Origin of the sequence: Aurantibacter sp. (assembly GCF_042094015.1) — a bacterium.
GTDB lineage: Bacteria > Bacteroidota > Bacteroidia > Flavobacteriales > Flavobacteriaceae > Aurantibacter.
Map to the genome: position 1 here is coordinate 1 of NZ_JBELDZ010000003.1, position 57,671 is coordinate 57,671.

At 30.1% G+C, this 57,671-nt stretch carries 54 protein-coding genes and 1 riboswitch (1 of these 55 running past the window's edge); of the genes, 24 read left to right on the forward strand and 30 right to left on the reverse strand.

The features are described 5' to 3' along the window. Positions 1 to 167 precede the first annotated feature (167 nt). Entirely contained in the window at positions 168 to 419 is a 252-nt protein-coding gene (locus tag ACFDSN_RS00810) for a type B 50S ribosomal protein L31 (protein ID WP_375237916.1), read from the reverse strand. 160 nt (positions 420 to 579) lie between these two features. On the opposite strand from ACFDSN_RS00810, the gene ACFDSN_RS00815 reads away from it, so the two are divergent. Genes ACFDSN_RS00815 through ACFDSN_RS00845 form a run of 7 tightly spaced genes read left to right on the forward strand, consistent with a single transcriptional unit; the run spans position 580 to position 7,255 of the window. Next, complete coding sequence (locus ACFDSN_RS00815; protein WP_375237917.1) at positions 580 to 1,104, forward strand: DUF4199 domain-containing protein; 525 nt, start codon at positions 580 to 582, stop codon at positions 1,102 to 1,104. Between the two features lie 46 nt (positions 1,105 to 1,150). Further along, the gene (locus ACFDSN_RS00820; RefSeq protein ID WP_375237918.1) at positions 1,151 to 2,098 is read left to right on the forward strand and encodes a glycosyltransferase family 2 protein; all 948 of its coding nucleotides are present in this window, start codon (positions 1,151 to 1,153) and stop codon (positions 2,096 to 2,098) included. Between the two features lie 54 nt (positions 2,099 to 2,152). After that, entirely contained in the window at positions 2,153 to 3,871 is a 1,719-nt protein-coding gene (locus ACFDSN_RS00825; protein WP_375237919.1) for a phospho-sugar mutase, read from the forward strand. Further along, complete coding sequence (locus ACFDSN_RS00830) at positions 3,872 to 5,698, forward strand: ABC transporter ATP-binding protein (RefSeq protein WP_375237920.1); 1,827 nt, start codon at positions 3,872 to 3,874, stop codon at positions 5,696 to 5,698. Between the two features lie 59 nt (positions 5,699 to 5,757). After that, positions 5,758 to 6,300, forward strand: coding sequence for an RNA polymerase sigma factor (locus tag ACFDSN_RS00835; RefSeq protein WP_375237921.1), 543 nt, complete (start codon positions 5,758 to 5,760; stop codon positions 6,298 to 6,300). 30 nt (positions 6,301 to 6,330) lie between these two features. After that, complete coding sequence (locus ACFDSN_RS00840) at positions 6,331 to 6,801, forward strand: hypothetical protein (protein WP_375237922.1); 471 nt, start codon at positions 6,331 to 6,333, stop codon at positions 6,799 to 6,801. 10 nt (positions 6,802 to 6,811) lie between these two features. Next, on the forward strand, positions 6,812 to 7,255 hold the full coding sequence (locus ACFDSN_RS00845; RefSeq protein ID WP_375237923.1) for a Spy/CpxP family protein refolding chaperone: 444 nt from the start codon (positions 6,812 to 6,814) through the stop codon (positions 7,253 to 7,255). A 34-nt stretch (positions 7,256 to 7,289) separates the two neighbouring features. Here ACFDSN_RS00845 and ACFDSN_RS00850 read toward each other — a convergent pair whose 3' ends face one another. From ACFDSN_RS00850 to ACFDSN_RS00865, 4 genes are all read right to left on the reverse strand, one after another. Beyond that, complete coding sequence (locus ACFDSN_RS00850; RefSeq protein WP_375237924.1) at positions 7,290 to 8,354, reverse strand: WD40/YVTN/BNR-like repeat-containing protein; 1,065 nt, start codon at positions 8,352 to 8,354, stop codon at positions 7,290 to 7,292. Between the two features lie 100 nt (positions 8,355 to 8,454). Further along, positions 8,455 to 8,898, reverse strand: a complete 444-nt coding sequence (locus tag ACFDSN_RS00855) for a Spy/CpxP family protein refolding chaperone (RefSeq protein WP_375237925.1) — start codon at positions 8,896 to 8,898, stop codon at positions 8,455 to 8,457. A gap of 2 nt (positions 8,899 to 8,900) precedes the next feature. Then, complete coding sequence (locus tag ACFDSN_RS00860; RefSeq protein ID WP_375237926.1) at positions 8,901 to 9,215, reverse strand: hypothetical protein; 315 nt, start codon at positions 9,213 to 9,215, stop codon at positions 8,901 to 8,903. A 36-nt stretch (positions 9,216 to 9,251) separates the two neighbouring features. Further along, positions 9,252 to 9,830, reverse strand: a complete 579-nt coding sequence (locus ACFDSN_RS00865; RefSeq protein WP_375237927.1) for an RNA polymerase sigma factor — start codon at positions 9,828 to 9,830, stop codon at positions 9,252 to 9,254. Positions 9,831 to 10,052: 222 nt separating this feature from the next. Here ACFDSN_RS00865 and ACFDSN_RS00870 point away from each other — a divergent pair, with 222 nt between their 5' ends. The 5 genes from ACFDSN_RS00870 (at position 10,053) to ACFDSN_RS00890 (ending at position 19,244) form a co-directional block, all read left to right on the forward strand. Continuing rightward, entirely contained in the window at positions 10,053 to 11,261 is a 1,209-nt protein-coding gene (locus ACFDSN_RS00870) for an RsmB/NOP family class I SAM-dependent RNA methyltransferase (protein WP_375237928.1), read from the forward strand. Positions 11,262 to 11,274: 13 nt separating this feature from the next. Then, entirely contained in the window at positions 11,275 to 12,414 is a 1,140-nt protein-coding gene (locus ACFDSN_RS00875; RefSeq protein ID WP_375237929.1) for an endonuclease, read from the forward strand. A 160-nt stretch (positions 12,415 to 12,574) separates the two neighbouring features. Next, the gene (gene purL / locus ACFDSN_RS00880; protein WP_375237930.1) at positions 12,575 to 16,243 is read left to right on the forward strand and encodes a phosphoribosylformylglycinamidine synthase; all 3,669 of its coding nucleotides are present in this window, start codon (positions 12,575 to 12,577) and stop codon (positions 16,241 to 16,243) included. Between the two features lie 105 nt (positions 16,244 to 16,348). After that, positions 16,349 to 18,859 (forward strand): hypothetical protein, encoded by a 2,511-nt coding sequence (locus ACFDSN_RS00885; protein ID WP_375237931.1) that lies wholly within the window; start codon positions 16,349 to 16,351, stop codon positions 18,857 to 18,859. 118 nt (positions 18,860 to 18,977) lie between these two features. Next, complete coding sequence (locus ACFDSN_RS00890) at positions 18,978 to 19,244, forward strand: hypothetical protein (RefSeq protein ID WP_375237932.1); 267 nt, start codon at positions 18,978 to 18,980, stop codon at positions 19,242 to 19,244. Between the two features lie 12 nt (positions 19,245 to 19,256). On the opposite strand, the gene ACFDSN_RS00895 is transcribed toward ACFDSN_RS00890, so the two are convergent. Beyond that, positions 19,257 to 20,168: a T9SS type A sorting domain-containing protein gene (locus tag ACFDSN_RS00895; protein ID WP_375237933.1), complete on the reverse strand. Its 912-nt coding sequence runs from the start codon at positions 20,166 to 20,168 to the stop codon at positions 19,257 to 19,259. A 77-nt stretch (positions 20,169 to 20,245) separates the two neighbouring features. Beyond that, a riboswitch (adenosylcobalamin (AdoCbl) riboswitch) is annotated at positions 20,246 to 20,388 on the reverse strand. Positions 20,389 to 20,566: 178 nt separating this feature from the next. Between ACFDSN_RS00895 and ACFDSN_RS00900 the strand changes: the two genes are divergently transcribed. From ACFDSN_RS00900 to ACFDSN_RS00920, 5 genes are all read left to right on the forward strand, one after another. Further along, positions 20,567 to 22,339: an AMP-dependent synthetase/ligase gene (locus tag ACFDSN_RS00900; protein WP_375237934.1), complete on the forward strand. Its 1,773-nt coding sequence runs from the start codon at positions 20,567 to 20,569 to the stop codon at positions 22,337 to 22,339. 97 nt (positions 22,340 to 22,436) lie between these two features. Beyond that, the gene (locus ACFDSN_RS00905; RefSeq protein ID WP_375237935.1) at positions 22,437 to 22,883 is read left to right on the forward strand and encodes a MarR family winged helix-turn-helix transcriptional regulator; all 447 of its coding nucleotides are present in this window, start codon (positions 22,437 to 22,439) and stop codon (positions 22,881 to 22,883) included. 26 nt (positions 22,884 to 22,909) lie between these two features. Continuing rightward, positions 22,910 to 25,318 carry a 3-hydroxyacyl-CoA dehydrogenase NAD-binding domain-containing protein gene (locus ACFDSN_RS00910; RefSeq protein WP_375237936.1) on the forward strand — a complete coding sequence of 803 codons (2,409 nt, stop codon included), beginning with the start codon at positions 22,910 to 22,912 and terminating at the stop codon, positions 25,316 to 25,318. A 78-nt stretch (positions 25,319 to 25,396) separates the two neighbouring features. Then, positions 25,397 to 26,587 (forward strand): acetyl-CoA C-acyltransferase, encoded by a 1,191-nt coding sequence (locus ACFDSN_RS00915; RefSeq protein ID WP_375237937.1) that lies wholly within the window; start codon positions 25,397 to 25,399, stop codon positions 26,585 to 26,587. A 22-nt stretch (positions 26,588 to 26,609) separates the two neighbouring features. Next, complete coding sequence (locus tag ACFDSN_RS00920) at positions 26,610 to 28,418, forward strand: acyl-CoA dehydrogenase family protein (RefSeq protein WP_375237938.1); 1,809 nt, start codon at positions 26,610 to 26,612, stop codon at positions 28,416 to 28,418. Between the two features lie 209 nt (positions 28,419 to 28,627). Here the strand turns inward: ACFDSN_RS00920 and ACFDSN_RS00925 are convergent, their stop codons facing one another. Then, positions 28,628 to 30,406 (reverse strand): ABC transporter ATP-binding protein, encoded by a 1,779-nt coding sequence (locus ACFDSN_RS00925; RefSeq protein WP_375237939.1) that lies wholly within the window; start codon positions 30,404 to 30,406, stop codon positions 28,628 to 28,630. Positions 30,407 to 30,556: 150 nt separating this feature from the next. Then, positions 30,557 to 31,741 (reverse strand): cytochrome-c peroxidase, encoded by a 1,185-nt coding sequence (locus ACFDSN_RS00930; protein ID WP_375237940.1) that lies wholly within the window; start codon positions 31,739 to 31,741, stop codon positions 30,557 to 30,559. Positions 31,742 to 31,883: 142 nt separating this feature from the next. Between ACFDSN_RS00930 and ACFDSN_RS00935 the strand changes: the two genes are divergently transcribed. Then, positions 31,884 to 33,074: a multidrug effflux MFS transporter gene (locus ACFDSN_RS00935; protein WP_375237941.1), complete on the forward strand. Its 1,191-nt coding sequence runs from the start codon at positions 31,884 to 31,886 to the stop codon at positions 33,072 to 33,074. A 20-nt stretch (positions 33,075 to 33,094) separates the two neighbouring features. On the opposite strand, the gene acs is transcribed toward ACFDSN_RS00935, so the two are convergent. Further along, positions 33,095 to 35,002, reverse strand: coding sequence for an acetate--CoA ligase (gene acs / locus ACFDSN_RS00940; RefSeq protein WP_375237942.1), 1,908 nt, complete (start codon positions 35,000 to 35,002; stop codon positions 33,095 to 33,097). A 194-nt stretch (positions 35,003 to 35,196) separates the two neighbouring features. On the opposite strand from acs, the gene ACFDSN_RS00945 reads away from it, so the two are divergent. After that, on the forward strand, positions 35,197 to 36,285 hold the full coding sequence (locus ACFDSN_RS00945; protein WP_375237943.1) for a heparan-alpha-glucosaminide N-acetyltransferase domain-containing protein: 1,089 nt from the start codon (positions 35,197 to 35,199) through the stop codon (positions 36,283 to 36,285). A 56-nt stretch (positions 36,286 to 36,341) separates the two neighbouring features. Here the strand turns inward: ACFDSN_RS00945 and ACFDSN_RS00950 are convergent, their stop codons facing one another. Together ACFDSN_RS00950 and truA are read right to left on the reverse strand one after the other, a co-directional pair. After that, on the reverse strand, positions 36,342 to 38,111 hold the full coding sequence (locus tag ACFDSN_RS00950) for an ABC transporter ATP-binding protein (RefSeq protein WP_375237944.1): 1,770 nt from the start codon (positions 38,109 to 38,111) through the stop codon (positions 36,342 to 36,344). Then, the gene (gene truA / locus ACFDSN_RS00955) at positions 38,104 to 38,853 is read right to left on the reverse strand and encodes a tRNA pseudouridine(38-40) synthase TruA (RefSeq protein ID WP_375237945.1); all 750 of its coding nucleotides are present in this window, start codon (positions 38,851 to 38,853) and stop codon (positions 38,104 to 38,106) included. Before truA ends, ACFDSN_RS00950 begins: the two co-directional genes overlap by 8 nt. Before the next feature lie 75 nt (positions 38,854 to 38,928). On the opposite strand from truA, the gene ACFDSN_RS00960 reads away from it, so the two are divergent. Continuing rightward, entirely contained in the window at positions 38,929 to 39,426 is a 498-nt protein-coding gene (locus tag ACFDSN_RS00960) for a metallophosphoesterase family protein (RefSeq protein ID WP_375237946.1), read from the forward strand. Between the two features lie 58 nt (positions 39,427 to 39,484). Here ACFDSN_RS00960 and ACFDSN_RS00965 read toward each other — a convergent pair whose 3' ends face one another. Both ACFDSN_RS00965 and ACFDSN_RS00970 read right to left on the reverse strand, forming a co-directional pair. After that, positions 39,485 to 40,105, reverse strand: coding sequence for a hypothetical protein (locus tag ACFDSN_RS00965; RefSeq protein ID WP_375237947.1), 621 nt, complete (start codon positions 40,103 to 40,105; stop codon positions 39,485 to 39,487). Between the two features lie 207 nt (positions 40,106 to 40,312). Then, positions 40,313 to 40,720 carry a DUF4293 family protein gene (locus ACFDSN_RS00970; RefSeq protein ID WP_375237948.1) on the reverse strand — a complete coding sequence of 136 codons (408 nt, stop codon included), beginning with the start codon at positions 40,718 to 40,720 and terminating at the stop codon, positions 40,313 to 40,315. 202 nt (positions 40,721 to 40,922) lie between these two features. Between ACFDSN_RS00970 and rho the strand changes: the two genes are divergently transcribed. Further along, positions 40,923 to 42,590 carry a transcription termination factor Rho gene (gene rho / locus ACFDSN_RS00975; RefSeq protein WP_375237949.1) on the forward strand — a complete coding sequence of 556 codons (1,668 nt, stop codon included), beginning with the start codon at positions 40,923 to 40,925 and terminating at the stop codon, positions 42,588 to 42,590. Between the two features lie 125 nt (positions 42,591 to 42,715). Here the strand turns inward: rho and ACFDSN_RS00980 are convergent, their stop codons facing one another. The 8 genes from ACFDSN_RS00980 to ACFDSN_RS01015 all read right to left on the reverse strand — a co-directional run bounded on the left by ACFDSN_RS00980 (position 42,716) and on the right by ACFDSN_RS01015 (position 48,123). Beyond that, a complete protein-coding gene (locus ACFDSN_RS00980) occupies positions 42,716 to 43,057 on the reverse strand; it encodes a DUF4870 domain-containing protein (protein ID WP_375237950.1) in 342 nt (113 codons plus the stop codon). Positions 43,058 to 43,131: 74 nt separating this feature from the next. Then, positions 43,132 to 43,539 (reverse strand): YeeE/YedE family protein, encoded by a 408-nt coding sequence (locus ACFDSN_RS00985; RefSeq protein WP_375237951.1) that lies wholly within the window; start codon positions 43,537 to 43,539, stop codon positions 43,132 to 43,134. Positions 43,540 to 43,543: 4 nt separating this feature from the next. Beyond that, positions 43,544 to 44,098, reverse strand: a complete 555-nt coding sequence (locus tag ACFDSN_RS00990) for a YeeE/YedE family protein (RefSeq protein WP_375237952.1) — start codon at positions 44,096 to 44,098, stop codon at positions 43,544 to 43,546. A gap of 1 nt (position 44,099) precedes the next feature. Further along, a complete protein-coding gene (gene trxA, locus ACFDSN_RS00995) occupies positions 44,100 to 44,396 on the reverse strand; it encodes a thioredoxin (protein ID WP_375237953.1) in 297 nt (98 codons plus the stop codon). A gap of 3 nt (positions 44,397 to 44,399) precedes the next feature. Continuing rightward, entirely contained in the window at positions 44,400 to 45,812 is a 1,413-nt protein-coding gene (locus ACFDSN_RS01000) for a rhodanese-like domain-containing protein (RefSeq protein WP_375237954.1), read from the reverse strand. Between the two features lie 32 nt (positions 45,813 to 45,844). Further along, on the reverse strand, positions 45,845 to 46,636 hold the full coding sequence (locus ACFDSN_RS01005) for a sulfite exporter TauE/SafE family protein (RefSeq protein ID WP_375237955.1): 792 nt from the start codon (positions 46,634 to 46,636) through the stop codon (positions 45,845 to 45,847). Between the two features lie 71 nt (positions 46,637 to 46,707). Next, positions 46,708 to 47,340, reverse strand: a complete 633-nt coding sequence (locus tag ACFDSN_RS01010; protein ID WP_375237956.1) for a Crp/Fnr family transcriptional regulator — start codon at positions 47,338 to 47,340, stop codon at positions 46,708 to 46,710. A 9-nt stretch (positions 47,341 to 47,349) separates the two neighbouring features. Continuing rightward, positions 47,350 to 48,123 carry a zinc-dependent peptidase gene (locus tag ACFDSN_RS01015; RefSeq protein ID WP_375237957.1) on the reverse strand — a complete coding sequence of 258 codons (774 nt, stop codon included), beginning with the start codon at positions 48,121 to 48,123 and terminating at the stop codon, positions 47,350 to 47,352. Between the two features lie 63 nt (positions 48,124 to 48,186). Here ACFDSN_RS01015 and ACFDSN_RS01020 point away from each other — a divergent pair, with 63 nt between their 5' ends. Next, entirely contained in the window at positions 48,187 to 48,846 is a 660-nt protein-coding gene (locus tag ACFDSN_RS01020; RefSeq protein ID WP_375237958.1) for an HAD family hydrolase, read from the forward strand. A 74-nt stretch (positions 48,847 to 48,920) separates the two neighbouring features. Beyond that, positions 48,921 to 49,751 carry a universal stress protein gene (locus ACFDSN_RS01025; protein ID WP_375237959.1) on the forward strand — a complete coding sequence of 277 codons (831 nt, stop codon included), beginning with the start codon at positions 48,921 to 48,923 and terminating at the stop codon, positions 49,749 to 49,751. 79 nt (positions 49,752 to 49,830) lie between these two features. Here the strand turns inward: ACFDSN_RS01025 and hisS are convergent, their stop codons facing one another. The 5 genes from hisS to rpsF form a co-directional block, all read right to left on the reverse strand. Continuing rightward, complete coding sequence (gene hisS / locus ACFDSN_RS01030) at positions 49,831 to 51,300, reverse strand: histidine--tRNA ligase (RefSeq protein WP_375237960.1); 1,470 nt, start codon at positions 51,298 to 51,300, stop codon at positions 49,831 to 49,833. A gap of 24 nt (positions 51,301 to 51,324) precedes the next feature. Then, positions 51,325 to 51,792: a DUF6495 family protein gene (locus ACFDSN_RS01035; protein ID WP_375237961.1), complete on the reverse strand. Its 468-nt coding sequence runs from the start codon at positions 51,790 to 51,792 to the stop codon at positions 51,325 to 51,327. A gap of 79 nt (positions 51,793 to 51,871) precedes the next feature. Next, positions 51,872 to 52,324, reverse strand: a complete 453-nt coding sequence (rplI, locus tag ACFDSN_RS01040) for a 50S ribosomal protein L9 (protein WP_375237962.1) — start codon at positions 52,322 to 52,324, stop codon at positions 51,872 to 51,874. A 12-nt stretch (positions 52,325 to 52,336) separates the two neighbouring features. Further along, positions 52,337 to 52,633 (reverse strand): 30S ribosomal protein S18, encoded by a 297-nt coding sequence (gene rpsR / locus ACFDSN_RS01045; protein ID WP_375237963.1) that lies wholly within the window; start codon positions 52,631 to 52,633, stop codon positions 52,337 to 52,339. A gap of 2 nt (positions 52,634 to 52,635) precedes the next feature. Continuing rightward, the gene (rpsF, locus tag ACFDSN_RS01050; protein WP_375237964.1) at positions 52,636 to 52,974 is read right to left on the reverse strand and encodes a 30S ribosomal protein S6; all 339 of its coding nucleotides are present in this window, start codon (positions 52,972 to 52,974) and stop codon (positions 52,636 to 52,638) included. Positions 52,975 to 53,149: 175 nt separating this feature from the next. On the opposite strand from rpsF, the gene ACFDSN_RS01055 reads away from it, so the two are divergent. Beyond that, positions 53,150 to 53,845: a LytR/AlgR family response regulator transcription factor gene (locus ACFDSN_RS01055; protein ID WP_375237965.1), complete on the forward strand. Its 696-nt coding sequence runs from the start codon at positions 53,150 to 53,152 to the stop codon at positions 53,843 to 53,845. Here ACFDSN_RS01055 and priA read toward each other — a convergent pair. The 4 genes in view from priA to nadC are tightly spaced (at most 25 nt apart) and all read right to left on the reverse strand, a layout consistent with a single transcriptional unit that may run on beyond the window. Next, the gene (priA, locus tag ACFDSN_RS01060) at positions 53,842 to 56,292 is read right to left on the reverse strand and encodes a primosomal protein N' (protein WP_375237966.1); all 2,451 of its coding nucleotides are present in this window, start codon (positions 56,290 to 56,292) and stop codon (positions 53,842 to 53,844) included. The genes ACFDSN_RS01055 and priA overlap by 4 nt on opposite strands. Before the next feature lie 25 nt (positions 56,293 to 56,317). Then, positions 56,318 to 56,728 carry a DUF2147 domain-containing protein gene (locus ACFDSN_RS01065; protein WP_375237967.1) on the reverse strand — a complete coding sequence of 137 codons (411 nt, stop codon included), beginning with the start codon at positions 56,726 to 56,728 and terminating at the stop codon, positions 56,318 to 56,320. Beyond that, positions 56,728 to 57,663: a YihY/virulence factor BrkB family protein gene (locus ACFDSN_RS01070; RefSeq protein WP_375237968.1), complete on the reverse strand. Its 936-nt coding sequence runs from the start codon at positions 57,661 to 57,663 to the stop codon at positions 56,728 to 56,730. The genes ACFDSN_RS01065 and ACFDSN_RS01070 overlap by 1 nt, the downstream gene beginning before the upstream one ends. Before the next feature lie 4 nt (positions 57,664 to 57,667). Beyond that, positions 57,668 to 57,671, reverse strand: partial view of a carboxylating nicotinate-nucleotide diphosphorylase gene (gene nadC / locus ACFDSN_RS01075; protein WP_375237969.1) — the final stretch only. The gene runs 857 nt beyond the window's last position; only the last 4 of its 861 coding nucleotides appear in the window; its start codon lies off the right edge, out of view; its stop codon occupies positions 57,668 to 57,670.

Consider the following 57,671-nt stretch of genomic DNA (forward strand, 5'->3'; position numbering starts at 1 on the left):
ATATGTAAATGGTAGTAAATGATTACGGTTTTCACCATCAAAAAGAATATAATTCATTTTTAAAACTATTTAAAGTAAATGTATTTCAAAAGTAATTTAATTAACTAGAATAAAAAAAGCCTTTTAGTAAAACTAAAAGGCTCTTAATAAAAATATTAACAACTAAATTATTTTTTGAATTTTGCGTATTTTGTTTTGAACTTATCAATACGACCAGCTGTATCTATTAATTTAGATTTACCAGTATAAAAAGGATGAGAAGTTCTTGAAATTTCCATTTTAATTAAAGGATACTCAACACCATCAACTTCTAAAGTTTCTTTTGTGTTTGCAGTAGATTTAGTTAAAAAAACATCATCGTTTGACATATCTTTAAATGCTACTAATCTATAATTTTCTGGATGTATATCTTTTTTCATCGCTTTAATGCTTTATTATTGTATTGTAAATTCGAGGTGCAAATTTACATACTTTTTTACAAAACCACAATGTTTTCTAAAAAATATTTCACATTTTATTTGTAACAAATTTAATATCTTGCAGACTAATAAGCAAATCAACTCAAAAACAATCAAAATTATGGAAAAATCAATTAAAGGTATTGCAGTAAATTATGGTCTTTATTTAGGTGTAGGATTAGCTATTATTACGGCAATTTGTTACGCAATGGACGTGCTTTTATTAACTAACATGTGGCTAGGAATTGGATTATTAATTTTAGTATTAGCAACATCAATATTTTCTTCTATTTCTACTAAAAAGGCACAAAATGGAATTATTTCATTTAAAGAAGCATTCACTGCTTTTTTTATAACATTAGTGATTGCATTATTAATTAGCTCTATAGTTTATATTGTTATTTTTAATTTTGTAGATCCTGAAGCTGCAAATATTTTAAAAGAAGCAGTAATGGAAAAACAAATAAACATGATGAAGGACTTTGGAGCAGACAGTAATGCTATTGCTGCTGTAGCTGAGGAGTTTGAAAAACAAGATAACATGTATTCTATTGGAAATGTATTACAGTCTTTTATATTTCAATTGATAGGATATAGTATTGTTGGTCTAATTTCATCTGCAATAATTAAAAAGACAGAAGAATAAGTCAATAAATATTTTATCTTTGGAGTAAATATATCAAACTACAAAAATGAATATATCAGTAGTTATACCACTACTTAACGAAGAAGAATCGCTCTTAGAGCTTCACGATTGGATTGCTAAAGTTATGCAATCCAATCGTTTTTTATATGAAATTATTTTTATAGATGATGGTAGCACAGATACATCTTGGAATATAATATCAACTTTAAGTACAAAAAATCCTAACGTAAAAGGTATTCGTTTTTTAAAAAATTTCGGAAAATCTCAAGCTTTACATGCTGGTTTTAAGAAATCAAAAGGTGATGTAATCATAACAATGGATGCTGATTTACAAGATAATCCAGAAGAAATACCAGAACTTTATAATCTTATTATAAAAGATGGATTTGACTTAATTTCTGGCTGGAAAAAGAAACGCTACGATAATAAACTTACAAAAAACTTACCATCTAAACTTTTTAATTGGGCTGCGCGTAAAACATCTGGTGTGCAATTAAACGATTTTAATTGCGGACTTAAAGCTTACAAAAATGATGTTATAAAACACATAGATGTAAATGGCGAAATGCACAGATACATTCCTGTTTTAGCTAAAAATGCAGGGTTTATTAAAATTGGTGAAAAAATAGTTCTACATCAAGCCAGAAAATATGGCGAAACAAAATTTGGCGCAGAACGATTTGTTAACGGGTTTTTAGACCTAATTACTATTTGGTTTTTATCACGTTTCGGAAAAAGACCAATGCATTTATTTGGTGCTTTAGGTATTATTATGCTAATTATTGGATTTATATTTACCACATATTTAGGTATAGACAAACTGTTTTTCAATCCTTATGGACGATTAATAACAGATAGACCTCAGTTTTTTATAGCCTTAACTACAATGCTATTAGGAACTCAGTTTTTTATAGCTGGTTTTCTAGGCGAGCTTATTTTAAGAACAAAAAAAGACACAAAACGTTATCTGGTAAATGAAGAATTAAATTTTTAAGAATTCTTACTTCTTTTCAAATTTCGTACTTTTGCATTTCAATTTTTATAATTCATGACCCAGTCAAATAGCACGTTAGAACAACGTATAAATAATTGGTTAACACCAACTTTCGATTTAGATACGCAAAACACAATTAAAATATTACAAACAGAAAACCCTAAAGCTTTAGAAGAGTCTTTTTACAAAGATTTAGAGTTTGGAACTGGTGGAATGAGAGGAATTATGGGCGTAGGCACTAACCGAATTAACCCATATACATTAGGTAAAAACACACAAGGTTTAAGTAATTATTTACACCAATCATTTCCTAATAAAAATATTAAAGTTGTTATAGCTTACGACTGTAGACATAACAGTAAAAGTTTAGCACAAATAGTTGCTAATGTATTTTCTGCAAATGGTATTAAAGTCTTTTTATTTGAAGATTTACGTCCTACACCAGAGCTGTCTTTTGCACTAAAGCATTTAGATTGTCAATGTGGAATTGTACTAACAGCTTCTCATAATCCGCCAGAATATAATGGATATAAAGTATATTGGGAAGATGGCGGACAATTAGTACCGCCACAAGACAATGCTATTATAAATGAAATTAATAACTTAGAGTATTCTGAAATTAAATTTGAAGCAAATCCTGCTTTAATAGAAAACATTGGTAAATCTGTAGATGATGTTTTTATAGATGCTTCAGTTAAAAATGCGGATTTCACTACAAATGAAGCTAGAAAAAACTTAAATATTGTTTTTACATCTTTACACGGGACATCTATAACAACTGTTCCAGAAACGTTAAAAAGAGCTGGATATAATACAGTATATATTGTTGAAGAACAACGTGAACCTAATGGAGATTTTCCAACAGTAAAATCACCTAATCCAGAAGAACCAGAAGCTTTAAAATTAGCTGTAGAATTAGCAGAAGAAAAAAATGCTGATATTGTTATAGGAACAGATCCTGATAGCGACAGACTTGGAATTGCTGTTAGAGATTTAAACGGAAAATTGATTATCTTAAATGGAAACCAAACAATGGTTTTAATGACGGATTTCTTACTTCAAAATTATAAAAAAGACAAAAACAATCCATTTATAGCAAGCACTATTGTCTCTACTCCAATGATGCAAGAATTAGCAAACGCATATAAAGTAGATTATAAAATTGGCTTAACTGGTTTTAAATGGATTGCAAAAATGATTAAAGATTTTCCTAATCAACACTTTATTGGTGGCGGAGAAGAAAGTTTTGGGTTCATGGTTGGTGATTTTGTTAGAGATAAAGACGCCAACACCTCTACTCTATTAGCTTGTGAAATTGCAGCTCACGCAAAAGCAAATAATAGTTCTATTTACAAGACACTTTTAGAACTTTACAAAAAACACGGATTCTACAAAGAACATTTAGTATCGCTAACTAAAAAAGGTATTGAAGGAGCAAATCAAATCAAACAAATGATGATTAATGCCAGAGAAAACCCTTTGAAAGAGGTTGCTGGAGAAAAAGTAGTTTTAATTGAGGATTATCAATTATCTCTTTCAAAGAACCTTCAAATTAATGAAGAAACAGAATTAGATATTCCAAAATCTAATGTTCTAATCTATTACACAGAAAACGGTAGTAAAATAGCATTAAGACCTAGCGGAACAGAGCCGAAAATAAAATTTTATTTAAGCGTTAATTCAACTTTAAATTCTATTGAAGAGTTTAATATCATTGAAAAGCAATTAGATCAAAAAATTGAAGCTATCTTAACAGACTTGAAACTGAACTAAATGGATTATCTAAAAAAAATTCTTAAATACGCATTACCTTATAAAAAATATGCTTTTCTAAATATTATCTGTAATGTGTTTTATGCACTATTTAGTACGTTAGCAATGGTTTCATTAATACCAATGATTAATGTTATTTTTGACAAAAATACACAAATTACAACTAAGCCAATTTATACTGGTGTTAGCGATTTAAAAGATTTTTTTGCTGACTCATTTAATTACACAATAACTTCAAAACTTACGAATGATGGTGCAGAAAGCACATTGTTTTTTATGGTTACAATTATAATATCGTTGTTTCTTCTAAAAAACTTTTTTGGTTATTTAGCAATGTATTTTATCACATTCTTAAGAAATGGTTTACTTAAAGACATTAGAAATGAATTGTTTAACAAAATTGTAACGCTACCAATAGCATATTTTTCAGAGAAAAGAAAAGGAGATGTAATTTCCAGAGTAGTATCAGATGTTGGGGAAGTTCAACATTCCTTTCTTTCTATTTTAGAACTGTTAGTAAGAGAACCTTTAACTATTTTATTTGCTATTGTAGCTATGCTCTTTTTAAGCGTAAAATTAACCTTATTTGTTTTTATTTTTATTCCTGTTGCTGGACTAATAATTTCTGCAATAGGTAAAAAATTAAAAAAACAGTCTGAACTAGCACAAAAGGAAAGAGGTGTTTATTTATCCATTTTAGAAGAAAGTATTCAGGGTTTAAAAATTATAAAAAGCTATAATGCTGAAAATAGATTTTTTAACATATTTAAATCTTCAACTCAAAGATTATTTGGGTTTAATAACGATTTAATGAATAGGCAGAATTTAGCATCTCCTACAAGTGAGTTTTTAGGCGTTGTAACTATTGCTACATTATTATGGTATGGTGGACATATGGTTCTTATTGAAGAAACGCTTTCTGGTGGCTCTTTTATAGGTTTTATGGCTTTAGCGTATCAAATATTAACTCCTGCAAAAGCAATAAGTAAAGCTAGTTATAGTGTTAAAAGAGGAAATGCTTCTGCGGAAAGAGTTTTAGAAATTATTGAAACTGTTAATCCGTTAAAAGATTCATCGACCAGTAAAGAAATTTCAAGTTTTGAAAAAGAGCTTACGTTTAAAAATGTATCATTTAAATATGAAGATGATTATGTTTTAAAAAACTTTTCAATTACTATAGAAAAAGGTAAAACAGTTGCTTTAGTTGGTCAATCTGGTAGTGGAAAAAGTACAATAGCAAACTTAGCACCTAGGTATTATGATGTAACTAAAGGAGAAATTTTAATAGATAACACAAATATTAAAAACTTAAAAACATCATCAGTTAGATCATTAATGAGTATAGTTGCTCAAGATTCTATTTTATTTAATGATACAATAAAAGAAAATCTTTTAGTAGGAAAACAAGATGCTACAGATCAAGAAATTGAAGAAGCGTTAAACATTGCAAATGCGTGGGAATTTATCAAAGATTTACCTAATGGCATAAATACAAATGTTGGAGATTCTGGAAATAAATTTTCTGGAGGACAAAAACAACGCTTAAGTATTGCAAGAGCAGTCTTAAAAAATCCGCCTATTATGATTTTAGACGAAGCTACATCTGCTTTAGATACAGAAAGTGAACGCTTAGTTCAAGTGGCTTTAGAAAATATGATGAAAAACAGAACATCTATTGTAATTGCACATAGATTATCTACTATCCAAAATGCAGACACAATTATAGTTATGCATAAAGGTGAAATTGCAGAACAAGGTAACCATACAGAATTATTAGCTAAAAATGGTATCTATAGAAAGTTGGTAGAAATGCAAAGTTTTGAATAAATTTAAAATCAGAATTAAACCTTTTTTTAAATTCTAAGTCATACTACTAAAACAGATTTGTGATAGACGATCAAGAATTAGTTAAAAACTTAATAAATGAAAGCACAAGACAAAAAGCTTTCAGCATACTTGTATCTACATATAAAGAACGTTTGTATTGGCATATTCGTTATATCGTAAAGTCTCACAATGATGCGGATGATGTTTTACAAAACACGTTTATTAAAGTCTTTAAAAACATATCTAAATTTAAAGGCGATTCTAAATTATACTCTTGGTTATATAGAATTGCAACTAATGAATCTATTACGCATATAAATAAAAATGCTAAACGCTTAAGAATTACTAATCAAGAAGCACAAGACTTGGCTATAAATAACTTAGAAGCGGATGTTTATTTTGAAGGTGATGCTATTCAATTAAAATTACAAACAGCTATTTCAACTCTTCCAGACAAGCAACAATTAGTTTTTAATATGAAATACTTTCAGGAATTAAAATATTCGGAAATATCTAATATTTTAGAGACTAGCGAAGGTGCTTTAAAAGCATCATATCATATTGCTTCTAAGAAAATTGAAGCTTATTTAAAAAGTAATTAAACCTTTTAAAAACATTTAAGTCTAAACAGTATGGAGAGTAAAAAAAACACTAACAACAGTGGTTTTAAAATACCTAAAGGTTATTTCGATTCTTTTGAAGATAGACTTCAAACAGAACTAGAATTAAACACTGTAAAAAAAGAAGTATTTAAAACACCTAAAAACTATTTAGAAAATTTTGAAATAGACACAACTCTAATAGAATCTAAATCTCCTAAAGTAATTTCTATTTTTAATAGAAGAAAACTATTTTTAGCTACTAGTATAGCTGCAACTGTTGCTTTATTATTAACATTAACTTTAAAAAATCCTTCTAACACTTTTGAAGATTTAGAAAACGATACAATAAAAACGTTTGTCTTAAGCGAAACATCTACAGAAGACTTTGCATTATTTTTAGACGATATAAGTCTGGAAGAATCTGACTTTCTAACTATTGATTCAGATGAGTTTGAAACGTATTTTGATAACGTTGACCTAGAAGATATAATAACCGAATAAACTTATAATTATGAAAAAATCTATATCCATTATTATTTTTGCTTTATGCTTTTCTTTAACTAGTTTTTCACAAAACAAAAGAGAAAAAATAAATACTTTAAAAATAGCTCATATTACACAGAGTTTGAACTTAAGTTCTGATCAAGCTCAAAAATTTTGGCCTATTTACAATGCCTACGAATTAAAAAAAGCAACATTAAGAAAGTCTGAAGGTAATTTAAATCAAAACACTAATTCTAATAATTTATCAGAAGCAGACTCTAAAAGATTAATAGAAAATATGTTAAAACTAGAAGCAGAAAAAACGTCTCTTCAGAAAAAATTTATCACTGAACTTTATAATGTTATTCCAGCAAAAAAAATAATCAAATTAATACAAGCTGAACGAAGTTTTAAGCTAAAAATGATTGAAGAATACAAAGGACGATTAAGAAACAGAAAAGGAAGAAATTAATTCTTCCTTTTTTTAGTATCTATAAATTACATTTTTATCTAAAAACTAATTTACTTACACGTCCATTTCCAGCTGCGTAAGCTGTTGAATCGTTTAAAAACCTAATCGTATAATAACCTTCATCAGATAAATGCTTCCAAGTATTACCAGAATCGCTACTATAATCTATTCCTTTAAATCCTACTGCAACTAATTCTTTAGCATTACTATTTGGAACATATTGCACACAACTTCTATAACCAGGATTAGCATTTTCTGCTACTAATTGCCACGTTTTTCCGCCATCTTTAGTTCTTATTTTATTAGCAGCATTATCTTCTGGCTTGGTGTAATCACCTCCAATTGCAAATCCGTTTAATTCATCATAAAAATCTATAGAATAAATCCCTGTAGTTTCTAAACCTTGTACTATTGGCGTATTAAAAACTTCCCATGTTAATCCTTTGTCTGGAGAATATAATATTCTACTTGCTTTTCCGCCTGTAGCAACCCAAGTTTTATCGCCTACTATAGCAATATTAGTATCACTTGCAGCAAAAGCAGCTTCGCCTTCTTTAGCTTTTGGCAAATTACTACAAGGCAATTTATTCCAGGTATTTCCGCCATCTCGGGTAATTATAATACTCATACAATTATCTGTTGGATCTCCAATGGCTATACCTTCATTATCGTTCCAAAAATCCATAGCATCGTAAAATGCTTTTGGATGATTTTCTTGATAGACTAATTCTTCGTCTTTAAATAATAATGTTGGAGAAGCAATACCTAATGAAAAGATACTTCCACCATTTGTAGACACTGCTCTAAAATTAACTTGCAACGAATCATAAATCTTATTCCTCTCAATCAATTTCACAGGTGGAATTGGAATTGTTATAGGGTCAGAAACGATTATTACTTTTCCTGATGAAGTTGCAATAATCAAACTACTTCCCCAGGTATCCATTGCTCTAACATTCAATAGAGAATCTTCAACTAAATGGTTAACTTCAACATTATTAAAAGGTTTCACTTTTTCAATAGATTTAATGCCTTTTTTAGTTTTTTCACCACAAGACAGAATAGTAACAACAAATAGCAATACTAGTAACTTTTTCATCTCTTTAAATTTATTATTAGGTTTAGTCTAAAATAGAAAAAGCTTCACAATTTCTTGTAAAGCTTTTCAGTTAAATATTATTTTATTTAATAAACAACTATTATTTATTTGGCTTTCCTCTTTGCATGGCCTTTTTAATAATAGATTTAAAGTCCTTTTTCTGTTGTTCTGTCTCGCAAATTTTTAAAATTGCATTAAAATGATTGAAAGTTATTTTTCCTCTCAAAGACATTTTATAACCCATACTGTTTGTTAAACTATCTAATTCTTTAGTAGAATAACCTTCATTTCCAATATTAGTAAACAATTGATCTTTTATTTTTTTTGTTTCTTTAAATATTGATTTCATTTCATTTTCATGATCTTTATTTAAAGCTTCAAACTTAATCATTTGAGATTCATTAAAATCTAACTGTTTAGCTATAAAACTCCCTGGATTATGTCTTTCTCCTCTATTATGTTTCTTAAAATGAAGAAACACAAACACAGCATTAGAAATTACTAGAACAATAATAAGTAGATATAGGATACTATTTTTTTTCATTTTTAAAACTGAATTAAAGATTCTTCTGATACAGATAAATTATAAGATTCTGAAAACGTATTTAAATCACTATTATAATTAGATTCAGAATAATTATAAATAGTAACTACATTAATTAAAACAATTGCCATTATAGCTACAAATTGTATTTGAGGCGATAAAAAACGTTCCAAAAGCGTTACTTTTTGTTCTTCTTCTTTAAAAAGAAGATTTAAAGTACGTTCTTTAAAAAAAGGCGAAACTTTAACGGCAGATATAGTATCTAAACTATTAAATGCTGCTGCTGTTTTTTCTTCAATTTTTTTTGTTGTTTTCATATCTCTTTAGATGAAATAAAATTTTAAAACTTGCGTTTAGAATTCATTTTTATAAAAATAGTCTAGTTTTTGTTTTAGATTATGCTTTGCTCTATGCATTAAAGACTCTACTGAATTTATACTTTTCTCTATTATCTCACTAATTTCTTTATAGCTCTTACCGTCGATTTTATGTAACGTAAAAACTAACCGTTGTTGCTCCGGTAAAGTATTTATAGCTTTAAAAATAGTTGCAGAAGTTTCTTTTTGTTCTAATACAATACCTGGATGTTTTATATCCGTATGATAATTGGTTTTGTCTATAGAAAAATCTTCACTAAATAGAGATTGTAAAAAACCAAAACGCTTTTTAGTTTTATGTTTCCTTATAAACTCCAAGCATTTATTAGTTGTTATTCTATAAATCCAAGTAGATAATTTAGAATTTCCTTTAAATTTATGAATAGAATTAAAAACTTCAATAAAAACATCTTGAGCTATATCTTCAGCATCTTCTGTGTTTGGAACAAAAGATATACATGTAGAAAACACTTTTTGTTGATAATCGTCCAAAAGCTTACTATATGCTTTTGGCGACTTCAAAATTAACGCTTCAATGAATTCTGTTTCTGTCAAAAAATATTTTTATTTACTTCTATTAACATCTTTAGATGTTTTCATAATAAAAAACTTGTGGGCTAATCCTGGTTTTTTCTTATTATAATTAAAACTTAATAATTAAGTCTATTTCAAATCACAAGATACACATTAAAAATGTACCTTTGTAGGCTTTTAATTATAGCCAAACAGCTTAAAATTATTCATTTATAGAATTAATCTTAGCTAAATATAACACTAATGAGATTACACAGAAACTTATGTTTTGCCACAGTAGATGGCTTATTATTAATATTTAACGAAGGAAAATACGCAGATAAAGTAGTGCAAACACTTTTAAAGCGTGATAAACGTTGGGGAAGCAGAGATAGAGGTTTTGTAGCAGAAACCACTTACGATATAGTAAGATGGAAACGTCTTTACGCAGAAATAGCAGAGGTCAAAGAACCTTTCTCTAGAGATGATATTTGGAGAATGTTTGCTGTTTGGGCAACTTTAAAAGGAATAAAATTACCAGATTGGAAATATTTTGAAGGAACACCATTAAGACGTATTAAAGGTCGTTTTGATGAATTATCTAAAACTAGACGCATAAAACAATCTATTCCTGACTGGATGGATGAGCTAGGCGTAAAAGAGTTAGGAGATAAAGTTTGGTCTAAAGAAATTAACTCTTTAAATCAATTAGCTCAAGTTATTTTAAGAGTTAATACACTTAAAACAACTAAAGCCAAGTTAAAAGCAGAATTATTTGATTTAGATATTGAAACCGATGAACATAAAGATTATCCTGATGCTTTAATTCTTAGAGAAAGAGCTAACGTATTTACTACAGAAGTATTTAAAAAAGGTCATTTTGAAGTTCAAGATGCATCGTCGCAATTAGTTGCTCCTTTTCTTAATATAAAACCAGGAATGCGAGTAGTAGACACATGTGCTGGAGCTGGAGGAAAAACATTACATCTTGCAGCAATGATGGAAAATAAAGGCCAAATTATTGCCTTAGATATTTACGATCATAAATTAAAAGAATTGAAACGAAGAGCAAAACGAAATGGCGCTCATAATATTGAACCAAGACATATAGACTCTAATAAAGTTATAAAAAAATTATACGATAAAGCAGATGCTGTTTTAATAGATGCTCCTTGTTCGGGTTTAGGTGTATTACGTCGAAATCCTGGTTCTAAATGGAAACTTCAACCAGAATTTTTAGATCGTATTAGACAAACACAAGAGGAAATCTTAGTGTCATATTCTAAAATGGTTAAACCTGGCGGGCAATTGGTTTACGCAACTTGTTCTGTTTTACCGTCTGAAAATCAAGATCAAGTTAAAAAATTCTTATCTAAACCGAATGATTTTAGTTTAATAAAAGATAAAAAAGTTCTATCTTGCGAAGCTGGATTTGATGGTTTTTATATGGCATTACTTCAGCGTAATAAATAACAAATACAATTAGATGAAAAAAAAATACTTTTTAGTTGCACTATTAGGTGCATTTAATATTGCTTTAGCACAAATTCCTGCAGGATATTATAATTCTGCTATTGGATCTGGATATACACTAAAAACACAATTAAAAGATATAATTGATGATAATAATGACGGATTAAGCCCAGAATACCAATCTATTCAATTAAGTTATGGCGATTTATACGATACTTATGAACTATCAGATGTAGATATTTATTATGACCATTCTGGTCCTATTCCAGCTTCAAACAAGCCTTTACTTGATATGTATTCTGAAAAACCGTCTGAAGCAGATTCTTATGAATATATTTATGGAAGTGCTCAACAAGACGATGGAATGCTTGGGAATGCAGAAGGTCAAAGATTTAATAGAGAACACACCATTCCAAACTCAGTGTTTGGCGGTAGTTTTCCTGAACGTAGTGATGCGCATTTTGTAATACCAGCGGATAAATACATTAATGCTCAAAGGAACATAACACCTTATGGCGAAACAAATGCAGCAACACAAAATTTTACTAACGGCACTAAAATTGGTCCTAGTAGAAACGCAGATTATACATCTGGTTATACAAACACTGTTTTTGAACCAATTGATGAATTTAAAGGTGATATTGCAAGAATATATTTTTATTTTGTAACGCGTTACGAAGACGATTTAACAAGTTACGGTTCTTATGATATGTTTGATGGTACAGCAAACCAAGCAATTGCACAACCTTTTTTAGAAACGCTTTATAATTGGCATATTCAAGATCCTGTATCTCAGCGTGAAATAGATAGAAATAATGCGATTTTTACTCAACATAACAACAGAAATCCATTTATTGACAATCCTAGTTATGTATATGAAATTTGGCAGAATGTATTATCAACAAACAACTTTAATTTAGATAATAATTCTGTTTCAATTTATCCAAATCCAGTAACAAATAACGTTATAAATATATCTTCAAATAAAAATTTAGATGTAATAATATACAATGTATTAGGTCAAAATATTTTATCAACTAAAACTACACCAAATGCAAACACTATTAATTTAGAGAATTTAAATTCTGGTGTTTATATAGTAAAATTAAAATCTGATACAGGAACTACTACAAAACAGTTGATTAAAAAATAAAAAAACACCTACATAAAACAAAAAAGAGCTTTATTTAAAGCTCTTTTTTTTGTTTATAACATAGTGAATAAATGAAAAATTAAGTTTGAAAAATTAGAGGCTATTAATTGTAAAAAAATTAAATTTGCATTATTAATAATCAAACTAAATCATCATATAAATGATTCATTTCTTTGGAAACACAAACAGTAAATTATTTGCTGTTCAAACAACAAAAGAATTATCAACCGAAACTATTTCAAAATTATCATGGTTATTTGGCGACCAACCAAAACTTGAACAAGCATCTATCGATGCTTTTTTTATTGGCCCAAGAGCAGCTATGATTACACCTTGGAGTACTAACGCTGTAGAAATTACTCAAAATATGGGGATTTCAGACATTGTTAGAATCGAAGAATTTGAAACCTCATCTGAAGATTTTAAAGATTTCGATCCAATGATTTTTGAAAAATTTAATAGCCTACATCAAGACACATTTACGGTTAATATTGAGCCCGAAGCTATTTTAAATATTGATGATATATCAGCATATAATAAACAGGAAGGTTTAGCTTTAAGTGACGATGAAGTTGAATATTTAGAAAGTGTAGCAACTAAAATAGGTCGTTCTTTAACAGATTCTGAAGTCTTTGGATTCTCTCAAGTAAATTCAGAACATTGTCGTCATAAAATTTTTAATGGAACTTTTATTATTGATGGAGAAGAAAAAGAAACATCATTATTCAAATTAATCCGTAAAACATCTGAAGTCAATCCAAATAAAATTGTTTCAGCCTATAAAGACAATGTAGCGTTTGTAAAAGGTCCTGTTGTAGAACAATTTGCTCCTAAAAGTGCAGATAAGGCTGATTTTTACGAAACTAAAGACTACGAATCTGTAATATCTTTAAAAGCAGAAACACATAATTTCCCAACAACCGTAGAACCTTTTAATGGTGCTGCAACTGGTGCTGGTGGAGAAATTAGAGATAGACTTGCAGGAGGAAAAGGCTCCTTACCTTTAGCTGGAACTGCAGTTTATATGACTTCATATTCTAGATTAGAAGATAACAGACCTTGGGAAAAAGGAATGGAAGAACGCCAATGGTTATATCAAACACCAATGGATATTCTAATAAAAGCCTCCAATGGTGCATCAGATTTTGGAAATAAATTTGGTCAGCCATTAATTTGCGGATCTATACTTACGTTTGAACACGAAGAAGAAGCTCGTAAATTAGGTTTTGATAAAGTTATAATGCAAGCTGGCGGAATTGGTTACGGTAAAGCTGAACAAGCATTAAAAGATAAACCAAACACTGACGATAAAATAGTTATTCTTGGTGGAGAAAATTACCGCATTGGTATGGGTGGAGCTGCAGTTTCGTCTGCTGATACTGGTGGAAATAGTGCCGGTATAGAATTAAATGCTATCCAACGTTCTAACCCAGAAATGCAAAAACGTGCCGCGAATGCAGTTCGTGGAATGGTAGAGAGCAACGAAAATTTCATTGTTTCTATTCACGATCATGGTGCTGGTGGACATTTAAATTGTTTAAGCGAATTAGTTGAAGAAACTGGCGGTAAAATAGACTTAGATGCTTTACCTGTTGGAGATCCAACCTTATCTGCCAAAGAAATTATTGGTAACGAATCTCAAGAACGTATGGGATTAGTTATTAGTGAGAAACATATTGGTACGTTACAAAAAATTGCAGATAGAGAACGTTCTCCAATGTACACTGTTGGAAATGTGACTGGCGATGATAGATTTACTTTTGAGTCTAAAACTAAAGGCGACAAGCCAATGGATTTAGCTTTAGAAGATATGTTTGGAAGTTCTCCAAAAACAATAATGGTAGACAAAACCATTAATAGAAACTATAAAGATTTAGATTATAATTCGGCAAACTTTCACGATTACTTAGACCAAGTATTACAATTAGAAGCAGTTGCTTCTAAAGATTGGTTAACAAACAAAGTAGATAGATGTGTTGGTGGAAAAGTAGCAAAACAACAATGTGTTGGTCCGTTACAAATTCCGCTTAACAATGTTGGTGTTATGGCTTTAGACTATAACGGAAAAGAAGGCATTGCTACAAGTATTGGCCACTCGCCTATTTCAGGACTAATTAATCCAGAAGCTGGAAGTAGAAACTCTATTACTGAAGCATTAACCAATTTAATTTGGGCGCCTTTAAACCAAGGACTTAAAAATGTATCATTATCAGCAAATTGGATGTGGCCTTGTAAAAATGAAGGTGAAGATGCTCGTTTATATGAGGCTGTAAAAGCAATTTCAGAGTTTTCTATTGAACTAGGTATTAATGTCCCAACTGGAAAGGATTCGCTTTCTATGAAACAGAAATATCCTAACGAAGACGTTATTTCTCCGGGAACAGTTATTATTTCAGCTGCGGCAAACTGTAACGATATTACTAAAATTGTAGAACCTGTTTTACAACCTAATGCAGGAGACATTTATTATATTAATTTATCTCAAGACAACTTTAAACTTGGTGGAAGTTCTTTTGCACAAATATTAAATACGATTGGAAAAGAAGCACCTAATGTAAAAAGTGCTACTTATGTAAAAACAGTTTTTAATACCATTCAGAAATTAATAGTTGATGAGCAAATTGTTGCTGGTCATGATGTTGCTTCTGGTGGATTAATTACAACTTTATTAGAGTTATGTTTTGCTGATGTTAATTTAGGCGCAGAATTAGATTTATCTGCTTTAAATGAAAAAGATTCTATTAAATTATTATTCTCTGAGAATTCTGGAATTGTAATTCAGTCTAAAGACGCTTCAATAGAAAACGTTTTATCTGAATCTGGAATAGAATTTTTCAATATTGGAAAAGTAGTTGAGGCTGATTTCTTAAGTATTATTAATAATAATGAAGTATTTACATTAACTGTTTCAAGATTAAGAGATGCTTGGTCTAAAACATCATTATTATTAGATAGAAAACAAACAGCAAACAATTTAGCAGATGCTCGTTTTGAAAACTTTAAAAATCAACCATTAAAATATACATTCCCAGAAAATTTCACAGGAAAACTAAAAGACATCATTGGTACAGCTTCTACAGTAAAACCTAAGGCAGCTATTATTCGTGAGAAGGGATCTAACTCAGAGCGCGAAATGGCAAACGCTATGTACTTAGCTGGTTTTGATGTTAAAGATATACATATGACCGATCTAATTTCTGGTCGTGAAAATTTAGAAGACATTCAATTTATTGGAGCTGTTGGTGGATTCTCAAATTCAGATGTTTTAGGATCTGCAAAAGGTTGGGCTGGTGCATTTAAATATAACGAAAAAGCGAAAACAGCTTTAGAAAACTTCTTTAAAAGAGAAGATACATTATCTGTTGGAATTTGTAATGGTTGCCAGTTATGGATGGAATTAGATTTAATTAATCCAGAACACGAGCAACATGGAAAAATGATACATAACGATTCTAAAAAACACGAAAGCTCTTTTACTTCTGTTAAAATTCAAGAAAACAATTCCGTAATGCTATCAAGTTTAGCAGGGACAGAATTAGGTGTTTGGATTTCTCATGGCGAAGGAAAATTTAATTTACCTTACAGTGAAGAAAAGTATAACATAGTTGCTAAATATGGTTATGCTGGCTATCCAAATAATCCAAATGGTTCTGATTTTAACACCGCAATGTTGTGTGACACCACTGGAAGACACTTAGTTACAATGCCACATATAGAACGTTCTACGTTTCAATGGAATTGGGCAAACTATCCGAAAAACAGAAAAGACGAAGTCTCGCCTTGGTTAGAAGCTTTTGTTAACGCTAGAAAATGGATTAAAAACAGTTAATTTTCAACAACTTATAAAAAAAAGAAGCTATTAAGTAGCTTCTTTTTTTATATTATATTTGTATATAACTCAACCATTATGACTAAAAAACATTTCTTTTCGCTAATGATATTATTTATTGTATCATTTTCATTCGCACAAACCCCAGAAGGATTTAATTATCAATCTGTAATCCGTGATACAGCTGGAGATATTATAGTCAACACAACTATTGGTGTACAATTTCAATTGAGACAAACTACAACTATGGGTTCTATAATTTATACTGAAACTCATTCACCAACAACAAACAATTATGGAATGTTCAATGTAATTGTTGGGCAAGGAACAACGTCAGATACATTTAATACAATAGATTGGTCATCAGATTCTTATTTTTTAGAAGTAAGTATCGATCCAATTGGTGGAACAACGTATGTAAGTTTAGGAACTACACAATTATTAAGTGTACCCTATGCATTAAATGCTGCTACTGCTGATAATGTAACGGGTTTAGAAACTATAGATGAAGGAAATGGTAATGGTTTGATTAAAATTGGAAGAATAGCCGATAATTATGGAAACATAGGTAATAATGCTGTAGATTTAAGTTACTCAGACTCGGCTAGTGCTTCTAAAGGAGCAACTGGGTTATATTCTACCGCCACTGGCTGGAACACAAGTGCTTTAGGTAATGCATCTACAACCATTGGAGTTTCAAACATAGCATCTGGTCATATTGCAACAGCAATGGGTAATGAAACATCAGCTTCTGGTAATGGAGCTGTAACAATGGGAGATGGAACAGTTGCTGAAAGTTTTACACAAGTATCTATAGGAACATTTAATGTACCAACAACACCTACAAGTGCTATAGCGTTTGAAGAAACAGATCGTGTTCTTGTTGTAGGAAACGGTACTGCACTAGCAAGTGAAAGTGATGCTTTAGTAGTGTTAAAAAATGGAACCATTACGGCTCCAAGTTTTGATTTAGCTGAAATTACTGATGATAAGGCGTTAATAACTAAAGAATATTTTGAAACAAGTATCTCTGGTTTAGTATATTTAGATGAAACAGATGATACAACTGACAATGGAGGCTTAATTATAGCAGGAAGAACAGCCGAATACTATGGTGATATTGGTAAAAATGCAATTGATTTAAGTTTCTCAGATGGTGCAAGCACTACTTATGGAGCTACGGGAGAACATGCTGTAGCACTAGGAAGATTTATAGAAGCCTCAGGAAATTATTCAACAGCAATGGGACATAGTACAGAGGCTTCAGGAATTTTTGCTACAGCAATGGGGTTTAGTACAGATGCTACTGGATATTATTCCACAGCAATGGGGCAGAATACAATTGCTTCAGGGTCATATTCAACAGCAATGGGACATAATACAATTGCTTCAGGGCCATATTCAACAGTAATGGGTCGCAATACAAATGCTTCAGGAAATTATGCTACAGCAATGGGGCAAAATACAAATGCAAATTCTTGGGGATCTACCGCTATAGGCCATTATAATATTGGTGGAGGAAGTGCAAACTCTTGGATAGGAACAGAATCATTATTTGAAATTGGAAATGGTACTGATGCTGCTAATAAAGCTAATGCCTTGACAGTTCTAAAAAACGGAATAATTACGGCACCAAGTTTTGATTTAGCTGAAATTACTGATGATAAAGCTTTAATTACAAAAGAATATTTTGAAACAAACAACACTACTCCAACGGGTTTAGAAGCTATAGACCAAGGTAATGGTACAGGTTGGCGTTTATCAAGAAACATCCTTGGCTTCGGAAACATAGGAAGATATGCTGTTGATCTTTCTTATAACATACCAATGTCTGGTAGTTTCGGAGCAACAGGATTTGGTTCATTTGCAGTAGGAGAAAGAACTAATGCTTCAGGAGATACTTCTGCAGCATTTGGTTCTAACACTAATGCTTCAGGAATCCATTCTGCAGCATTTGGTATTGGAACTACTGCATCTGGAGGAACTTCTGTAGCATTTGGTTTTTTAACTACTGCTACAGGATATCTTTCAACTGCAATGGGAGAAAGAACAAATGCTAATTCACAATCCTCTTTATCTATAGGTCAATATAATATTGGAGGAGGAACTCCTGATAGTTGGATCGCTACGGAATCGGTATTTGAAATAGGAAATGGTGTAGACGATTCAAATAGAGCGAATGCATTAACAGTATTAAAAAACGGTACTATTACAGCACCAAGTTTTGATGTAGCAGAAATTACAGATGACAAAGCTTTAATAACTAAAGAATATGCAGATGCTAATTATTCATCAGAGACAATTGAAACTGAAAATGGAGTTTCGTATGCTACCAATTGGAGTGACTTTGGATCTGGATATGAAGGTGTAACTTATTACAAACATAACGGACGTGTATATATAGACGGAATGGCAATAAAAAGTAGCATCATAATTCAAGATGAAGTAATATTCACATTACCAGCAGGATACCAACCAACAGGAAGAATTACTGCTACAGGTCAACGATTGAACGAATCTATTAGAATAGATATTAATTCTAGTGGGCAAGTAATTATTAGACAATCAGGAAATACGTATGTTAGTCTAAATGGTATAAATTTTAGAGTTGACTAAAACAATAGTTTTGACTTCATTAAATGTATTTAAAACAATTAATTAGGTTTTGTTTCTTTTTTACCATAGTTATTTTTTAATGATATTTTTTATCCTTTTTTAAAACCCTTTAATATTCTTGATAAAGAATATTAAAGTAAACAGATGCAGGATAATAATTATAAAAATTAACAGAGGTACTGCTAGTAAAACTAGTGATGCCACAGGAGATGGATCTATAACTTCTGGGTATAACACTATAGCTAATATAAATCATCCATATTACTCTGATATCACAAAAACTATCGCGGCTAATTTACCTCTAGCAACCAATATCGTTACTCGTATTATCGAGACAGATAGACAATTGTATTTTAGTGGATTAACCTTACAACTTAAACTTTAAGGTTAGACATAGTTAGGTTGTAATTTTCAGAAACTTCTTTACGGTATTATTTATTTTTACAAAATATAATCCATTAGCTAAATTACTAAAATCAATTTCTGCTGTTTTACCATTATTAGTTTTAGTAATTCCAAATTTCACTTCTTTCCCTACCACATTATATATTAAAACTGAATTAATTGTATCGTTATGTAATTTTATCTGAAATTTATCTTTAACAGGATTTGGATACATACTAAATGTATCTAAATTATAAGTTTCTGTACTTAATAAGTCGGTCGGTACAATACTAAGATTATCAATTAAATTATAAAAAACAGTACCTAAACATTCAGGATCATTACTCATCGTTTTTGTTGTAGGCGTAGTTACAATATATAAATATTCACTAGCTTCTGTAGGCGTAAATGTAAACGTATAATTATAGTAAGTTGTATTTTCGTTAGTTTGAACATTTTCGGTATCCAATTCATAACTATAACTATTTGGAATACCTGTATTTGCGGAACTCATAGAAAAATCGAATCTTAATGTATAACATCCCAGATATTGATTAGCAATAAAACCAGTACCGTGGTATTTAGAACCATAATTCACCGCTATTTTAATGGTATATTCTCTATTAATTTCTAAAGGTGTATCCAGTTCGAAATTTACACCTTCATGAGTTACAGAACTTGCATATTTTACACTTCCTAAATAAACACTTCCCGTACCTGTATTAGCATAACCAGGATACATAGTACAATTATAATAATCTGGAGTATCATGTGAATTAACGCATCCTATAATTAGATTGCTTTGGCCAAAAGTGTTAGGGCAATTGTAATAATTTTCAAAATCCCCATTAGAAAATATGTTCTGACTAATTGTTAATGTAGAGTATATTAGAAATAATGTTGCAAAAAAATAATTTTTTTTCATCGTTTTAAAGTTTTAACTGCTTTTTTGAAATTAAAAACGATGCCTTATTTTTAAATAAAAAGATATATTTAAAAAACAGATACCATATACTTTATTTCGCGAAAGTAGAAGGTTTATATAATTTGGATTGAGTAATCTGACTTCCTATAAAAGGTTACAGTTGCGCGACAGTTCGTGAATTTCACACGATTCCCTCAATTCTAGGTAAAACTAATACTTTTTTAATTTAAAACCATAAAATATTTGTGTAAATACAAGCATCTAAGATAGTACTTAGAGTCTAAGTTATCCGCTATGTTTATTATTCATTTTTCATCATTTTTAAAAATTCGGTTTTTTTGTGCTATATATTATTGTAAATTGCTGCCGTACTATAATATATACTCACGACAATTATAATGACAGAAATAACACGTTTATTCGATTTCCCATACTATCAACTTGAAAAACATAATTTAGAGGCAGCATTAGTCACTAAAAAAAAAGGAGAATGGATTAAAACGTCCACCAAAGAATATTTAGATAATGCTAATGCAGTTAGTCGTGCATTATTACGCTTAGGAATTAATAAGAATGATAAAATTGCCGTAATTTCTTCTACTAATAGAACAGAATGGAATATTATGGATATTGGTATTCTTCAAACTGGAGCACAAAACATTCCTATATACCCAACAATTTCTGCTGAAGATTATGAATATGTCCTAAATCATAGTGAAGCAATTTATTGTTTTGTTTCAGACAAAGAAGTATTAGACAAAGTAAATAAAGTAAAAGACAAAACACAATTAAAAGAGGTGTACTGTTTTGATGATATTGATGGTTGCAAACACTACTCAGAATTATTTAAATTAGGAGAGGACAAAAGTAATCAAGATGAAGTTCAAAAACGTAAAGATGCTGTTAAACCAACAGATTTAGCTACTATAATATATACATCTGGAACTACAGGAAAACCAAAAGGAGTAATGTTATCTCATGATAATATTACAAGTAACGTTTTAAATAGTATTCCAAGAGTACCATTAGAAGATGGAGAAACACGTGTTCTAAGCTTTTTACCTATTTGTCATATTTTTGAACGCGTCTTAATTTATGTCTATCAATACGCAGGTGCTACAATCTATTTTGCTGAAAGCATAGATAAAATTGGAGATAATGCAAAAGAAATAAAACCTAACCTAATGAGTGTGGTTCCAAGACTGTTAGAAAAAGTCTACGACAAAATTTATGCAAAAGGAGATGAACTTTCTGGTATAAAACACAAACTATTCCACTGGGCAATTGAATTAGGTGAACAATGGAAACCATACAAGGAAAATGGTTCGTGGTATGAATTTAAATTAAGTATAGCTAGAAAATTAATTTTTAGTAAGTGGAAAGATGCACTTGGAGGACAATTAACAACAATGGTTTCTGGTTCTGCACCACTACAACCAAGATTAGTTCGAGTATTTTCTGCAGCAGGAATGAATATTATGGAAGGTTATGGATTAACAGAAACTTCTCCTGTTGTATCAGTTGGAATGTATAAAAACAAACATTTTAAAATTGGAACTGTTGGAAAGCCAATAAAAGGTGTAGAAGTTAAAATTGCTGATGATGGCGAACTCCTTATTAAAGGACGAAACGTAATGTTAGGTTATTTTAAAGACGAAATAAAAACTAACGAGGTAATGTCTGGAGATTATTTTCATACAGGAGATAAAGGTGAAATTGATTCTGAAGGATTTCTTAAAATTACTGGTCGCAAAAAAGAAATGTTTAAAACATCTGGTGGAAAATACGTTATACCTACGCTACTTGAAAATGATTTAAAACAATCTCGTTTTATTGAACAAGTTATGGTTATTGGTGAAGGACAAAAAATGCCAGCAGCATTCATACAACCAAATTTTATTTTTATAAAAGACTGGATTGATAGAAAAAATCAGAATATTGAAAAAACGAACCAAGCGATTTGTGATTCAGATATTATAAAATCTCGCATACAAAAAGAATTAGATACTTGTAATTGTAAATTTGGTAAATGGGAACAAATTAAACGTTTTGAGCTAACTCCAGATGTATGGTCTTTAGAAGGTGGACATTTAACCCCAACAATGAAAATGAAAAGAAAGATTATTAAAGAAATCTATAAAGATTTATATAATAAAATCTATGATTTATAAATAATTTAGGTATTACTATACTAACATCTTAAATAATTCAAAAAATACTATGCACGCATAGTATTTTTTTTTACCTTTGGTTAAATAATTTTTATAGATGAAAGATAGAACTATAGATTATATGCTAAGAACCACTTGGTTAGCAGTCAATAAAATGTACAACGAAGAAGCCGCTAAGTTTGATAGCACAATGGCTACTGGTTTTACATTATTAAGTATTGATAAAGAAGAAGGAACTCCTTCTACTTCTCTCGGTCCTATAATGGGAATGGAGGCTACAAGTTTATCCAGAATATTAAAAAACATGGAGCAACGTGGTTTAATAGAACGCAAACCAAATCCTTTAGACGGACGAGGCGTAATTATACATTTAACAGATTTTGGTAAAGAAAAACGAGAGTATTCAAAAGAAAAAGTACTCACTTTTAATAATGATATTCGAAGTCAAGTTTCAGAAGAAAAACTAAAACACTTCTATGAAGTGGCTGATCTAATTTCGGAACGTGTTTCAAATAAAAAAATTTACAAAAAAGAAGATAAATAAACAACTAATAATAAGTCATAAACAACATGAGTAAACGTATTATTAAAAAAGTAGCCATTATTGGGTCTGGTATTATGGGAAGTGGTATTGCTTGTCATTTCGCAAATATTGGTGTCGATGTTTTATTACTAGATATCGTACCAAGAGAGCTTAATGCTAAAGAAAAAGCAAAAGGACTTACCTTAGAAGATAAAGTAGTTAGAAATCGTTTAGTTAATGATGCTTTAACAGCTTCATTAAAATCTAAACCTTCACCTATTTACCACACTTCATTTGCTAATAGAATTACTATAGGAAATATTGAAGACGATATTACTAAAGTAGCAGATGTAGATTGGATTATGGAAGTTGTAGTTGAAAGACTTGATATTAAACAGCAAGTTTTTGAAAACTTAGAAAAACATAGAACTCCAGGAACATTAATTACTTCTAACACGTCTGGAATTCCAATTAAATTTATGAGCGAAGGAAGAAGTGAAGATTTCCAAAAAAACTTCTGCGGAACACACTTTTTTAATCCTGCACGTTACTTAAAATTATTCGAAATTATTCCTGGACCAAAAACAGATCAGTCGGTTTTAGATTTCTTAAATAATTATGGTGAGCAATTTTTAGGAAAAACTTCTGTTGTTGCAAAAGACACGCCTGCGTTTATTGGAAATAGAGTTGGAATATTCTCAATTATGAGTTTATTCCATGCTGTAAAAGATTTAGATTTAACTATTGAAGAAGTGGATAAATTATCTGGACCAGTAATTGGAAGACCAAAATCTGCCACTTTTAGAACTGTAGATGTAGTAGGGTTAGACACTTTAGTTCATGTTGCTAATGGAATTAGAGCTAATTGTAAAGACGATGAACGTTTAGAATTATTCAAATTACCAGATTTCATCAATACCATGATGGAAAACAAATGGTTAGGAAGCAAAACTAAACAAGGTTTTTATAAAAAGACTGTTTCTAAAGAAGGCAAAAAAGAAATCCTTTCTTTAGACCTTAATACTTTAGAGTATAGATCCTCTAAAAAAGCAAAATTCGCAACCTTAGAATTAACTAAATCTATAGATAAAGTTGTAGATCGATTTAAAGTTTTAGTAAAAGGAAAAGATAAAGCTGGTGAATTTTACAGAAAAAGTTTTGCTGCTCTATTTGCATATGTATCTAATAGAATTCCTGAAATTTCAGATGAGCTTTATAAAATAGATGATGCTATGAAAGCTGGTTTTGGATGGGAACATGGACCTTTTCAAATTTGGGATGCAATTGGCGTTCAAAAAGGAATAGAAATGATGCAAGCTGAAGGCTTAAAACCTGCAGATTGGGTAAATGATATGTTAGAATCTGGAAGCGATAGCTTCTACTCTATTAAAGATGGCGCTTCTTTCTTTTATAATATTCCATCAAAATTACAAGAAAAAATACCAGGACAAGACGCATTCATAATATTAGATAATATTAGAAAAACAACAGAAGTATTTAGTAATTCTGGAGTTTCTGTTCAAGATTTAGGAGATGGAATCCTAAATTTAGAGTTTCAATCTAAAATGAATACTATTGGTGGTGATGTTTTAGCAGGACTAAATAAAGCTATTGACATTGCTGAAAAAGATTTTTCTGGATTAGTAGTAGGAAATCAAGGACCAAATTTTTCTGTTGGAGCAAATATTGGAATGATTTTTATGATGGCTGCAGAACAAGAATACGATGAATTAAATGCGGCTATTAAATATTTCCAAGATACAATGATGCGTATGCGTTATTCAGCAATTCCAACAATTTCAGCACCTCACGGAATGGCGCTAGGTGGCGGTTGTGAAATATCACTCCATGCAGATAAAATTGTTGCAGCAGCAGAAACTTATATGGGACTTGTAGAATTTGGCGTTGGAGTTATTCCTGGCGGCGGTGGTTCTAAAGAAATGGCACTAAGAGCTTCTGACACTTTCCAAAAAGGTGATGTACAATTAAACACATTACAAGAATACTTTTTAACTATTGGAATGGCAAAAGTATCTACTTCTGCTTATGAAGCCTTTGATTTAGGTTTACTTCAAAAAGGAAAAGATACTGTAGTTGTTAATAAGGACCGACAAATAGCTGTTGCTAAACAACATGCTAAACTTATGGCGGATATGGGTTACACACAACCTGTAAAACGTAAAGATGTAAAAGTATTGGGTAAACAAGCATTAGGTATGTTTTTAGTTGGAACAGATTCTATGCAAGACAGTAATTACATCTCAGAACATGATATGAAAATTGCTAATAAATTAGCTTACGTTATGGCTGGTGGAGATTTATCTGAACCAACACTTGTAAGTGAACAATACTTATTAGACCTAGAACGCGAAGCATTTTTAAGTTTATGTACAGAACGTAAAACTTTAGAACGTATTCAACATATGTTAACTAAAGGAAAACCATTAAGAAATTAGATTAATTAGGTTAATGGATTCTTAATTGTTAGAATCCAAAAAATCTAAAAATCAAATAATCTAAAAATCGAAATAAAAATGAAACAAGCATATATAGTAAAAGCATACAGAACTGCAGTTGGAAAAGCACCAAAAGGTGTATTTCGCTTCAAAAGAACAGATGAATTAGCAGCAGAAACCATCAAACACATGATGAAAGAGCTTCCTAGTTTAGACCCAAAACGTATAGACGATGTTATTGTTGGTAATGCAATGCCAGAAGGATCTCAAGGGTTAAATATGGCTAGATTAATCTCATTAATGGGATTAGACACAGTAGATGTTCCTGGTGTAACTGTTAATCGTTTTTGTTCTTCTGGAATTGAAACCATTGGAATGGCTACGGCAAAAATCCAAGCAGGAATGGCAGATTGTATTATTGCTGGTGGCGCAGAAAGTATGAGCTCTGTTCCAATGACAGGTTATAAACCAGAATTAAATTACGATGTTGTAAAATCTGGACATGAAGATTATTATTGGGGAATGGGAAATACAGCTGAAGCTGTAGCAAAACAATTTAATGTATCTAGAGAAGATCAAGATATATTTGCTTTTAATTCACATGAAAAAGCATTAAAAGCACAAGCAGAAAATCGTTTTCAAGATCAAATTGTTCCTATAGAAGTTGAACAAACCTATATTGATTCTAACGGAAAAAAAGCTACAAAATCTTATACAGTAACTAAAGATGAAGGTCCACGTAAAGGTGGCTCTGTTGAAGCATTAGCAAAATTAAGAGCTGTATTTGCTGCTGGCGGAAGTGTAACAGCAGGAAACTCATCGCAAATGAGTGATGGAGCAGCATTTGTTATGGTTATGAGTGAAGAAATGGTAAAGGAGTTAAACCTAGAACCTATTGCAAGACTTGTAAATTATGCTGCTGCAGGAGTTGAGCCTAGAATTATGGGTATTGGACCAGTAAAAGCTATTCCAAAAGCATTAAAACAAGCTGGATTAAAACAAGATGACTTAAGCTTAATTGAATTAAACGAAGCGTTTGCATCTCAATCTATAGCAGTAATTAGAGAATTAAATTTAAATCCTGATATAATAAATGTAAATGGTGGGGCTATTGCTTTAGGTCATCCATTAGGTTGTACAGGAGCAAAATTATCTGTGCAATTATTCGATGAAATGCGCAAACAAAATATGGTTGGAAAATATGGAGCTGTAACTATGTGCGTAGGTACTGGTCAAGGCGCTTGTGGAATTTTCGAATTTTTAAAATAATAAAAACTTAATACAAAATAAAATGTCAGCAACAGAAAAAGATATATTAAGAGGAGGACAATTTCTAGTAAAAGAAACTAATTGTGAAGATGTGTTCACACCAGAAGATTTTACAGAAGAACAGAATATGATGAAAGAAGCGGTTTCCGAATTTAATGAGCGTGAAATCATTGCACATAAACCAAGATTTGAAGCAAAAGATTATGCTTTAACGGAAGAAGTTATGAGAAAAGCTGGAGAACTAGGCTTTTTAGGTGTTGCTGTTCCTGAAGCTTATGGCGGTTTAGGAATGGGCTTTGTGTCTACTGTTTTAACTTGCGATTATATCTCATCTGGAACTGGATCTTTTAGTACAGCTTTTGGGGCACATACAGGAATTGGGACTATGCCAATAACACTTTATGGAACAGAAGCTCAAAAACAAAAATATGTTCCTAAATTAGCCTCAGGAGAATGGTTTGGAGCTTATTGTTTAACAGAACCAGGAGCTGGATCTGATGCTAACTCTGGAAAAACGACTGCTGAATTATCAGAAGATGGAAAATCTTACAAAATTAACGGACAAAAAATGTGGATCTCAAATGCAGGGTTCTGTAGTGTGATGATTGTTTTTGCTCGTATTGAAGATGATAAGAATATTACTGGTTTTATTGTAGAATATGATGCTGAAAACTCAAATGGGGTTACTTTAGGTGAAGAAGAACATAAATTAGGTATTCGTGCCTCTTCTACTAGACAAGTATTTTTTAATGATACTGTTGTGCCTGTAGAAAATATGTTGGCTGGTCGTGGAGAAGGATTTAAAATTGCAATGAATGCACTTAACGTTGGTCGTATTAAACTAGCAGCAGCTTGTTTAGATTCTCAAAGAAGAATTTTAACTACCGCAGTTAATTATGCAAACGAAAGAAAACAATTTAAAACACCTATTTCAGATTTTGGAGCAATTAAAGTAAAGTTAGCAAAAATGGCAACTGATACTTATGCTGGTGAATCTGCAACTTATAGAGCTGCAAAAAACATTGAAGATAGAATAGCAATGCGCGAAGCTGCTGGAAACACTCACCAAGAAGCAGAATTAAAAGGTGTTGAAGAATATGCCATAGAATGTTCTATCTTAAAAGTTGCAGTTTCGGAAGATGTACAAAATTGTGCAGACGAAGGAATTCAAATTTTTGGTGGAATGGGATTCTCTGAAGAAACTCCAATGGAAGCTGCCTGGAGAGATGCTAGAATTGCACGTATTTACGAAGGAACAAACGAAATTAACCGTATGCTTTCTGTTGGAATGTTAGTTAAGAAAGCTATGAAAGGTCATGTAGATTTATTAGGCCCAGCAACTGCTGTACAGAATGAATTAATGGGAATTCCTTCTTTTGAAACTCCAGATTATTCTGAGTTATTTTCTGAAGAAAAAGCAATGATTGGTAGACTTAAAAAAGTATTCTTAATGGTTGCAGGTGCTGCGGTTCAAAAATTTGGTCCAGAAATGGAGCAACACCAACAGTTATTAATTGCTGCTGCAGATATTTTAATTGAAATTTATATGGCAGAATCTGCAATTTTAAGAACAGAAAAAAATGCTAAACGCACAAGTGAAAAAGAACAAGCTGTACAAATTGCAATGTCTAAATTATATTTATACAATGCTGTAAGTATTGTTGAAGGAAAAGGAAAAGAAAGTATTATTTCTTTTGCTGAAGGCGATGAACAACGTATGATGCTTATGGGACTTAAACGTTTTACAAAATACACTAACTATCCAGATATTGTAGATTTACGTAACGAAATTGCAGAAAAAGTTAAATCTGAAAACAAATATTGTTTCTAAAAAACCTATTAAATTTTAGTTTTAGTTAATTTTAAAGTGCTTCTCTCCTATTTTGAGAAGCATTTTTTTTTCTTTTAATTATTTCAACACAATAAAAACTCAATTTTATTTACTTCACTTTGTCATTTTTTTCAACTAACTTCGTTTAACTGCTGATATAAAACATTATAACGATTTCATATCATCTTGTTAAACGAAATCTATAAAATCTAAATCTTAGCTTGATACGTGTATAAATCAAAATAACGGCCTTGTTTTTCTATTAATTGGTCGTGATTTCCACGTTCTGCTATTTTACCATTTTCTATAACTAAAATTTGATCTGCTTTACGAATAGTACTTAACCTATGCGCAATAACAATAGTAGTTCTGTTTTTAGTTAATTCTGCTAAACTTTTTTGAATTAAACCTTCGCTTTCTGTATCTAAATTAGAAGTTGCTTCGTCTAAAATTATTAATTTAGGGTCTGCTAAAATTGCTCTTGCAATGGCAATACGCTGGCGTTGTCCACCAGATAACTTTACGCCTCTTTCTCCAATTAAAGTTTCTAATCCATCATCAAATCGATCTGTAAACTCATTAACATAAGCAGATTTAACTGCAAACTGTAATTGCTCTTCTGTAGCGTTTGGTCTTGGAAATAAAATATTTTCTCTTATACTGCCTTCAAATAAAAATTCATCTTGTAAAACCACACCTAAATTTTCACGAAAACTATTTAATTTTACTTCTGCTATATTTCTACCATCAATAGTAATTTCTCCACTTTTAGGATTTAAAAATGTAGCAGATAAACCTGCAATAGTAGATTTACCAGAGCCAGAACTTCCAACTAAAGCTATTACAGAACCAGATGGTGCTTTAAAACTTATATTATGTAATACATTTTTATCTGTTTCGTATGCAAAAGAAACATCTTTAAACTCTAAATCGCCTTTAAAGTTTGGTAATTCTAAGGTTCTATTTTTGTCATCTTCTTCGGTTGCTAATTGCATTAATTCTTCGGTTCTATCTAAACCTGCTAAAGCTTCAGTTAACTGGCTTCCAATATTACTCATTTGAACAATTGGAGCAATCATAAAACCTAAAACTAACGTAAAGAATAAGAAATCTCCCGAAGTCATTTCTCCTAAAATCATATAATAACCACCAATTCCCATAATTCCAGTAGTTGCTACACCAATTAAAAAGGTGGAAGAACTTGTCATTAAAGCAGTTGCAGTTAAACTCTTTTTTACATTTTGAAATAATTGATCTACACCTTTTTCAAAGACTTCTTCCTCTTGTTTTTCGGCATTAAAGGCTTTAATTACTCTAACTCCAGCTAAAGTCTCAGTTAATCTACCTTTAACCTCAGCACTAATCTTACCTCTTTTTCGAAAAATTGGACGAATATATTTAAATGCTTTTAATGCTATAATTGCAAATATAGATAGTGGTATAAACACAAAAAGTGTCATCCAAGCATTTAATTTTATTAAAATAACTAAAGATATTATAGCTGTAAAAGTTCCTCCTACTAATTGAACTAATCCTGTTCCTATTAGGTTTCTTACGCCTTCAACATCGCTCATAATTCTAGATACTAAAGCGCCAGATTTTGTGTTATCGAAAAAACTTAAAGGAAGCGATAATACTTTTTTCTGAACTTGCGCTCTTAACTCACTTATTAAATATTGCGCTTGTACACTTAAAATTCGAGTTAATAGAAAAGATGAAATAGCCTGGACTGTAATAGCTATAATTACAATTCCTACTAATTGGTATAATTGTGAATAGTCTTTATTTGGGACAACTTCATCTAATAAAACTTTACTTTGCCACGGTAATATTAAACCCGATAAACTTCTTATTACAATTAAAATTAAGCCTATAAAGACCAGGTTTCGTCTTGGCCAAATAATAGTTTTAAAAGCCGTTTTTAAAGTAACTTTTGGTTTTGACTTTTGTTTAGAATCTGAGGTGCTTTTATCTTGTAGATGTTTCATTTTGTAGAGCTAATAGGAGTACAAATATACAAAGGATAATTAGGGTTATTTAATAGCTTTAACATAACCTTGACAAACAAAAAATGAAAACCATAAAAAAAAGCAATTCTTTTCAGAATTGCTTAAATACATTATAAATAATTGTTTTTTTTAGAAAGGATCGCTCCACTTAGTATTTGTATAAACATCTTGACCAGAAAGTGTTTTTAAAAAGGCTTCAACCGCATCTCTTTCGTCAGTTGTCATATTTAACTGTTGTCCATTTTGTCCAGGTTCTCCAAGTAATCTATTATCTAAATTAGTATTTCCAGTTGCATCAATAGAATTATAATGATTTAACACATCTGTAATAGTTGTTAAACTTGCATCATGCATTAATGGTCCATTTAATTGACCTTGGTAATCAAAAAGGTTACGTAAACTTGGTGACTTAGTATTGGTTAAATCTGTTGCATTTAAATCGGAAATAACACCTATAACACCATTGTTATTAGAATTAACATCTATATCAAATTCTGGAGCTTGGTGGCAACCAACACAACCGAATCCATCTGCATTTGGAGGATCATTAAACAGTGTTTTTCCTAGATTCTCTTGATCTGTATAATTAGAAAAAGGAGTGTTTATATTATTTGTTTGAGCTAAACCTTCGTCAAACTTAGAATCGAATGACTGAATACTCCTAACAAATTGGGCTAAACATTCTTGTAACCTTGCTTCTGTTAAAAATTCATCACCATATAATGCATTAGAGATTGCAGTATAATATTCTAAACTATTTAATTTATCTAATAAATCGGACATATCTAAATCGCCATCTTGACCACTAAAGCCCATTTCTATATGATCTTGTATTGGCTGCGTAGTTTGAGCCTCTAAAGTAGCAGCTCTTTCGTCCCAAAAGAATTTTTGTTCTACAGAGAAACGAGAATTTACAAGTCTCATAGAATGTCTTCCTGTAGCACCATTTACTCCAATACTTGCAACATTGCTATCTCCAAATGCTAAATCTTGATGATGGCAACTTGCACAAGAAACCGTATTATCTGAAGACAAGTTTTTATCGTAAAATAAAATTCTTCCTAAAGTTGCCTTTTCATTAGTAATAACATTTGTACCAGTATTATCTTTAATTATATAACCAGGAATAATTTGATTAGCATAATTATTCAAATTATTAAACTGAATTTCAGCACCAAAATAAGGCTCCAAAACTTGGTCTAATTCTGTGTAATCTATTGATGTTGTTGCTTCATAAGAATCGTCTTTTTTACAAGATTGAAAAATAACTATACAACATAAAACTATTAATTTTCTACAAAACAAATTTCTCATAAAACAATATTTTTATAGGTAACATACTTTAGATGAATTTATAACGAAAAACTTTCGGTGAAATTTTAAGGCATTAAGAATTTAACTTATTATTTAGATTATAAACTACCTTTAAGCCTATTAGAATATTTACTTTTGTTGAATGCAAAAAACTACTTCGGTTAAAATAGAATTTATAGTATTAATGGCTTTATTAATGTCCATTGTAGCATTATCTATAGATGCATTATTACCAGCTTTACCATACATTGGTATAGATTTAGGGGTAACCGATTTAAAAAAGCATCAACAATTAATTACAATGATTTTTTTGGGCTTAGGTTTTGGGCAATTACTTTTTGGTCCATTATCTGATAGTTATGGAAGAAAACCAATGGTATATATTGGTTTTTCTGTTTTTGCTATTGGAAGTTTTATATGTGTAACTACCAAAAATTTTGAGCTTATAATTTTAGGAAGAATACTTCAAGGGATTGGTCTATCTTCTCCAAGAACTATTTCTATAGCTATGGTAAGAGATTTATATAGTGGAGATTACATGGCTAAACTACTCTCTATTATAGTTATGTTTTTTATTTTAATTCCTATTATTGCCCCAAGTTTAGGTCAATTTATTTTAAACCATTATAATTGGAAAGCTATTTTTAATTTTAATTTAATATTTGGTTTTTTAGTAATTCTATGGTTTGCATTAAGGCAGCCTGAAACATTAACAACAGAAAAAAAAATTCCTTTTAAACCTTCCATTTTTATTTCTGGAACAAAAGCATTTTTTAAGCAAAAAAAATCTGTAGCATTTACCTTAATATCTGGTTTTATTACTGGCTCTTTTATGGTTTATTTAAGTACTTCTCAGCACATTTTTCAAGTACAATATGAATTAGGAGAATTGTTTCCATATGTTTTTGCTAGTACTGCATTTGCTGTTGGTTTTGCTACATTTAGTAATAGTCAACTTGTTATGCGTTTTGGATCTTTTAACATTGCTTTTTATGCAGCAATTGCATATTTTATAATATCACTTTTATATGTGATGTTATTTTCTTCTGGTGAAAACCCACATTTATATGTAATACTTACTTTTTTCTTATTACAATTTTTTGCTGTTGGCTTTCTATTTGGAAACTTAAGGAGCTTAGCAATGGAACCTTTAGGACATATTGCAGGAATTGGAGCAGCTATAAATGGTTTTATATCAACTATACTGGCTGTTCCAATAGCAGATTACATAGGTAGTTTTGTAACTACTTCTGCTCTACCTTTATTTATTGGATTTACATTTTTTGGTTTATTATCTGTACTAACTTTTATTTTTATAAAACAGATGAATTAAATTGTTCATGATAATTAAAACTACAACGCATTATCAATAATATCCTGAACACATTCTGGGTTTAAAAGTGTGCTAATATCTCCTAAATTAGTCGTATCGTTTTCTGATATTTTTCTTAAAATACGTCGCATAATCTTACCACTTCTTGTTTTAGGCAAACCTGTTGTAAATTGAATTTTATCTAACTTAGCTATAGGTCCAATTTGTTCCGTAATAATCTGATTAATCTCCTTTTTTAAATTTTCTTGTTTCCTGTTTTCTCCTGTTTCTTTAAGAATTACAAAACCATATAAAGCTTTTCCTTTTATATCATGTGGAAAACCTACAATAGCACTTTCTGCAACTGCTGGATGTTCATTTATAGCATCTTCTATTGGAGCAGTTCCTAAATTATGTCCAGAAACTATAATTACATCATCTACGCGACCAGTAATTCTATAATATCCTGTTTCGTCTCGTAAAGCGCCATCACCTGTAAAATACATATTTTTAAATGTAGAGAAATAGGTTTCCTTATAACGTTTATGGTTTCCCCAAATCGTTCTTGCCATACTTGGCCAAGGGAATTTTATGGCTAATCGTCCATTAACTTGATTTCCTAAAAGTTCTTCGCCTTGCGCATCCATTAATGCTAATTGTACACCAATAAATGGTAATGTTGCGTATGTTGGCTTTGTTGGTGTTACAAATGGAATTGGCGAAATCATTATTCCACCAGTTTCGGTTTGAAACCAAGTATCTACAATTGGTGCATTGTTTTTCCCTACATTATCATCATACCAATGCCATGCTTCTTCATTAATTGGTTCTCCTACAGTTCCAATTACTTTTAAAGATGATAAATTAGACTTCTCTAAAAAACCTAAGCCTTCTTTTGCCAAAGCTCTAATTGCTGTTGGAGCTGTATAAAATTGATTAATTTTATGTTTTTCTATAATTTGCCAAAACCTACTAAAATCTGGATAGCTTGGAACACCTTCAAACATGACACTTGTTGCACCATTACATAATGGTCCGTAAACTATATAACTATGGCCTGTAATCCAACCTATATCTGCAGTACACCAATAGACATCATTTTCTTTATACTGAAAAATATTTTTAAAAGTATATGCTGTATAGACCATATAACCAGCTGTAGTATGCAACATTCCTTTTGGTGAACCTGTAGAACCAGACGTGTATAAAATAAATAATGGATCTTCCGCATCCATTATTTCTGGTGCGCATTCTGAATATGCTTCTTGCATTAATGGTTCTAACCAAACGTCTCTTCCTTTTAGTAGTTCTATATCTTGATGTGTCCTTTTTACCACCAAAACTGTTGATACGTTTGGACAATCGTTTAAAGCTTCATCTACAATAGATTTTAAATCGATTACTTTTTGTCCTCTAAAAGAACCATCGGAAGTAATTACCATTTTACAATCACAATCATTTATTCGTGATGCTAATGCTGAAGCTGAAAATCCAGCAAAAACAACAGAGTGTATTGCTCCAATTCTTGAACAAGCTAAAACTGAAATGGTTAATTCTGGAATCATTGGTAAGTAAATACAAACGCGATCGCCTTTTTTAATACCTTGAGACTTTAAAACATTTGCCATTTTACAAACTTTCTCATAAAGCTGCTTATATGTAAAATGCTGTGCTTTTTCTTCTGGGCTATTTGGCTCAAAAATAAGAGCTGTTTTGTTCCCACGTGATAGTAAGTGTCTATCTAAACAGTTTTCTGTAATATTTAGTTTTGCGCCTTCAAACCATTTAACTTCTGGCTTATTAAAATCCCATGACAAAACATTATTCCATTTTTTTCGCCATAAAAAATGCTCTTCTGCTATTTCTTCCCAAAAAGCTTCTGGATTACTAACCGATTTTCTATAAACTTGAAAATACTCTTCTAAATGCTTTATATGGAAATTACTCATTCTGTCTTTTTTAAAACTTCAAGTTAAAAATAAAAAATGAATTTTAAAGACATAATAAATTTGATTAGAATTTTAACATAATTATTTGTCCACTAACTTTTATTAAGCTTCTCAATTTATAATAAAAATGACCTCAAAATTTATTACAGATTAATTTATCAATTATCTTTGTTTACTAAATTACAACTATAAACTTGAAAGCTAAACGACTTTTTTTCTTAGATGCAGTAAGAGCCTTTGCTATATTAATGATGCTTCAAGGTCATTTTATAGACACTATGCTTTTACCTGCTTATAGAGACATGTCTAGTTTACCATATATTATTTGGAGTTATTTTAGAGGAATAACCGCTCCAACTTTTTTTACCATTACTGGTTTAGTTTTTTGTTACCTTTTATTTAAAGCGGAACAAAAGGGTGACACAAAAAAAAGAATTAGAAAAGGATTAAGTAGAGGTTTTATGCTTCTTATTGTAGGTTATTCTTTAAGAGTTAATTTAAAAGATTGGTTTAGTGGTTATTTTAATACTTATTTTTTAACTATAGATGTTTTACAATGTATTGGCTTATCTTTAATTCTTATAATTACAATTTATTTTGTGCTCAGAAAAAACAAAATAATATTAGCAATTACATTTTTTAGTATTGGTTTTCTAATTTTTATATTTGAACCTTGGTATAGAACCCTAAATTGTAATAATTTACCTGTTATAATTTGTAATTATATATCTAAAAGTAATGGATCTGTTTTTACAATAATCCCTTGGTTTGGTTATGTTGCTTTTGGTAGCTTTATTGCTATAATTTTTAACACTTTTGAAAAAAAGAAAAACTTTAAACAAATAATGCTTTTTAGTTTTAGCATTATTGGTTTATGTGCTATTTATCTATCTTCTCCTGCTTTAAAATATCTTACTGAAATTACAGATATTTCTATTTTTACAGAAAGTGCTAACTATAACTATTTATTTTCTAGACTAGGAAACGTTTTAGTCTTGTTTTTTATTTTTTATGGACTAGAAAATTACTTAAAACAGTCCTTAATCACCAAAATTGGGCAAAAAACTCTATCTATCTATATTATCCATTTTGTTATTATTTATGGAAGTTATACAGGTTTAGGGTTAAAGAAATTTTTATATAAATCTTTGAATCCAACAGAAGCCATTTTTGGCGCTATAACTTTTATTATTATAGTCTGCTTTATATCCTTTTACTACGCAAAAACTAACGGATTTATTTATACTTATATTAGAAAAGCAATTGGTTGGGTTAAAAAGTAGATTAATATTACGTTTTTGTAAATGGTTTTATCAAAAGACTTACAAAACTTTTAATATTAATTCTCTTCCTTAGCATTTAAAAATTGTGCATTATATAGTTTTCTATAATAACCATCTGGGTTACCTAGTAAGTTTTTATGAGTTCCTTGTTCTATAATTTCGCCTGAATCTATAACAATAATTTTATCGGCGTTTTTTACTGTAGCCAATCTGTGTGCTATAACAATCGAGGTTCTATCTTTTGTTATTTTTTCTGTTGCGTTTTGAATAAGTTGCTCTGTATAAGAATCTACAGAAGAAGTTGCTTCATCTAAAACCAAAATACTTGGATTTGTAACATAAGCTCTTAGAAAAGAAATAAGCTGTCTTTGACCGGAAGACAACATTACGCCACGTTCTTTAACATTATACAAATAACCGTTAGGCAATTGCATTATAAACTCATGCACACCAATACTCTTGGCTGCTGTTTCTACATCTTCAAGAGTGATTTCTGGATTATTTAATGTTATATTGTTTAAAATAGTATCTGCAAATAAAAATACGTCTTGTAAAACCACTGCAATTTGCTGTCTTAAAGATTCAATAGTCATATTATTGATTGGAGTTTCATCTATACAAATTTCACCTTTATCAATTTCATAAAAACGGTTTAACAGGTTAATAATAGTACTTTTCCCAGCACCAGTTGCTCCTACAATTGCAATAGTTTCTCCTTGTTTTACATTAAAAGAAACACCTTTTAAAACAGTTTCATCTTCTACATAGCTAAAAACCACATTTTTAAAACTAATATTTCCATTAAAATTTGAAGCTTCAATGGTTCCAGAATTATCAATATGAGATGTTGTATCTAAAATTTTAAAAACTCGTGTTGCTGCTACCATTCCCATTTGCAGCGTATTAAATTTATCTGCTATTTGACGCAATGGCCTAAATAATTTTGGTATTAATAATACAAAAGCAAAAAGTACTCCTGTAGAAGATTCACCTTCTAAAATAATTCGCAATCCACCATACCAAACAACTAAACCTATGGTTATAGAAGATAAGAATTCACCAATTGGAAAGAAAATAGAATTGTACCAAACTGTTTTAATCCAAGCTTTTTTATGACGGTTATTAATTTCTTTAAAGTTTTTGTATTCTGTTTCTTCTCTTGTAAACAATTGAAGAATTTTCATTCCTGTAACGCGTTCTTGTACAAAAGAATTCATATTAGAAACTTCTGTTCTTACTTGCTCAAAAGCTTTCTTCATATACTTCTGAAACACTTTAGTAGCATAAAGTACAATTGGTAAAGTGACAAATACAATTAAGCTTAATTTCCAGTCTTTTAAAACCATAAAAACTGAAACAATTAGCATTACCATAATATCTTTAGATATAGCAAATAAAGATTCTCCAAAAACATCGCCAATACGCTCCATATCTGTAACAGCTCTAGTAACCAAAAGTCCTACAGAAGAATTATCGTAATACTTCATTTTAAAACGAAGCATATGATTGAATAATTTATCGCGAATATCTTTAATTAAATGCTGTCCTAACCATGATGAATAGTATGAAAACACAAACTGTAGAATAGATTCTAAAACAACTAAACTTAACATTAGAGCAATTAACTCAAAAAAGCCATCTTCAACTTTTGGTGTTATTTTTTCATCTATAACTTTTTCCAATAAATAAGGGACAGAAACACTTAAAACACCTGTAATTAAAACTACAAACAGCAATCCAAAAAAGACAAAACGATATGGTTTTGTATAAGCAAACAAACGCTTAAACAAACCAACATCAAACAAATTATCTTTACTGTTATTCATAATTTTTAATAGATTCTGGGTAAACTACTTCTGTTAAATATAATCCATGAGCAGGAACAGAATAACCAGCTTCTGCCCTATTTTTAGAAGCAAGTATTTTAGTCATATCTTCTGGTTGTAATTTCCCTATACCAACATTAATTAATGTCCCAACAATAGCTCTAACCATATTACGCAAAAAACGATCTGCAGTTATAAAAAAATGCAATTCGTTATCTACAATTTTCCATTCAGCAATTCTTAGATCGCAGTTATAAGTAAATACATCTGTATTAGATTTAGAAAAACACTCAAAATCCTTAAAACCAATTAATAATTCTGCTGCTTTATTCATAGCATTAACATCTAATTTAGGCTTAAAATAATAAGCAAAACAAGTATTAAAAGCATCTTTTTTAGGCGAAAGACGATACACATAAGATCTTGAAGTAGCATTAAATCTTGCATGAGACTCGTTACTTACTCTAAAAATAGTATAAACTGCTATATCTTTTGGCAATAATGCATTTAATTTATAAACGGTTTCTTCAACATCAATAAGATTTTTAGTATCAAAATGAGCAAAAATCTGTTTAGAGTGTACGCCAGAATCTGTTCGTCCAGCTCCAACTATAGAGATCTTAATCTTAAAAATAACACTTAATGCTTTTTCTAAAACTTCTTGTACAGAAATTGCATTGGGCTGAATTTGCCAACCATGATAAGCCTTACCGTTATATGAAAGTTCTATAAAATATCGCAAAGATTTATGCTATTTTTGTATTGAAATAACAAAGATAATTAGAAAAAAGGTTATCTAAATCACAATAGTTTCTTAATGCGAAAAATTCTTTTACTTTCAGACACACATAGTTATATAGATGATGCTATTTTGAACCACGTAAAACAAGTTGATGAAGTTTGGCACGCTGGTGATATTGGCGACTTAGAAGTTACCGATGCCATAAAAAAATTAAAACCTTTACGTGCTGTTTATGGAAACATAGATGATCATTTAGCACGTTTGGAATTTTCAGAATTTAATAGATTTACTTGTGAAAGTGTAGATGTGTTGATTACACATATTGGTGGTTATCCACCTAAATACAATAACAGAACTATAGATATTGTCAAAACAGAAAGACCTAGATTATTTATTTGTGGTCATTCTCACATTCTAAAAGTAATGCCAGATAAAGCTTTGAATGTGTTACATATGAATCCTGGAGCAGTTGGAAAACACGGTTTTCATAAAGTAAGAACTATGCTTAAATTTACCATTGATGGCGAAGATATTAAAGACTTACATATTATAGAGTTTGAAAATAGATATTGATTTTGTAATTAATTTAGATTATTAGTTTGACACCTTAGCTGGAAGTGTTTTTTATTTGTTATATCCCGTTGTTGGCAAACGTATTTTTTATTTTCAGATTCAACTTACTTCCGATTTGGTCAATTCCGTTAATTTCTAATTCATTTTTTTTAATTTCCGATTTCAAATAATAATAGTCAAACTGCTTAATAATTTCAATTCCGCAATTTGATAGGTCAATTGAAATCAGTTCACTTTTTAATTCAAACTCCTTTTGTTCTTCATTTGGTAAAATCCGCTGTAAAAAAACCTTATTGTCAAATTCAACTATAAAATCAGAAAAAACTTTTCCTTTTAGAAAAGACAATTCAGGATTACTTTTTAAAGAGTAAATTGGGTCTTCATCAAGCCAATCCATTTCCTTTTTGCTTAAAAACATATTTGAAGGTTCAGACTTTTCAATTTTCAGATTTTCGTTTTCAATCAGAACAGTCCATTTTAAATCTTCAAATTTTTTTACTTTTTCAAACGGCTTAATAAATAAGTAATAAATTCCATTTCCAATCATCCAAATTGGTAGATAGAATATAATAAAAGGAAGAGCAATTATTAAAATAAGTGTCTCAACATACCAAGGATTTTTTCCGATGTTGAGTTTTCCTTTTATTTCTCTAACTTCAATTGAAATTCGTGAGTTCATAATATGTTTGCCAACTCGTTATATAGTAACTTTTACTAACTATATCCTGTAAATAAAACAGGTTATAGTAGGTTTTTAGTTACTGTTATCCCGTAAAGATAATTTAATTATTCAATTAGCCTGTTGTATTAATTATAAACCATAAAAAAAACGCCAAACCTGTCGATTTGGCGTTTTTAACGCACTAATACTACTAAGATGTTAGGTTTAACGTAGTCGGTCTACAGATTTGACAAGATCTTCGTCCTTTTTGATGGCTTTATTGGCTAACACCAAGAAAACGATAGAAACAATAGGAAGAAACATCCCAATACCTTTCTCAGAAACTGTCGTTTCTCCAGATAAATTTAGAGACAGATACACGAAAAATCCTAGTAAAATTAAGTTTAATATTATATTTAAACGTCCCAAAACAAATTGAAACTGTCTATTTTTAAAACTAAATATACTAAACAAAGCTAAAGCAGCACTTAATAAAAAAGCTACAAGAGCTATAGTTTCGTCTTTTGCAAAAACAACAACATCTTCATATGTCCATAAATTAAACATAAATATTAGTCCGCTAGAAACTCCAGCGACTACCAATAAATATAATGTTTGAATACGTTGTAACATAAAAAATGTACTTTGTTAATACGTTCACAAAAATAGAATTTCTTTTTAATAATTACCTTAAAATATAAAAATATTGTTGTATAATTGCAGTAAGAACGTACAATAAGCTAGTTTACACGTTATTAAAATCTTCAGAAGTATCTTTTTTGATTTTCTTCAAAACAACTCAACTAAACAATTTCACAAAGTTAATTCAACATAAATGTTTGAAATCTCACAATTAAAAGAAATGAAACTTCCTGAATTACAGGAAATTGCAAAAAAATTAAGTGTTCCAAAATATAGAACACAAAAAAAACTAGATTTAGTTTATAAAATTTTAGATTATCAGGCGACTAACCCAAAAGCTATTTTAGACGTTAAGGAAAGTGCTCCTAAAAAAGTTTCTGAAGATAAAGAAAGTCAAAAAACTGTAGTTAAAAAAGATATTACAAAACCAAAACGTGCAAGAGTACAAAAAACAACAACTACAAAAACCGAAGAAAAACCTTTAAAAACAGAACACAAACCTAATCCAAGACCTGTTCAAAAAAAGTCTACTCCTCAAAAGCAAACTGAAAAGCCAGTTTCTAAACAAGAACAGACTAAAAACAATGACACAAAGGAACAACCAATAAAAAAAGAACAGCACAAACCTAATCCTAGACCTAAAAAAGAACCTGTACATAAAAATAATAACCGTAATAACGGAAATCAAAACACAAACAACGGTAATAAAGACAATAGGAATCGTTATCGTGAACCTAATTTTGAATTTGATGCTATCATTGAAAGTGAAGGTGTTTTAGATATTATGCAAGATGGTTATGGTTTTTTAAGAAGTTCGGACTATAATTACCTTTCATCTCCAGACGATATATATGTATCTCAATCTCAAATTAGGTTATTTGGATTAAAAGTTGGAGATACTGTGTTTGGAAACGTAAGACCACCAAAAGAAGGTGAAAAATACTTCCCTTTAATTAAGGTTAGTAAAATTAATGGTCAAAACCCTAATGTAGTTAGAGATCGTGTTGCTTTTGAGCATTTAACACCTCTTTTCCCTCAAGAAAAATTTAATATTGCTGAAAAACAAGCTACTATTTCTACTAGAATTATGGACTTGTTTGCTCCTATTGGTAAAGGACAACGTGGTATGATAGTATCACAACCAAAAACAGGAAAAACAATGCTACTAAAAGATGTAGCTAATGCTATTGCAGCTAATCATCCAGAGGTTTATCAAATGATTTTATTAATTGATGAACGTCCTGAAGAAGTTACAGATATGCAACGTAATGTTCGTGGAGAAGTGATTGCTTCTACTTTTGACAAAGAAGCTCATGAGCACGTAAAAATTGCAAATATTGTTTTAGAAAAAGCAAAACGATTGGTAGAATGTGGTCATGATGTTGTTATTCTTTTAGATTCAATTACTCGTTTAGCAAGAGCTTACAATTCTGTACAACCTGCATCTGGAAAAATACTTTCTGGTGGTGTTGATGCTAATGCATTACATAAGCCAAAACGTTTCTTTGGTGCTGCACGTAATATTGAAAATGGTGGATCTTTAACAATTATTGCTACTGCATTAACTGAAACTGGCTCTAAAATGGACGAAGTTATCTTTGAAGAATTTAAAGGAACTGGTAACATGGAATTACAATTAGATCGTAAAATTTCTAATCGTAGAATTTTCCCTGCAATAGATCTAACGTCTTCTAGTACAAGACGTGACGATATTTTATTAGACCCAAAAACTATTCAAAGAATGTGGGTAATGCGTAAATATTTAGCAGATATGAACCCTGTAGAAGCTATGGAGTTTATTAACGAAAGATTTAAAGGCACTCGCAATAACGAAGAATTTTTAATTTCTATGAACGGTTAACTTACCAAAAACGTATATAATTTACAAAACACCTTAAACGTTAACGTTTAAGGTGTTTTTTAGTTAATAATATTTTAACTATCAAAAGGTTATTTTTAATATAAAAACATTATTTAAATTCTAATCTATTTAATAATATCAAAACTAAACGGATAACTTGTATCTTGGTTATTACTTACTTTTATTGCATTTAATATTGGTAAAATAATTGCACCTACAGCTAAAAGAATAAATCCTAATAATCCTAAACCAAAAAGTAAAATTAACGGAACACATATTACAGTATAAATTAATAAACTAATTTGAAAGTTTAATATTTGCTTTCCATGTTGGTCTAACTCGTATACTTTATCTTTTTGTGTTAACCAAATTACTAGTGGTAATAATAAACTACCAAATCCAGTAATTAGAACAATTAACTGACTTAAGTGTGTTAGAACTAATAATTGTTTATTTTCTTTTAACATAGCATTTGTGTTTTAGTTACACATATAGGACGCTAAGTCTTTTAAAATGTTACAGTTGAATCAGAATAATAGTTTTAAAAAGGTAATTTATGTTTTATCAATCCAAAAGTAAATGCACCTAAAACTGCACCACATAACAAAACTATTATACTAATAAAACCAGAACCTAAAAGTGCATACATTGGTCCAGGACAAGCACCACCTAAAGCCCAGCCTAAACCAAAAATTATTCCGCCAAACAAATAGTTTTTAAAACCTTTTGCTTTAGATTTAATAGTTACAGCTTCTCCAGAAAATGTGTTTTGTTTTTTTAATATAAAAGTGGCTATTGCTCCTAATACAACTGCAGAACCAATAACGCCATACATGTGAAAGTTTTTAAACTGAAACATTTCAAAAATTCTAAACCAAGATGCTACTTCGGATTTTATAAGTGTAATTCCAAAAAGAATTCCTAAAGCTAAATATGATAGATATTTCATAATATTAAAAAATTAAAGGCATTAAAAAATGAACCATTAGTAATCCGCCAATAAAAAAACCAATAACTGCTATTAAAGATGGTAATTGTAAATTACTTAATCCTGAAATAGCGTGACCAGAAGTACATCCACCAGCATAACGTGCGCCAAAACCAACTAAGAAACCTGCTAATAATACAATAGCAAAGCCCTTAATAGTTAACAATGCGTCTAAACTGTATAATTTTTGAGGTAAGAAATCTTGGTTTACGCTATTAAATCCCATAGCTTTTAAACTATCTACACTATCTGGATGTAATTGTGGTGCTTCAACATGTAAAAAATTAAAAGCAATTAAGCCGCCTAGAAAGACACCTAAAATTAAGACTAAGCTCCACGTATTTATTTTCCAATCTGTTTTAAAGGTGTCAGAAAATTTACCTGCACCTGCTATAGTACACATAGTATTTAAATTAGAAGACATTCCAAAACTCTTCCCTAATTTAACCAACATAAATAGTACAAAAACTATTATAGGACCAGCAACATACCAAGCCCAAGGTTTATATATTAATTCCATTTTATTGATGTGTTTTTATAAGTTGAATTAAATCGTTTTTTTGTATTAAACCTGATTGCCTCCATACTTGCTTTCCGTTTTTATAAAGCATAAAAGTAGGCACGCCTCTAACTTGAAAACGTGTTGCAATACTTTGATTTTTATCAATATTTATTTTTAAAATAGAAACTGCTTCTCCTAAAGTATCTTTAACTTCTTTTAGAATTGGCATCATAGTTTGGCAAGGTCCACACCAATCGGCATAAAAATCTACCAAAACAGGTTGCTCTTTATTTATTATATCGTTAAAACTTGCCATAACTTATTTTAAAGTTGAAGGGCAAGCATTTTCTACCAAAGCAATGTTTGTTTTTCTAATAGCAGCCATTCCTCCTGCAACATCTATTAAGTTGTGGATCCCACGACTTTTTAAAATAGAGGCTGCAATTACAGATCTATATCCACCAGCACAGTGCACATAAAAATCGCCATTTTTAGGGAATTCTGCTAAATGATTATTTAAATTATCTAAAGAAGTAAAGCTAGCTTTATCGATATGAGCTGATAAGAACTCGCCTTCTCTTCTAACATCAAATACAGAAATATCAGATGTTTTTAGTCGGTTAGAAAATTCGTCTGCAGTAATAGATTCTATACTATCCACTTCTCTTCCACTTGTTTTCCAAGCATCTATTCCACCTTTTAAAAACCCTAAAACATTATCGAAACCAACACGAGACAAACGTGTAATTGCTTCTTCTTCCATACCTTTATCAACTACCAAAAGTAGCGGTTGTTTTACATCGGCAATTAAAGCACCAACCCAAGGTGCAAATCCACCTTTTAATCCTATAAAAATAGAACGCGGAATAAAGCCTTGAATAAATTCTGATTGATGACGTACATCTAAAACTAAAGCTTCACTTGTTTCTGCTAAAGCTTCAAAAGCGTCTGGATTTAATGGTTTATTAGAGTTCTCTATAACAACATCTAAATCCTCGTAACCTTCTTTATTCATTTTAACATTTAAAGGGAAATATTTTGGTGGTGGCGCTAAACCATCTGTCACTTCTTTTATAAATTCATTGCGTGTCATATCTGCACGTAAAGCATAATTCATTTGTTTTTGATTCCCTAGAGTATCAACAGTTTCCTTCATCATATTTTTACCACATGCAGAACCTGCGCCGTGACCTGGATAAACTATAATATTATCTGCTAAAGGCATAATTTTATTTCGTAAACTATCAAAAGACAATCCTGCTAAATCTTCCATAGTCATATCTGCAGCTTTCTGAGCCAAATCTGGTCTTCCAACATCACCTAGAAACAAAGTGTCTCCGCTAAAAATAGCGTGATTATTTCCGTTTTCATCTTTTAGTAAATACGTTGTACTTTCCATTGTATGTCCTGGCGTATGCAATGCGACAATAGTTATTTTTCCAATTTTAAATTCTTGATTATCTGCTGCTATAACAGCATCAAATTTAGGGTTAGCTGTTGGACCATAAACGATTTTAGCGCCAGTTTTTTCTGCTAACGTTACGTGACCACTTACAAAATCCGCATGAAAATGCGTTTCAAAAATATAAGTGATTTTTGAATTATTAGCTTCTGCTTTTTTAATATAAGTGTCTACTTCACGAAGTGGATCTATAATAGCAACTTCTCCGTTACTTTCAATATAATATGCGCCTTGCGCTAAACAACCGGTATAAATTTGTTCTATTTTCATACGTTTAATTTTCGATTCAAAATTATAATTTCTTATTGTGATATTTCTTTAAATATGATGTAAAATGCCATAATTAGTACAAACCAACCAAAGCTTTTCTTTAATTTTTTTCCATTTACAAAATTAGACAAGTATATTCCAATAAATATACCCACAATAGCACATAATGTAAAACTAATTAGAAAAACCCAATCCATTTCTAAGTTTTGCACATCGCCTAAAAAACCTATTAAAGATTTTACAGCAATGATTAACAATGATGTTGCTACCGCTTTTTTCATTGGTAATTTTGCCAATAAAACTAATGCTGGAATAATTAAAAATCCGCCTCCAGCACCAACAACTCCTGTTAATAGACCAACTACTAAACCTTCAATAATAATTAAAGGATAATTATAAGAGGTTTCTGTGGTCGACTCACAATCGTGTTTTTTTCTTTTAATCATTGCAAACGCAGCAACCAACATAATTAGCGCAAAAAACAGCATGATTCCTATGTTCTTTGTCACTAAGAAATTGGCAACAGTAAATAATTCTTCTGGAATGTTAGGAACAATAAATTTCCTAGTTAAATAGACTGATATAAATGCAGGTATAGAGAAAACTATTGCAGTTCTAAAATCCACTAATCCTTTTTGAATATTTTTAATAGCGCCTACCAAAGCCGTAGTTCCAACTACAAACAAAGAATAAGCTGTTGCTAAAACAGGATTTATTGCTAAAATATAAACTAAAACAGGAACTGTTAAAATAGATCCGCCGCCACCAATTAAGCCTAAGACTACACCAATAACAACAGCAGCTATATAACCTAAAACATCCATAAACAATCTAATATATATTAGGGCAAATTTACCTCTATAAAATCAAACTTTAAGCAACATTTGTTACATAACTAAAAATCTAATAGTTTAATCTGATTTCGTTGCAATTTAATTTTACCTTCTATTTCTAAAACTTTTAATAACCGAGACACTACTACTCTTGACGTATGCAAATCTTGAGCAATATCTTGATGTGTTACAAAAATAACATTGTTATGATTTACCATTGCTTTATCTTTTAAATATTTAAATAAACGTTGATCCATTTTTAAAAATGCAATAGTATCTATTGCTTCTAATAACTCATTCATACGCTCGTTATAACTCTGAATAATAAAGCGCTGCCAACTTTTATATTTGCTTAACCATAATTCCATATAATTTACTGGAATTAAAACTAGTGTAGTATCTGTTTCTGTTATAGCTTTAATTTCACTTTTAGAATTACCTATACAACATGATAAAGTCATAGCACATGTGTCTCCTTGCTCTATAAAATAAAGCACTAACTCATCGCCTTTTTTATCTTCTCTAGATATTTTTAAAGCGCCTTCTAAAACTAAAGGCATATAACTTATAGTTTGTCCAAAATCCATTAAAACCTCACCTTCTGGAATTGTTTTATACTGTGAAACATAACTAATTTCCTTAAGTAAATCAGTTTCAAATAAATAACTGTAATGGCTTACTAACTGTTCTAACATATCCTAACTCTATTTTATTTTTGGTTGCTGAAAGGTTCTTTCTAGAATCTCAAATAACTCAGGATGATTTTCCTTAAACAAAGCTGGTCGTTCAAAAAAATATTCTGATGTTACTGCCAAAAACTCAGCCTGATTAGTGGTTGCATAAGGTCTAATGTCTGATTCACCATTATAAATAGCATCTATTTCTTTATACATTAATTCTAACCAAGGTTCTATATATTCTTTTGGCATAATAACCTCTGGGATACCATCTATATGATGATCTTCTTTATCTATTAAATGAATAAATTCATGTATTGGCGTATTAAATTTATCTGTTTCATTACTAAATGCTTTCCTTAATGCTTTTCTAGATAAAAGCATTTGGTTTTCAAACTGACCAGATCCAACCATACCAAGAATTTGTCTGTTTTCTGATGTTTTAGCAAATTCTAAATTATGATTAAATGTGTCTGGATACAAAATAATTCCGCTTAATCTATTGTAATGCCATTCTTTAAATCCAAACACAGGAATTACTGCGCTAGATGCAATTAGTATTTTATCTAAATCTTGAAGCGTCGTTTTTACAGCATCAATGTGAACTTCTACTAAAAAAAGCATCATTCTATGTCTAAAAATCGATTTGCTTTCTTCTGAAAGTCTTCTGTAAAACAGCACCTCTTCTTCTAAGATTGATAACCAATGATTAGGAAACGATGCTGCTTTTTTTGATTTCAATTTAGAAAATCCTAAAACAGCAACAACCAACAATCCAATAAATATGATGATATAGAGCATTAAAAAAGAGATAAATAGTAAGCAACTAAATTAAGATATTATATTTGCAAAAAAACAAAAACTATGCTAAAAGCTATTTTATTTGATATGGATGGTGTTATTGTAGATACAGAGCCATTACATCACAAAGCTTACTATAAAATGTTTAACGATTACAAAATGCCTGTAACGTCAGAATTTTACGAAGGCTTAACTGGTAAATCTACTAAAAACGTCTGTAATATTCTGATTGAAAATTTTAATCCCAAAGCAACCGCTTTAGAATTAGAATTATGTAAACGTAGCCATTTTAATAATTTATTTGATTTTGATGAAAGTTTAAAGTTACTTCCTGGCGTTTTAGAATTAATTCAAGATTATCACAAAAATGGATTAACTCTAGTTTTAGCATCTTCTGCTTCTATGGGAACTATAGAAAAAGTATTTAATCGTTTTAATCTAGATCAATATTTTGTAGCTAAATTAAGTGGTGCAGATTTAAAAGCCTCTAAACCACATCCTGAAATTTTTGAAAAAGCAGCAAAAGCAGCAAATCAAAACCCTGAAAATTGTATTGTAATAGAAGATTCTACTAATGGAATTAAAGCTGCAAAAAGCGCTAACATATATTGCATTGGTTACAACAGCCTAAATTCTAAAAATCAAGATTATACAAAAGCAGATTTAGTTGTTACTAATTTTAGTGATATTCACTATGCTAAAATCGTTCATATTTTAGATTAATTTTAGTACAAAATCGGTATAATTTTCGTAAATTAGTATTAGAAATTATTACTAACAAAAACACTTTAAACACCATGAAAACAATCATTGTACCTGTAGATTTTTCTGAACATTCAATATTTGCTTTAAAAGCTGCTGCGCAATTGGCAAAAAAACATAATGCAGAGATTTTAGCATTACATATGTTAGAGCTTTCTGATACATTTTTAACTCGTGGCGAAGCTACACATACTAATGAAACTATTTTTTATTTTAAATTAGCAAAACAAAAATTTGAAGAATTCTTAGAACAAGACTATTTAAAAGATGTTTCTGTTACGCCTTTAGTAAAGCATTACAAGGTTTTTAGTGAGGTTAACGATGTTGCTAAAGAAAACGAAGCAGACTTAATAATTATGGGGTCTCATGGCTCTAATGGATTTAGCGAGTTATTTGTTGGATCTAACACAGAAAAGGTTGTTAGACATTCTGATATCCCTGTTTTAGTAGTAAAAGAAGAAACTAATGCTTTACAATTTAAAAATATAGTTTTTGCTTCCGATTTTACAGATGAAGTGGTTACGCCTTTTATTAAAGCAAATACTTTATTTAAAAAATTAGGAGCTAAATTAAACTTAGTTTATGTAAATACTCCTGGAGATTATTTCTTAACATCTTCTGAAATGCGTAAAAAAGTAGATGCCTTTTTAGAAAAAACAGAATGTAAAAACGATATAAATAACATTTCCTTTGTGTCTGATTTCACTGTTGAAAAAGGCGTTTTAAATTATGCTAATGAAGCTAATATGGATGCTATTTCTGTTGCTACTCATGGAAGAACTGGTATTTCACATTTTTTCTCAGGAAGTATTTCTGAAGATATTGCTAATCATGCAACAAAACCTGTTATTACTTTTAAAATATAAGTAGTAAATACAATCTTAAAAATAAAAAAATGAGCTTCAGGATTGAAGCTCATTTTTTTGTTCTATTTTAAAATACTATTTATTTAATAGAAGTAATTAAATCATCTATATTTAAAAGATCTTGAGAACCTTCTATCATATTTTTTAAAGTAAATTTATTAGCTTCCATTTCATTATCACCAACCAAAACTACAAATGGAATATTACGCTTATTAGCATAATTCATTTGTTTTTTCATTTTAGAGCTATCTGGATATAATTCTGCATTTATATCTTTCTCTCTTAAAGTCTTAATAGCTTCTAAAGAAAATAAAGCTTCTTTATTCCCAAAATTAATAAATAAAACTTGAGTACTATCTGCTACAGTCTCAGGGAATAAATTTAATTCTTCTAAAACCAAATAAATACGATCTAAACCAAAGCTAATACCAACACCACTTACGTTTTTAAGACCAAAAACCCCAGTTAAATCATCGTATCGTCCGCCGCCGCCAATAGACCCCATTTTTACATCTTCTGGAGCTGAAACTTCAAAAATTGCACCTGTATAATAGTTTAATCCACGTGCTAAAGTAACATCCAACTGTAATTTAGCTGTTTTAAGTCCTAGAGTTGAAATAGCTTGATTAATAAATTCTAATTCTTCAATTCCTTTTAAACCTTCAATAGAAGTACTTAAAATAGATTTTAGGCTTTCAATTTGATTCCCAAAATCACCAGATAATATAAATAAAGGTTGAAGCTTATTTATTCCTTCTTCAGAAACACCTTTAGATAACATTTCCTCTTTTACTTTCTCCTCGCCTATTTTGTCTAACTTATCTAATGCAACTGTAAAATCTATTAGTTTATCGCTTGCACCAATAACTTCAGCAATACCAGATAATATCTTACGATTATTAATTTTAATAGTTACACCTTCAAGTTTTAAAGCAGAAAATACGTTGTCATACAACTGTACAAACTCCACTTCTTGCCATAAAGAATTACTTCCTACTACATCTGCATCGCATTGATAAAACTCTCTAAAACGACCTTTTTGTGGCCTATCTGCTCTCCAAACTGGTTGCATTTGAAAACGCTTAAATGGAAATTCTATTTCGTTTTGGTGTTGAACAACATAACGTGCAAAAGGCACAGTTAAATCGTAACGAAGTGCTTTCTCTGTTAAATATGTATCCTTCACATATTTTTGGATTGATTTTTTCAGTTCCTCTACACCTTTCAATCCTTCAAACTTGTATGTGTATAATTCTTTATTCTTTTCGCTTAATCCATCAATATTTTCCAACAACTCCTCTTTTATATCTTCAAAAGGAACATTCTTTAAAAAATCTCCAGAATTAAGAATTTTAAAAATTAAACGATCACCTTCTTCACCATATTTACCCATTAAAGTAGATGAATTTTCAAAACTTGGTGTTTCTATAGGCTGGAACCCAAAAGTTTTAAATTGAGCTTTAATAGTATCCATTATAAAATGGCGTTTTGCCACTTCTTCTGGGTTAAAATCTCTTGTTCCTTTTGGTATACTTGGTTTTTGTGCCATTCCGTTTATTTTTTGTAAAAATACTTAATTAATAAGTTTAGCAAAATAATTATATAAATCTCCTTTGGTAATTATTGCACCTTGTTGTATAAGTGTAAACTTATCTAAGTTCTTATTATCTGTATATGTTTTAGAAGCTGTAACAAACTCAACGTTTTCATCTAATAAATTATCTCTTAACCACGCAAAACCTTCTTTTGTAGTGAGATCCATTTTATTTTTAAGTTTTACACCTATTAAATGCATACTATCTTCATTTAAAGCAAATAAATGCATGCTTTGTGGAGATATATGTTCTAAATAGCTTGCTTTTGTTAAAACACCTTCCCAAACTAAGTCGCTAAAAACATCTAATTCTTGCTCTGCAACGTCTGGTTTATTAGCTTTAATACTTTTCCATTCTGTAGCATCTATAGATTGTGTTGCTAAGAAATTAATAAATTCTTGATGTAACTCTTCAAATTGTTCTTTTGTTAATCTGGCGTAAGTCATAAATATAAATTTTAACTAAAAAAAACCGTTTAAAGCAAGCTCTAAACGGTTAATATATGTTATAAATTTAAAAAAGAAATTATTTAGCTTGTGCTACAACTTCAAATTCTAAATCTACAGTTACTTCTCTGTGTAAACGAATAACAGCTTTGTATTTACCAGTACGTTTAACTGTACCACCAATAACTGTTACGAATTTTTTCTCGATGCTTTGACCTTCTTTTGCCATTGCTTCAACAACATCAGCATTATTTACAGAACCAAATAATTTACTACCAACACCAGTCTTAGCTGATATTTTAATATCTAATTCTTTTAATGCAGCTGCTACTTCATTAGCTTCACCAACAACTTTTGCTTCTTTATAAGCACGTTGTTTTAAGTTTTCTGCTAATACCTTTTTAGCAGAAGAAGTAGCTAAAATAGCGTGTCCTGTTGGGATTAAAAAGTTTCTACCATAACCGTTCTTAACTGTTACAACATCGTCTTTAAATCCTAAATTTTCAACGTCTTGTTTTAATATAAGTTCCATAGTTATAGTTTATTATTTTAATAAATCTGTTACATAAGGTAATAAAGCTAAATGACGAGCTCTTTTAACTGCTACAGACACTTTTCTTTGATACTTTAATGAAGTTCCAGTTAAACGACGAGGTAAAATTTTACCTTGTTCGTTAATAAAGCCTAATAACCAATCTGCATCCTTATAGTCTACATATTTAATACCTGACTTTTTAAAACGACAGTATTTTTTTTGCTTATTAGTATCTATGTTTAATGGTGTAAGATATCTAATATCACCATCTTTTTTACCTTTAGCTTGTTGTTCTATAGTTGCCATAATTACGCTTTTAGTTTAAGTTTAGCTCTTCTTCTTTCAGCCCAAGAAACAGCATGCTTATCTAAAGATACTGTTAAATAACGCATAAAACGCTCATCACGTCTAAAGTCTAATTCTAAGTTTTCGATAACTTCACCATCTACTTGGTATTCAAATAAGTGATAAAATCCACTCTTTTTGTTTTGGATCGGGTAAGCTAATTTTTTTAGTCCCCAATCTTCTTTTGCTACCATCTTTGCGCCTTTAGAAACAAGAAAATCTTCGTATTTCTTCACTGTCTCCTTTATCTGAGTTTCAGATAAAACGGGATTTAAGATGAAAACAGTTTCATAATGATTCATATAAAATCTATTTAATTTGTTAAAAATGACTGCAAAAATACAAACTTTTATCTCTTAACACAAACTTTAACTCCTAAATTTTATAATGCTTTTTTAATTTAATTAGACAAAAGTATTGGATTAAACAATGTATTTTTGTAAACTTGTAGGTAACCCACAAATTAAAAATTAAAAAATGGTATTAAATTGCATTGTTGTTGATGATTCGGCTATCCAAAGACTTTCTTTGGTTAAATTAATTGAAAGTAATAACAATTTAAATTTAGTTGCAGAATATAAAAATGCACTAGAAGCTAAAAATGGAATAGCTAATAAAAAAATAGATCTTATTTTTTTAGATATTGAAATGCCAGTACTTAATGGTTTTGAGCTTTTAGATGCTTTAAGCAACAAGCCTCAAATTATATTTGTTACCGGAAAGTCTGAATATGCACTTAAGGCTTTTGAATATGATGCTACAGATTATTTAAAGAAACCTATAGAAAAAGACAGATTTAATCAATCTGTTGATAAAGCAATGTCTAATTCGAAAGGTCTTTCGGAAGACAAAACTAATGAAAGCGAACATATTTTTGTTAAAAGCAATCTAAAAAAGCGTAAAGTTTATTTAGATGAAATTAAATGGATTGAAGCACTTGGAGATTATGTGAAAGTTGTTACAAAAGATGCTAGTTTAGTTGTTTTATCCACAATGAAAGCTTTTGAAAAAGAACTACCAGAAGATCATTTTTTAAGAATACACAAATCTTATATTGTTAATTTGAAAAAAATTGAACGCTTTGATAGTAAACATGTAGAAATTGGGCAAGAGCTTATCCCTTTAAGTAGAAACAAAAAATCTAGCTTAGCAGAAGCTTTAAATAATCACTAATAATTATCTACATTAATAATTAATCTAACCGATTTAAATTCGCCAATAGCTTCAAAACTACTTTTAATTTTATAGATAGCTTCTTTTGTTTTAGCCAGGCTTTGATTTTGTGGAATCTTAACTAAGACATTTTTTAAATACATATTTCTAACTCTTGAAACTGCTGGGAATTCTGGCCCAAGTATATATTGTTTAAATGTTTGTCTTAATGCTTTTGCAAACCAGTCGCTTGCAACTTCTACTTTATTATAATCTCTATGTTTAAAAGTTATTTTTAATAATTTAAAAAACGGTGGATATTTAAAATCGTAGCGCTCTTGTAGTTGCTCATTAAACATTTTAGAGTAACTATTTTCTGATACTTGTTGTAATATTTTATGATATGGATTAAAGGTTTGAATTAAAACTTTACCTCTAACACCTGTTCTTCCTGCTCTACCTGAAACTTGCTGGATCAATTGAAAACTACGCTCGTGAGCTCTAAAATCAGGAAAATTAAGCATATTATCAGCATTCATAATACCAACCAATTTTACATTTCTAAAATCTAGACCTTTAGTTAACATTTGCGTACCTACTAATATTTGAACTTCTTGTTGCTCAAAAGCCGTTATAATTTTTTCGTAACCATATTTACCTCGCGTAGTATCTAAATCCATACGCGCAACTTTATAGTTTGGAAACAGCAACTTCACTTCTTCTTCTATTTGTTCTGTTCCAAACCCTTTAGAATCTAAAGAAGAGCTTTTGCAAGCCATACATTTTTCTAGCATTGCCATTGTATAACTACAATAGTGACAACGTAATTGTTTACGATATTGATGATAAGTTAGACTAACATCGCAATTTGGACATTGTGGCGCTTCTCCACATGTAGTACATTCTATTATAGGCGCAAAACCTCTACGGTTTTGAAATAAAATAATCTGTAAGTCCTGCTCTAAAGTCTCTTGCATTTCTAGAATTAACCTATCGCTAAAATGGCCTTTCATAAGCTTACGCTTATGTTTATCCTTAACATCTATTAATTCTATTTCTGGCATTAAGACGTTATTGTAACGTTTTTTTAATGTTACTAATCCGTACTTATTTTGCTTTGCATTATTATAACTTTCTAAACTTGGAGTAGCACTTCCTAAAAGTATTTTAGCACTAAATTGATGCGCTAAAACAACAGCTGAATCTCTTGCGTGATACCTTGGAGCTGGATCAAATTGTTTATAGGATTGTTCATGTTCTTCATCTACTATAATTAGACCTAACTTATTGAATGGTAAAAAAACACTAGATCTAGCGCCTAAAATAACTTGAGCGCTTTCAGAGTTATGTAAAACGTTATTATAAACCTCAACACGTTCGTTTAAGGTATATTTTGAATGAAATACTGCAAGTTTATCACCAAAATATTTTTTTAACCTGTTTACTAATTGTGTTGTTAATGCTATTTCTGGTAATAAATACAAAACTTGCTCTCCTTTCTGCAAAGCCTCTTCTATAAGTTTTACATAAACTTCCGTTTTTCCTGAAGATGTAACACCATAAAATAATACAACACTTTTAGTTTTAAATTCTGATTCTATTTGAGTTAATGCAGTTGTTTGATCTTCACTTAAAATCTTTAACTCTTCTGTCTCGTTAGAATAATTAATTCTATCCGTTTGAATAAAGTATTCTTCTAAAATAGATTTATCTATTAATGTTTTTATGATTGAACTACTTGCTTGACTTTCTGCAACTAATGCTTCTACCTTAATAGGTTCTTTAGATTTAGACTGCATCATAAACAAAGTCATTACCACTTGCTTTTGCTTTGGTGCACGACTAAGCTCTTCTAAAGTAAGTTGTAATTGATTTTCTTTTAAATGATTTGAATGGAGTTTTATATATCTAACCAATTTTGGCTTATATTTTTCGTAAATCTCCTCATCTAACTTAATCACTTCTTTTTCTACCAGTTTTTTAATTACCGGAAGTACATTTTTTTTATTTAAAATAGAGGATAATTCATGTATCTTTAAAGTAGATTGATGCTGAAGTGCTTCGAGAACCAAATATTCATCATCTGTAAAATTTGAAGCACTTAAAAGACTACCATGATTTTTAGTTATAAATGTTTCACTTTCTAACATAAATGCACTAGGCAAAGCTGCACGCATAACATCTCCTAAGGTACACATATAATAACTTGAAATCCAAGCCCAAAATTTTAATTGTTGTTCTAAAACTATTGGCGACTCATCTAAGATTTGATGAATTTCTTTAGCTTCATAAACTAAAGGTTTTGTAGTATGAATATTAACAACAATTGCTGTGTAAATTTTAGTTTTACCAAACGGCACAGCAACACGCATTCCTACTTTTAAAAAGTTAGATTCTGCTTCAGTAATACTATATGTAAATAGTTTTTCTAAAGGAATTGGTAAAATAACGTCTATATAATAAAGCACTTATTGTATTTTAAAATTAAGAACCCTAAACGCGTTCCCAATATTGTGTAGAGTACAAAAACGATAAATAACCTCTAACTTCTAATGTATTATCATTTTCTAAGGTAATTCTACATTTAAATTTTTCGCCGTGTTCTGGGTCAAAAATGGTCCCATTACGATAGTACTCACCATCTTTCTCCATCTCTTTTATTAAAACTAACCCTAAAATAGGCTGATCTTTTTCAGAACCTTCACATTTTACACAAAGCGCTTCTTTATCTTCTTCAACTAAAATCTCAATAATCTTACCGTAAATCTTATCCTTTTCTTGATAAATTTCAACAATACATTTCTCTGTACCATTTTTATCTATGGTTTTCCATTTACCAAGAATACTTTGACTATTGGCAAACTGACTAATTAGAAACAAACATATTATTAATGTTACTCTCATTATTCTTTACGGTTTTTAATGAAACTTATAGACATATTTAATTCAAATCCTAAAATTAAAATATTTGCATTAAGCCATAAGTAAACTAATAAAATTAACAAAGCACCAATAGAACCGTAAAGTTCGTTGTATTTAGAGAAATTCTCGATATAAACACCAAAAAGGAAAGACGTTAACATTGTTAAAACTGTAGTTAGCAAAGCTCCTACAGAAAAAAATTTAGTTATTTTACCTTCTTTTGTTCCAAAATAATATAGTGTAGATGTTGCTAAATAAACCATTAACACAAAAAAACCATAAGTTGCAGCTGTTACCCAAAAATTTGATTGTCGTTTATGTAAATAACCATAAGTTTCTAAATTTTCTATTACATATATATTAAAATAACCTAAAAAGGCTACAGTTAGTATTAATAAAAACGCAAGAATAATTGCTACACCAAGTGCATATAGATACTGACGAATAAAATTACGTTTAAGTTGCTCATGATACGATTTTTCAAATCCTGCAAAAACAGCATTTACACCATTTGTCATTAAAAAAATAGACACCACAAAAACAGAAGAAATTAAACCTACGCTTCCATTATTATCTTCAAGATTTTTAAAAATTGCCTCATCAAAAAAATCGGATGTAGTTGGTGGCAAAAACGATTCTAGAAACACCAAAAAATCTTCTCTAAATCCATTTATAGGAATATATGGAATAACAACTATTATAAATAATAAAAAAGGAAACAATGCCATAAAAAAACTATAAGCAATTGCACTTGCTCTAGCAGTAACTGCACCTTTAGCTATTCCTGTTATATATAAAACAAGTAAATCGTATAAAGATAAACCCTCTATGTTTTTTGGTTTTATAGCAGACAAACCTCTCACTATTAAATTTACTAGTGGTATTTTTAAAAGAAAGATTTTTAAATCAAAACTCATTTATTTAA

Bases quoted from the DNA above. Each gene is read 5' to 3' on its own strand.
- ACFDSN_RS00820 (WP_375237918.1), top strand. From the start codon at position 1,151: ATGAATATATCAGTAGTTATACCACTACTTAACGAAGAAGAATCGCTC.
- purL (WP_375237930.1), top strand. From the start codon at position 12,575: ATGATTCATTTCTTTGGAAACACAAACAGTAAATTATTTGCTGTTCAA.
- ACFDSN_RS00925 (WP_375237939.1), bottom strand. From the start codon at position 30,406: ATGAAACATCTACAAGATAAAAGCACCTCAGATTCTAAACAAAAGTCA.
- ACFDSN_RS00860 (WP_375237926.1), bottom strand. From the start codon at position 9,215: ATGAAAACAACAAAAAAAATTGAAGAAAAAACAGCAGCAGCATTTAAT.
- ACFDSN_RS01020 (WP_375237958.1), top strand. From the start codon at position 48,187: ATGCTAAAAGCTATTTTATTTGATATGGATGGTGTTATTGTAGATACA.
- ACFDSN_RS00850 (WP_375237924.1), bottom strand. From the start codon at position 8,354: ATGAAAAAGTTACTAGTATTGCTATTTGTTGTTACTATTCTGTCTTGT.
- ACFDSN_RS00875 (WP_375237929.1), top strand. From the start codon at position 11,275: ATGAAAAAAAAATACTTTTTAGTTGCACTATTAGGTGCATTTAATATT.
- ACFDSN_RS00905 (WP_375237935.1), top strand. From the start codon at position 22,437: ATGAAAGATAGAACTATAGATTATATGCTAAGAACCACTTGGTTAGCA.
- ACFDSN_RS00950 (WP_375237944.1), bottom strand. From the start codon at position 38,111: ATGAATAACAGTAAAGATAATTTGTTTGATGTTGGTTTGTTTAAGCGT.
- ACFDSN_RS01015 (WP_375237957.1), bottom strand. From the start codon at position 48,123: ATGCTCTATATCATCATATTTATTGGATTGTTGGTTGTTGCTGTTTTA.
- rpsR (WP_375237963.1), bottom strand. From the start codon at position 52,633: ATGGCAACTATAGAACAACAAGCTAAAGGTAAAAAAGATGGTGATATT.
- ACFDSN_RS01070 (WP_375237968.1), bottom strand. From the start codon at position 57,663: ATGAGTTTTGATTTAAAAATCTTTCTTTTAAAAATACCACTAGTAAAT.
- ACFDSN_RS00830 (WP_375237920.1), top strand. From the start codon at position 3,872: ATGGATTATCTAAAAAAAATTCTTAAATACGCATTACCTTATAAAAAA.
- acs (WP_375237942.1), bottom strand. From the start codon at position 35,002: ATGAGTAATTTCCATATAAAGCATTTAGAAGAGTATTTTCAAGTTTAT.
- ACFDSN_RS00845 (WP_375237923.1), top strand. From the start codon at position 6,812: ATGAAAAAATCTATATCCATTATTATTTTTGCTTTATGCTTTTCTTTA.
- ACFDSN_RS00825 (WP_375237919.1), top strand. From the start codon at position 2,153: ATGACCCAGTCAAATAGCACGTTAGAACAACGTATAAATAATTGGTTA.
- ACFDSN_RS00930 (WP_375237940.1), bottom strand. From the start codon at position 31,741: ATGAGAAATTTGTTTTGTAGAAAATTAATAGTTTTATGTTGTATAGTT.
- ACFDSN_RS00840 (WP_375237922.1), top strand. From the start codon at position 6,331: ATGGAGAGTAAAAAAAACACTAACAACAGTGGTTTTAAAATACCTAAA.
- ACFDSN_RS00915 (WP_375237937.1), top strand. From the start codon at position 25,397: ATGAAACAAGCATATATAGTAAAAGCATACAGAACTGCAGTTGGAAAA.
- ACFDSN_RS01065 (WP_375237967.1), bottom strand. From the start codon at position 56,728: ATGAGAGTAACATTAATAATATGTTTGTTTCTAATTAGTCAGTTTGCC.
- ACFDSN_RS00985 (WP_375237951.1), bottom strand. From the start codon at position 43,539: ATGAAATATCTATCATATTTAGCTTTAGGAATTCTTTTTGGAATTACA.
- ACFDSN_RS00815 (WP_375237917.1), top strand. From the start codon at position 580: ATGGAAAAATCAATTAAAGGTATTGCAGTAAATTATGGTCTTTATTTA.
- ACFDSN_RS01010 (WP_375237956.1), bottom strand. From the start codon at position 47,340: ATGTTAGAACAGTTAGTAAGCCATTACAGTTATTTATTTGAAACTGAT.
- ACFDSN_RS00810 (WP_375237916.1), bottom strand. From the start codon at position 419: ATGAAAAAAGATATACATCCAGAAAATTATAGATTAGTAGCATTTAAA.
- ACFDSN_RS00920 (WP_375237938.1), top strand. From the start codon at position 26,610: ATGTCAGCAACAGAAAAAGATATATTAAGAGGAGGACAATTTCTAGTA.
- rplI (WP_375237962.1), bottom strand. From the start codon at position 52,324: ATGGAACTTATATTAAAACAAGACGTTGAAAATTTAGGATTTAAAGAC.
- ACFDSN_RS01000 (WP_375237954.1), bottom strand. From the start codon at position 45,812: ATGAAAATAGAACAAATTTATACCGGTTGTTTAGCGCAAGGCGCATAT.
- ACFDSN_RS00900 (WP_375237934.1), top strand. From the start codon at position 20,567: ATGACAGAAATAACACGTTTATTCGATTTCCCATACTATCAACTTGAA.
- ACFDSN_RS00885 (WP_375237931.1), top strand. From the start codon at position 16,349: ATGATATTATTTATTGTATCATTTTCATTCGCACAAACCCCAGAAGGA.
- trxA (WP_375237953.1), bottom strand. From the start codon at position 44,396: ATGGCAAGTTTTAACGATATAATAAATAAAGAGCAACCTGTTTTGGTA.
- ACFDSN_RS00935 (WP_375237941.1), top strand. From the start codon at position 31,884: ATGCAAAAAACTACTTCGGTTAAAATAGAATTTATAGTATTAATGGCT.
- ACFDSN_RS01005 (WP_375237955.1), bottom strand. From the start codon at position 46,636: ATGGATGTTTTAGGTTATATAGCTGCTGTTGTTATTGGTGTAGTCTTA.
- ACFDSN_RS00870 (WP_375237928.1), top strand. From the start codon at position 10,053: ATGAGATTACACAGAAACTTATGTTTTGCCACAGTAGATGGCTTATTA.
- ACFDSN_RS01035 (WP_375237961.1), bottom strand. From the start codon at position 51,792: ATGACTTACGCCAGATTAACAAAAGAACAATTTGAAGAGTTACATCAA.
- ACFDSN_RS00990 (WP_375237952.1), bottom strand. From the start codon at position 44,098: ATGGAATTAATATATAAACCTTGGGCTTGGTATGTTGCTGGTCCTATA.
- ACFDSN_RS00895 (WP_375237933.1), bottom strand. From the start codon at position 20,168: ATGAAAAAAAATTATTTTTTTGCAACATTATTTCTAATATACTCTACA.
- ACFDSN_RS00980 (WP_375237950.1), bottom strand. From the start codon at position 43,057: ATGTTAAAAGAAAATAAACAATTATTAGTTCTAACACACTTAAGTCAG.
- ACFDSN_RS00910 (WP_375237936.1), top strand. From the start codon at position 22,910: ATGAGTAAACGTATTATTAAAAAAGTAGCCATTATTGGGTCTGGTATT.
- ACFDSN_RS01055 (WP_375237965.1), top strand. From the start codon at position 53,150: ATGGTATTAAATTGCATTGTTGTTGATGATTCGGCTATCCAAAGACTT.
- ACFDSN_RS00855 (WP_375237925.1), bottom strand. From the start codon at position 8,898: ATGAAAAAAAATAGTATCCTATATCTACTTATTATTGTTCTAGTAATT.
- ACFDSN_RS00965 (WP_375237947.1), bottom strand. From the start codon at position 40,105: ATGAACTCACGAATTTCAATTGAAGTTAGAGAAATAAAAGGAAAACTC.
- ACFDSN_RS01025 (WP_375237959.1), top strand. From the start codon at position 48,921: ATGAAAACAATCATTGTACCTGTAGATTTTTCTGAACATTCAATATTT.
- ACFDSN_RS00970 (WP_375237948.1), bottom strand. From the start codon at position 40,720: ATGTTACAACGTATTCAAACATTATATTTATTGGTAGTCGCTGGAGTT.
- ACFDSN_RS00960 (WP_375237946.1), top strand. From the start codon at position 38,929: ATGCGAAAAATTCTTTTACTTTCAGACACACATAGTTATATAGATGAT.
- rho (WP_375237949.1), top strand. From the start codon at position 40,923: ATGTTTGAAATCTCACAATTAAAAGAAATGAAACTTCCTGAATTACAG.
- rpsF (WP_375237964.1), bottom strand. From the start codon at position 52,974: ATGAATCATTATGAAACTGTTTTCATCTTAAATCCCGTTTTATCTGAA.
- hisS (WP_375237960.1), bottom strand. From the start codon at position 51,300: ATGGCACAAAAACCAAGTATACCAAAAGGAACAAGAGATTTTAACCCA.